This window comes from Acidovorax sp. Root217 (genome assembly GCF_001428645.1).
Lineage (GTDB): Bacteria > Pseudomonadota > Gammaproteobacteria > Burkholderiales > Burkholderiaceae_C > Acidovorax.
Genome location: NZ_LMIH01000006.1, coordinates 207,924 through 251,444 on the forward strand (window position 1 = coordinate 207,924; position 43,521 = coordinate 251,444).

Annotated in this window: 49 protein-coding genes and 1 riboswitch (1 of these 50 cut by a window edge); of the genes, 19 read left to right on the forward strand and 30 right to left on the reverse strand. The window is 69.0% G+C overall.

What is annotated here, in order from left to right:
• The 3 genes from leuA to ASE31_RS05030 all read right to left on the reverse strand — a co-directional run.
• A protein-coding gene (gene leuA, locus ASE31_RS05020; protein ID WP_057200804.1) for a 2-isopropylmalate synthase crosses the window boundary here: on the reverse strand, positions 1 to 373 show its 5' end (the start). 1,310 nt of this gene lie to the left of the window's left edge; only the first 373 of its 1,683 coding nucleotides appear in the window; its start codon is at positions 371 to 373; the stop codon falls past the left edge of the window.
• 299 nt (positions 374 to 672) lie between these two features.
• Positions 673 to 1,371 (reverse strand): MOSC domain-containing protein, encoded by a 699-nt coding sequence (locus ASE31_RS05025; protein WP_200961072.1) that lies wholly within the window; start codon positions 1,369 to 1,371, stop codon positions 673 to 675.
• On the reverse strand, positions 1,368 to 2,078 hold the full coding sequence (locus ASE31_RS05030; protein ID WP_057200437.1) for a glutamine amidotransferase: 711 nt from the start codon (positions 2,076 to 2,078) through the stop codon (positions 1,368 to 1,370). Before ASE31_RS05030 ends, ASE31_RS05025 begins: the two co-directional genes overlap by 4 nt.
• A gap of 38 nt (positions 2,079 to 2,116) precedes the next feature.
• On the opposite strand from ASE31_RS05030, the gene ASE31_RS05035 reads away from it, so the two are divergent.
• Both ASE31_RS05035 and ASE31_RS05040 read left to right on the forward strand, forming a co-directional pair.
• Positions 2,117 to 3,427, forward strand: coding sequence for an aminotransferase class I/II-fold pyridoxal phosphate-dependent enzyme (locus ASE31_RS05035; protein WP_057200438.1), 1,311 nt, complete (start codon positions 2,117 to 2,119; stop codon positions 3,425 to 3,427).
• 51 nt (positions 3,428 to 3,478) lie between these two features.
• Positions 3,479 to 3,844, forward strand: a complete 366-nt coding sequence (locus tag ASE31_RS05040) for a YciI family protein (RefSeq protein WP_057200439.1) — start codon at positions 3,479 to 3,481, stop codon at positions 3,842 to 3,844.
• Positions 3,845 to 4,010: 166 nt separating this feature from the next.
• On the opposite strand, the gene ASE31_RS05045 is transcribed toward ASE31_RS05040, so the two are convergent.
• Together ASE31_RS05045 and ASE31_RS05050 are read right to left on the reverse strand one after the other, a co-directional pair.
• Entirely contained in the window at positions 4,011 to 7,964 is a 3,954-nt protein-coding gene (locus ASE31_RS05045; protein ID WP_057200440.1) for a WG repeat-containing protein, read from the reverse strand.
• Positions 7,965 to 8,102: 138 nt separating this feature from the next.
• The gene (locus ASE31_RS05050) at positions 8,103 to 8,990 is read right to left on the reverse strand and encodes a LysR family transcriptional regulator (protein ID WP_057200441.1); all 888 of its coding nucleotides are present in this window, start codon (positions 8,988 to 8,990) and stop codon (positions 8,103 to 8,105) included.
• Positions 8,991 to 9,115: 125 nt separating this feature from the next.
• Here ASE31_RS05050 and ASE31_RS05055 point away from each other — a divergent pair, with 125 nt between their 5' ends.
• The 6 genes from ASE31_RS05055 (at position 9,116) to ASE31_RS05080 (ending at position 13,996) form a co-directional block, all read left to right on the forward strand.
• The gene (locus ASE31_RS05055) at positions 9,116 to 10,441 is read left to right on the forward strand and encodes a M20 family metallopeptidase (protein ID WP_057200442.1); all 1,326 of its coding nucleotides are present in this window, start codon (positions 9,116 to 9,118) and stop codon (positions 10,439 to 10,441) included.
• Positions 10,442 to 10,638: 197 nt separating this feature from the next.
• Positions 10,639 to 11,055, forward strand: coding sequence for a YciI family protein (locus ASE31_RS05060; protein WP_057200443.1), 417 nt, complete (start codon positions 10,639 to 10,641; stop codon positions 11,053 to 11,055).
• A 33-nt stretch (positions 11,056 to 11,088) separates the two neighbouring features.
• On the forward strand, positions 11,089 to 11,619 hold the full coding sequence (locus ASE31_RS05065; protein ID WP_057200444.1) for an SRPBCC family protein: 531 nt from the start codon (positions 11,089 to 11,091) through the stop codon (positions 11,617 to 11,619).
• Between the two features lie 77 nt (positions 11,620 to 11,696).
• A complete protein-coding gene (locus ASE31_RS05070) occupies positions 11,697 to 12,107 on the forward strand; it encodes a VOC family protein (protein ID WP_057200445.1) in 411 nt (136 codons plus the stop codon).
• Between the two features lie 2 nt (positions 12,108 to 12,109).
• On the forward strand, positions 12,110 to 13,402 hold the full coding sequence (locus ASE31_RS05075; protein ID WP_057200446.1) for an RNA polymerase sigma factor: 1,293 nt from the start codon (positions 12,110 to 12,112) through the stop codon (positions 13,400 to 13,402).
• A 63-nt stretch (positions 13,403 to 13,465) separates the two neighbouring features.
• On the forward strand, positions 13,466 to 13,996 hold the full coding sequence (locus ASE31_RS05080; RefSeq protein WP_057200806.1) for a GFA family protein: 531 nt from the start codon (positions 13,466 to 13,468) through the stop codon (positions 13,994 to 13,996).
• 13 nt (positions 13,997 to 14,009) lie between these two features.
• On the opposite strand, the gene ASE31_RS05085 is transcribed toward ASE31_RS05080, so the two are convergent.
• The 11 genes from ASE31_RS05085 to dinG form a co-directional block, all read right to left on the reverse strand.
• Positions 14,010 to 14,501 (reverse strand): ribonuclease HI family protein, encoded by a 492-nt coding sequence (locus tag ASE31_RS05085; protein ID WP_057200447.1) that lies wholly within the window; start codon positions 14,499 to 14,501, stop codon positions 14,010 to 14,012.
• 19 nt (positions 14,502 to 14,520) lie between these two features.
• Complete coding sequence (locus ASE31_RS05090) at positions 14,521 to 14,778, reverse strand: DUF3297 family protein (RefSeq protein WP_057200448.1); 258 nt, start codon at positions 14,776 to 14,778, stop codon at positions 14,521 to 14,523.
• Positions 14,779 to 14,879: 101 nt separating this feature from the next.
• Positions 14,880 to 15,509, reverse strand: coding sequence for a PolC-type DNA polymerase III (locus ASE31_RS05095; protein ID WP_057200449.1), 630 nt, complete (start codon positions 15,507 to 15,509; stop codon positions 14,880 to 14,882).
• Positions 15,510 to 15,580: 71 nt separating this feature from the next.
• The gene (locus tag ASE31_RS05100; RefSeq protein WP_057200450.1) at positions 15,581 to 16,351 is read right to left on the reverse strand and encodes a hypothetical protein; all 771 of its coding nucleotides are present in this window, start codon (positions 16,349 to 16,351) and stop codon (positions 15,581 to 15,583) included.
• Positions 16,352 to 16,447: 96 nt separating this feature from the next.
• Positions 16,448 to 17,683, reverse strand: a complete 1,236-nt coding sequence (locus ASE31_RS05105) for a PHB depolymerase family esterase (RefSeq protein WP_057200451.1) — start codon at positions 17,681 to 17,683, stop codon at positions 16,448 to 16,450.
• Between the two features lie 182 nt (positions 17,684 to 17,865).
• Positions 17,866 to 18,294, reverse strand: coding sequence for a hypothetical protein (locus ASE31_RS05110; protein WP_057200452.1), 429 nt, complete (start codon positions 18,292 to 18,294; stop codon positions 17,866 to 17,868).
• Positions 18,295 to 18,424: 130 nt separating this feature from the next.
• Positions 18,425 to 18,661: a hypothetical protein gene (locus ASE31_RS05115; protein WP_057200453.1), complete on the reverse strand. Its 237-nt coding sequence runs from the start codon at positions 18,659 to 18,661 to the stop codon at positions 18,425 to 18,427.
• A 72-nt stretch (positions 18,662 to 18,733) separates the two neighbouring features.
• Positions 18,734 to 19,237: a pyridoxamine 5'-phosphate oxidase family protein gene (locus tag ASE31_RS05120; protein ID WP_057200454.1), complete on the reverse strand. Its 504-nt coding sequence runs from the start codon at positions 19,235 to 19,237 to the stop codon at positions 18,734 to 18,736.
• A 322-nt stretch (positions 19,238 to 19,559) separates the two neighbouring features.
• Positions 19,560 to 19,859, reverse strand: a complete 300-nt coding sequence (locus ASE31_RS05125) for a nucleotidyltransferase family protein (protein WP_057200455.1) — start codon at positions 19,857 to 19,859, stop codon at positions 19,560 to 19,562.
• A gap of 36 nt (positions 19,860 to 19,895) precedes the next feature.
• Complete coding sequence (locus tag ASE31_RS05130) at positions 19,896 to 20,255, reverse strand: zinc ribbon domain-containing protein YjdM (protein WP_057200456.1); 360 nt, start codon at positions 20,253 to 20,255, stop codon at positions 19,896 to 19,898.
• Between the two features lie 64 nt (positions 20,256 to 20,319).
• Positions 20,320 to 22,482, reverse strand: a complete 2,163-nt coding sequence (dinG, locus tag ASE31_RS05135; protein WP_057200457.1) for an ATP-dependent DNA helicase DinG — start codon at positions 22,480 to 22,482, stop codon at positions 20,320 to 20,322.
• Between the two features lie 156 nt (positions 22,483 to 22,638).
• Here dinG and ASE31_RS05140 point away from each other — a divergent pair, with 156 nt between their 5' ends.
• The 5 genes from ASE31_RS05140 to ASE31_RS05165 all read left to right on the forward strand — a co-directional run bounded on the left by ASE31_RS05140 (position 22,639) and on the right by ASE31_RS05165 (position 25,749).
• Positions 22,639 to 22,911: a hypothetical protein gene (locus ASE31_RS05140; RefSeq protein WP_057200458.1), complete on the forward strand. Its 273-nt coding sequence runs from the start codon at positions 22,639 to 22,641 to the stop codon at positions 22,909 to 22,911.
• 145 nt (positions 22,912 to 23,056) lie between these two features.
• Positions 23,057 to 23,168, forward strand: a riboswitch (cyclic di-GMP riboswitch).
• Between the two features lie 195 nt (positions 23,169 to 23,363).
• Positions 23,364 to 24,311, forward strand: coding sequence for a hypothetical protein (locus ASE31_RS05150; protein WP_057200460.1), 948 nt, complete (start codon positions 23,364 to 23,366; stop codon positions 24,309 to 24,311).
• Positions 24,311 to 24,889 (forward strand): ATP/GTP-binding protein, encoded by a 579-nt coding sequence (locus tag ASE31_RS05155; protein ID WP_057200807.1) that lies wholly within the window; start codon positions 24,311 to 24,313, stop codon positions 24,887 to 24,889. Before ASE31_RS05150 ends, ASE31_RS05155 begins: the two co-directional genes overlap by 1 nt.
• A complete protein-coding gene (locus tag ASE31_RS05160; RefSeq protein ID WP_057200461.1) occupies positions 24,882 to 25,349 on the forward strand; it encodes a roadblock/LC7 domain-containing protein in 468 nt (155 codons plus the stop codon). Before ASE31_RS05155 ends, ASE31_RS05160 begins: the two co-directional genes overlap by 8 nt.
• 37 nt (positions 25,350 to 25,386) lie before the next feature.
• Positions 25,387 to 25,749: a hypothetical protein gene (locus ASE31_RS05165; RefSeq protein ID WP_057200462.1), complete on the forward strand. Its 363-nt coding sequence runs from the start codon at positions 25,387 to 25,389 to the stop codon at positions 25,747 to 25,749.
• Between the two features lie 3 nt (positions 25,750 to 25,752).
• Here the strand turns inward: ASE31_RS05165 and ASE31_RS05170 are convergent, their stop codons facing one another.
• The 5 genes from ASE31_RS05170 to ASE31_RS05190 form a co-directional block, all read right to left on the reverse strand.
• A complete protein-coding gene (locus ASE31_RS05170) occupies positions 25,753 to 26,439 on the reverse strand; it encodes an HAD family phosphatase (RefSeq protein ID WP_057200463.1) in 687 nt (228 codons plus the stop codon).
• A 5-nt stretch (positions 26,440 to 26,444) separates the two neighbouring features.
• Positions 26,445 to 28,358, reverse strand: a complete 1,914-nt coding sequence (locus ASE31_RS05175; protein ID WP_200961073.1) for a radical SAM protein — start codon at positions 28,356 to 28,358, stop codon at positions 26,445 to 26,447.
• 99 nt (positions 28,359 to 28,457) lie between these two features.
• Positions 28,458 to 29,027 carry a gamma carbonic anhydrase family protein gene (locus ASE31_RS05180; protein ID WP_057200465.1) on the reverse strand — a complete coding sequence of 190 codons (570 nt, stop codon included), beginning with the start codon at positions 29,025 to 29,027 and terminating at the stop codon, positions 28,458 to 28,460.
• A gap of 50 nt (positions 29,028 to 29,077) precedes the next feature.
• Positions 29,078 to 29,704: an alpha/beta fold hydrolase gene (locus ASE31_RS05185; RefSeq protein ID WP_057200466.1), complete on the reverse strand. Its 627-nt coding sequence runs from the start codon at positions 29,702 to 29,704 to the stop codon at positions 29,078 to 29,080.
• 25 nt (positions 29,705 to 29,729) lie between these two features.
• A complete protein-coding gene (locus tag ASE31_RS05190; RefSeq protein WP_057200467.1) occupies positions 29,730 to 30,374 on the reverse strand; it encodes a TetR/AcrR family transcriptional regulator in 645 nt (214 codons plus the stop codon).
• An 83-nt stretch (positions 30,375 to 30,457) separates the two neighbouring features.
• On the opposite strand from ASE31_RS05190, the gene ASE31_RS05195 reads away from it, so the two are divergent.
• On the forward strand, positions 30,458 to 31,543 hold the full coding sequence (locus ASE31_RS05195) for an MBL fold metallo-hydrolase (protein ID WP_157412362.1): 1,086 nt from the start codon (positions 30,458 to 30,460) through the stop codon (positions 31,541 to 31,543).
• A gap of 12 nt (positions 31,544 to 31,555) precedes the next feature.
• Here ASE31_RS05195 and ASE31_RS05200 read toward each other — a convergent pair whose 3' ends face one another.
• A complete protein-coding gene (locus ASE31_RS05200; RefSeq protein ID WP_057200468.1) occupies positions 31,556 to 33,010 on the reverse strand; it encodes a PLP-dependent aminotransferase family protein in 1,455 nt (484 codons plus the stop codon).
• A gap of 81 nt (positions 33,011 to 33,091) precedes the next feature.
• Here ASE31_RS05200 and ASE31_RS05205 point away from each other — a divergent pair, with 81 nt between their 5' ends.
• Both ASE31_RS05205 and ASE31_RS05210 read left to right on the forward strand, forming a co-directional pair.
• Positions 33,092 to 33,574 carry an OsmC family protein gene (locus tag ASE31_RS05205; RefSeq protein WP_057200469.1) on the forward strand — a complete coding sequence of 161 codons (483 nt, stop codon included), beginning with the start codon at positions 33,092 to 33,094 and terminating at the stop codon, positions 33,572 to 33,574.
• A gap of 3 nt (positions 33,575 to 33,577) precedes the next feature.
• A complete protein-coding gene (locus tag ASE31_RS05210; protein ID WP_057200470.1) occupies positions 33,578 to 34,225 on the forward strand; it encodes an FMN-binding negative transcriptional regulator in 648 nt (215 codons plus the stop codon).
• Positions 34,226 to 34,229: 4 nt separating this feature from the next.
• Here the strand turns inward: ASE31_RS05210 and ASE31_RS05215 are convergent, their stop codons facing one another.
• The 3 genes from ASE31_RS05215 to ASE31_RS05220 form a co-directional block, all read right to left on the reverse strand.
• The gene (locus tag ASE31_RS05215) at positions 34,230 to 35,624 is read right to left on the reverse strand and encodes a homoserine dehydrogenase (protein ID WP_057200471.1); all 1,395 of its coding nucleotides are present in this window, start codon (positions 35,622 to 35,624) and stop codon (positions 34,230 to 34,232) included.
• 158 nt (positions 35,625 to 35,782) lie between these two features.
• Positions 35,783 to 35,962, reverse strand: a complete 180-nt coding sequence (locus ASE31_RS31440) for a hypothetical protein (RefSeq protein ID WP_157412363.1) — start codon at positions 35,960 to 35,962, stop codon at positions 35,783 to 35,785.
• Entirely contained in the window at positions 35,946 to 36,194 is a 249-nt protein-coding gene (locus ASE31_RS05220; protein WP_057200472.1) for an ATP-binding protein, read from the reverse strand. Before ASE31_RS05220 ends, ASE31_RS31440 begins: the two co-directional genes overlap by 17 nt.
• A 57-nt stretch (positions 36,195 to 36,251) precedes the next feature.
• Here ASE31_RS05220 and ASE31_RS05225 point away from each other — a divergent pair, with 57 nt between their 5' ends.
• Positions 36,252 to 36,548, forward strand: coding sequence for an acylphosphatase (locus ASE31_RS05225; RefSeq protein ID WP_057200473.1), 297 nt, complete (start codon positions 36,252 to 36,254; stop codon positions 36,546 to 36,548).
• On the opposite strand, the gene ASE31_RS05230 is transcribed toward ASE31_RS05225, so the two are convergent.
• The 3 genes from ASE31_RS05230 to ASE31_RS05240 all read right to left on the reverse strand — a co-directional run bounded on the left by ASE31_RS05230 (position 36,545) and on the right by ASE31_RS05240 (position 39,478).
• The gene (locus ASE31_RS05230; protein WP_057200474.1) at positions 36,545 to 37,357 is read right to left on the reverse strand and encodes a DUF72 domain-containing protein; all 813 of its coding nucleotides are present in this window, start codon (positions 37,355 to 37,357) and stop codon (positions 36,545 to 36,547) included. The two genes, ASE31_RS05225 and ASE31_RS05230, sit on opposite strands and share 4 nt — an antisense overlap.
• A gap of 64 nt (positions 37,358 to 37,421) precedes the next feature.
• Entirely contained in the window at positions 37,422 to 38,726 is a 1,305-nt protein-coding gene (locus ASE31_RS05235; RefSeq protein WP_057200475.1) for an ATP-binding protein, read from the reverse strand.
• Positions 38,723 to 39,478 carry a response regulator gene (locus tag ASE31_RS05240; protein ID WP_057200476.1) on the reverse strand — a complete coding sequence of 252 codons (756 nt, stop codon included), beginning with the start codon at positions 39,476 to 39,478 and terminating at the stop codon, positions 38,723 to 38,725. Before ASE31_RS05240 ends, ASE31_RS05235 begins: the two co-directional genes overlap by 4 nt.
• A 170-nt stretch (positions 39,479 to 39,648) precedes the next feature.
• On the opposite strand from ASE31_RS05240, the gene ASE31_RS05245 reads away from it, so the two are divergent.
• Positions 39,649 to 40,140, forward strand: a complete 492-nt coding sequence (locus ASE31_RS05245) for a DUF2147 domain-containing protein (RefSeq protein WP_057200477.1) — start codon at positions 39,649 to 39,651, stop codon at positions 40,138 to 40,140.
• 80 nt (positions 40,141 to 40,220) lie between these two features.
• The gene (locus ASE31_RS05250) at positions 40,221 to 41,519 is read left to right on the forward strand and encodes a serine hydrolase (protein WP_057200478.1); all 1,299 of its coding nucleotides are present in this window, start codon (positions 40,221 to 40,223) and stop codon (positions 41,517 to 41,519) included.
• Between the two features lie 95 nt (positions 41,520 to 41,614).
• On the opposite strand, the gene ASE31_RS05255 is transcribed toward ASE31_RS05250, so the two are convergent.
• Positions 41,615 to 42,052 (reverse strand): OsmC family protein, encoded by a 438-nt coding sequence (locus ASE31_RS05255; protein WP_057200479.1) that lies wholly within the window; start codon positions 42,050 to 42,052, stop codon positions 41,615 to 41,617.
• A 171-nt stretch (positions 42,053 to 42,223) separates the two neighbouring features.
• Positions 42,224 to 43,333 carry a hypothetical protein gene (locus ASE31_RS32180; protein WP_200961074.1) on the reverse strand — a complete coding sequence of 370 codons (1,110 nt, stop codon included), beginning with the start codon at positions 43,331 to 43,333 and terminating at the stop codon, positions 42,224 to 42,226.
• Positions 43,334 to 43,521: the final 188 nt, after the last annotated feature.

Consider the following 43,521-nt stretch of genomic DNA (forward strand, 5'->3'; position numbering starts at 1 on the left):
CGATGGCGCGCGGCGCGCCGCGCACGGCCTCCACGGTGCGCTCGATCAGGTCGGCTCGCGACTGCGTCATGACCATGAGGGTCACGTCCTGGGGCACCAGGTCTTCATCGATCAGGCGGCGCACGAAGTCGAAATCGGTCTGCGAGGCGGCCGGAAAGCCCACCTCGATCTCCTTGAAGCCGATGCGCACGAGCTCCTGGAACAGGCGCATCTTGCGCTCGCCGTTCATCGGCTCGAACAAGGCCTGGTTGCCGTCGCGCAGGTCGGTGGACAACCAGATCGGCGCCTGGGTGATGGAACGTGAGGGCCAGGTGCGGTCGGTGAGCGCAACGGGGGCGATGGGCTGGTACTTGGTGGCGGGCTTGGCAATCATGAGAAGTGGCTCCACGAACGGTTGCATGCGGTGCGCCATGGTGTGGGCGCTGCCTGCATGCAGGTCAAACGAAATGAATACGGATGACGTCCCCTGCAGCCCTTTGCTGGTGTGCAAAGGCTGGTTCGCGGGCCGGGGTCAGGGGGAAATCAGGTGTTGCGCGAAGTGGCAACGGTGATGGCGAACGCAGGCAGACCCCGGCCAGGCACTAGGCCTAGAGCTAGGGTGGATAGGAGCATGCTGCGTTGCATAGGAGGCAAATGCTAACACGGGCTTTGCCGCGCTGCCAAGCCCTGCCTTCACACCCCTTGCGTGCGCCGGTTCCAGTCCTCGACCGTGCCCTGCTCCAGCCGCCGCGCGATGAGCTTCTGCCACGAGGAAGGCAGTTGCGGCAGCGCCGCCAGTTCGCGCAGCAGCTGCGCATCGAGCGTGCGGTGGTAAAGCACCTCGATCACACGCGCCAGCGGCCAGCCTGCATGCGGGCGCGCCACCAGCGTGATGGCGTCGCCCGCCTGCACGGTGCCGGGCGCGAGCACGCGGTAGTACCAGCCGGTGCGGCCCGTGCGCTGCAGGCGCAGCGCCATGTCGCGCTGGCCGAAGCGGGTGTTGAGCTTCCAGCACGGCTGGCGCGTCTGAGCGACCTCCAGCAGCACACTGCCCATGCGCACGCGGTCGCCCCAGCACAGGTCGGCCTCGGCCATGCCGGTGCTGGCGATGTTCTCGCCGAAGGCGCCCGGCTGCTCCAGCACGGGCAGATCACCGAGCTCGCTGCGCCACAGCGCGTAGTGGTCCAGCGGGTACTGGTGCACGGCCTTGTCGGGCCCGCCGTGGATGCGGGTGTCGCCCTGTTCGTCACCCTGCAGGCCGGCCGCGTCCACAGGCACCGGGCCCGCGACGGCCTGCTTGGCAATGGCGCTGCGTGTGTCCGGCCGGTCGCCGAACGGCACGGCGGCCCCACGCAGCACGGCCGCGACCTGGCCCAGCAGCACCGGGCTCATGCGTGGCCGCCCCCGATGCCGTCGAGCCAGGCGCCGAACACGGCCTCGGCCGCACGGGCCAGCGCGCTGCCATGCTCCCGGGCCCCGCTGCGCAGCGCCTGCAGGTCCACGCCAGCCGCGGCCAGCTCGCAGGCATGGCCCACCAGCCACTGCTCGATGCGCGAGAGGTCCGCCTCCAGGTGGAACTGCAAGGCGAGCGCATGCGTGCCCACGGCAAAGGCCTGGTGCGGGCACAGCGGCGTGCTGGCCAGGTTTTCGGCACCGGGTGGTATCTCGAACTGGTCGCCATGCCAGTGCAGCACCGGCGTGCCCTGGGCCAGGGGGGCCAGCACCGAGCGTTCGCCGCGTGGTGTGAGGGCCAGCGGCGCAAAGCCGATCTCCTTGCGCCGCATGGGTGCCACGCCGGCCCCCAGGGCGCGGGCCATGAGCTGAGCACCCAGGCAGATGCCCAGCACCGGCAGCCGGCGTGCCAGCCGCTCGCGCAGCAGCGCCAGCGTATCGGTGAGGAACGGGTAGGCCGTTTCGTCGAAGGCGCCGATGGGCCCGCCCAGCACCACCAGCAGGTCAGGTTCTGGGTGCAGGCTGTCCTCCAGCGGCCCCACCCCCGCATCGTGGGTGCGCACGGAATAGCCGCGCTGCTGCAGCAAGGGGGCGAGCAGTCCCAGGTCTTCGAACGGCACATGCCGCAGCGCCAACGCGGTCTTCATGGTATTTCCTTTTTGTACTAATACATTAAAATGAATGTATGAATTTATTGTACGCCCATGGCAAAACCGCCGCTGACATCGCCGACAGCCTGCTCGATGTCCTGCGCAGCGGCGCCCTGCAGCCCGGTGACGCCCTGCCCGCCGTGCGCACGCTGGCGCAGCAGCTTGCGGTGAACCCCAACACCGTGGCCGCGGCCTATGCCAGGCTGCGCGACGCAGGCCGCGTGGTGACCGACGGGCGCCGCGGCACGCGCGTGGTGGGTGCCCCGGTGCGCATGGCCCAGGCCTATGCCGTGCCCACGGGCCTGCGTGACCTGGCCAGCGGCAATGTCGACGCGTCGCTGCTTCCCCAGTTGCAGGGCGGTGCAGCGGCCTGGGCCGCGCTGGCCTCCTCCGCCAGCTACGAGGCCCCGGCCGACCTGCCCGCGCTGCAGGCCGAGGCGCGGCAATGGCTCATGGCGCAGGGCCTGCCCTGTGGCGAGATCGGGGTGTTTTCCGGCACGCTCGATGCGGTGGAGCGCGCCCTGCGCGTGCATGCCCACCCCGGTGACCGCGTGGCGGTCGAGGACCCGTGCTGGCCGCCGTTGGTGGCGCTGATGCACAGCCTGCGCCTCAAACCCGTACCGCTGCCGGTGGATGGCGAGGGCCTGTGCGTGCCCGACGCCGGTGTGCTGCAGGGCTGCGCCGCCCTGGTGCTCACGCCGCGCGCGCACAACCCCACGGGTGCCGCCATCAGCCCCGCGCGCTGGAAGGCGTTGCGCCGCCAGCTGCAGGCCCTGCCCCACCTGCTCGTGGTGCTCGACGACCACTGGGGTCCGCTCTCGGCCGCACCGCTGGCCATGGCGGCGTCGCTGCCTCCGCTGTGGCTGCACGTTGTGTCGGTCAGCAAGTTCCTCGGGCCGGATCTGCGCGTGGCGCTGGCCATTGGCACGCCGGCCCTGCTGCAGGCCCTGCGCGCCCAGCAGGCCCTGGGGCCGCGCTGGGTCAGCCGCATCCTGCAAGGCCTGGCGGCAGGCCTGTGGCGGCAGATGCGCGAGGGCAGCGCGCTGGCGCAGGCCGGCGGCTCCTACGCCGCCCGGCGCCAGGCCCTGGTGCAGGCGCTGGCCGCGCAGCAGGTCGTGCTGGCGCCCGGCGAGGGCCTGCACATGTGGCTACCCGTGGCCGACGAGGCGGCCGTGGTGCAGTCCATGGCCTCGCGCGGCTGGGCCGTGCAGGCCGGCACGCCGCTGCGCCTGGCCAGTGCCCCGGCCGTGCGCGTGAGCCTGGGCGAATGCAGGCCCACGGACATGCCGCGCCTTGCCGCCGACCTGGTGCAGGCGCTGCGCACGCCGGGCCGGGCCGTGTTCTGAAGACGCTTCTAGAATCGCGCCCATCCCCACCATTCACTGCCGGAGATCCCCATGCCCTACATGCTGCTGATCATGGAACCCCCAGGCCAGCGTGCCGAGCGCGGCCTGGCCAAAGGGCAGGAGGTCTATGCGCGCATGCAGCGCTTCGGCGCCGGCCTGCAGGCACGCGGCCTGCTCCTGGGCGGCGAATCGCTGGCCAACGACACCGAGGGCGTGCGCCTGCAGGTGCGCGAAGGCCAGCCGCGCCTGGTCGACGGCCCCTTCGCCGAGACCAAGGAAATGATCGGCGGCTTCTTCCTCGTGGACTGCGCCACGCGCGAAGAGGCCCTGGCCATCGCGCGCGAATGCCCGGCCGCCGAATGGGCGACCATCGAGGTGCGCGCCATCGCCCCCTGCTACGACGGCGCGACAGCCTAAGAAGGTGTGAACGAACCCGACATGCCCGCTCATCCCTCCAAAACACGCGCGCTCGTCGTTGCAAATGCTCGCCATAGCCCGAGCTATGTCTCCGCTTTGCGCCTAGATCGCACGCGTTTTGGCGGCCTGCTCGGACACGCCGGGTCCATTCACACCTTCTGAGCGCTCAATCCTCGCCCTTGTCCTTGGCCTGGGCCGCATAGACCAAGCCGATGCGCCGGTACATCCAGCGCCAGGCGAACACGTAGAGCATCACCACCAGGCAGGCCACGCCCAGCCCGGGCCTGAACGGCGTGGAGAACACAAAGCGCCAGGCCCAGTAGAGCTCCGAAAAGCCCATCAGCGCAAAGGTGCCCAGCCCCACCCAGGGGCCCTCGGCGCGCCAGGCGCCCACGGACACGAATGCATGGCTGACCAGCGCGGCCAGGCCCAGCACCAGGTTGGTCACCATGGCCAGGAAGGGTCGCACCTCGAACCACCCGGCTAGGCCCTTGAGCCTCGCGATGTCGTCGGACTTCGCACCCAGCATGGTCTTCAGGATAAAGGCCGTGAACATGCCCCTTTGCTGCAGCCCGCCCGATGCCGTGGCGTCCTTGGTCATCAGCGAATCCACGAGCCGGCGCGTCAGCCAGTCGCCGCTGGCAGAACCGGTCGAGCTGTCTGCGTCCTCCTCGGCGGGCAGCTGTTTCATGGCCTCCCGCACCTGGGCACGCAGTGCCTCGGGCACATACTCCATGGCACTGCTGCTGCGCCGCACCGCGTGCGCGCACACCATGACCGTGCGCAGCGCCTCGGGCAGGTATTCCAGGCGCCAGCCACCACCGCTCACGTACTCGATGCAGGCCTCCTCGCCCAGCATGGCTGGGGGTATCTGCTCGAACTGCTTGACGCCCTGGCGCAGGGCCGCGGCGTAGCGTGCCGGTGTCATGAGCCGGCGCGGCACGAAGCGCACCGTGTCCTCGTCGACCGCCATGGCCACATCCACCATGGCATGGGTGATGCGCTCGCGCGGAATGTCCGCCAGCGTGCGCGGGTGCGACTGCAGCTGGGCCAGCAGCGCACCATCGTCGGCCGTGCCGGCCTGCTCCTGCACCAGCGCCTGCAGCCAGCTGGTGTCCTCCTCGTCGTTCCACTGCGCGCTGTACGGTGACTGCAAGGACAGCACGGTCGATGCCTCCAGCGCCGCCTCGGCCTCGCGCCCGAGTTCCATGTAGGCGCTGGCCAGCACATAGTTCGCATGCTGCTCGTAGCGCATCTGCGGCAGCCCCAGCTTCGCGTCGGCGATGGCGCCCTCGTAGTCCTCGTCCCAGAGCTTGACCCACGCCCGGTAGCCGTGCCAGTGGCTGCCCTCGCGCGGCTCGCCCTCCTTGCGCGCCCCCGCCAGATCGTCCTCGATCAGCTGCGTGGTGACGGCCAGGCGCAGGGCCTCGGGCACGTGCGGGAACACGTCCGAGCGGTCCTTGAGCGCGGCCACGCACACCGCAACGCTGCGCAGCGGCTCGGGCATCTTCTCCAGCGACAGGCCATTGACGCGGGCCGACACCAGGCACAGCTCGGGGCTAACCAGTTCGGGCGGAATCTCCTCGATCAGGCAGCCATAGTCGTGCTGCACGGCCAGCGCAGCCAGCTCTGGCGTGATCTTCGCCTTGTCGATGTAGCTGATGTTGTAGATGTCGGCCTTGAGCGCCGCCTTCTCCACCGCATCGGTGCGCAGCCAGTGCGCCAGGTCGCGCAGCGGTGCCTGTGCGCGCACTGCCTTGAGTGCCAGCTCCGGCGTCAGCAGGCAGCCCCACACGTCGCCCAGGCTGTTGTGGTCCCATTCCTTGGGGATGCGGCTGTTGCGCTCGTCGCGCCAGTGCCAGTCGGACTCTTGCGCGTACAGCTGCCGGGCCAGCGCCAAGGCCTGTGCGGTCATGCATTCGGGCGGGATGCTGGCCGCCGAGTTCACGCCCTGGCGCACCAGCGCCTCCAGGCGCTCGGGCGTCTGGAAGGCCGGCGGCACAAAGGCCAGCGCCTCCACCTCGTTGGCCAGGGCGGCATCCACCATCGCGTCGTCCAGCCACTGGGCGGGCACCTGGCCAATGGCATAGCGGTCGCTGCCCACGGCCTGCAGCCATTCGGCGCGCGTCTGGGGCTTGGGGCGCTCGCCGGATGCGCTATCGACCCCCCCCTCATCCCCCCCTTCATCGCCCGCTTCATCGCCCGCTTCATCATCGCCGCCATCGCCGTCCTCAGCGCCCTGCGACACCAGGCCGCTGCGTGCACGCCGTGCCGTCTCCAGGGCGTCCAGGCTCGGGGCCACCATCAGCCACAGCTCCCACCAGGCATCGCCATCGCCAGAGTCGGAGCTCTTGTACAGCGTGACCCATTGCTCGCGCGACTCGTGCAGCACACTGGTATCGCCCGGCAGGGCCTGGGCCATCGGCACCGCCCAGGCCTGGGTACGTTCAGCGCCGTGCCAGGGTGCGGCGTGTTCGGGGTCCGGGTCGGCTGGGCCGTAGCGGGCCTCCAGCGCCTGCAGCATCGCCTCGCGGGCCTGGTTCACCGCGTCGCTCAACTCAGAGCACAGGAACTCGTAGGGGCCGTTGTGCTCCTCGCTGATGTAGGTGCGCATCACCCGCCGCAGCACCACCGCGCGATTCGCCTGCACGGTGTCCTCATCGTCGTCCCCGTCCTCATCATCGTCGTCGTCGCCATCTGGCGAGGGCTCGCGCTCCAGCGTCTGGCCCGCAGCCAGGCGGTGCAGCCGGGCCTCGGCTTCGGCCAGCAAGGTCTCGGCCAGGGGAACGATGCCGTCCAGCGTGTCGATGCCCTCCAGGTGGTCGGTGATGGGTGGCAGGAAGAAGGGGTGGGGCGCCCGGCAGTCGCCCTCTTGCGCGTCGCTGCGCCACAGCGCCTGGCCCTGCGCATCGAGCAGCGTGGCGTGCTGTCCGTCGTACTGCGCGCGCCAGACCACGGCGCCATCGCGGTCGAGGTACGCCACCTGCCCATCGCGCGTGAGAAACGGCACCAGCGGCGTGTCGTTCATCTCCTCCACCAGCCATCCATCGCCGTTCGTCAGGGGCTCCAGCAGGGGCTCTGCCAGGCTTGCCACGCGGCCATCGGGGTGCAGCAGGGCCCAGGCGGCGGGCCGGCCTGCGTGGCCCTTGTGCGCTGCCGATGCGGCGGTGCGCACCACCGCAAAGCCGCCTTCCGAGCGGAAGTGGCTGCCGTAGACCAGCGACGGCGTGTCCAGCGCCTTGCCATCCGCGCGCAGATAGCCGGCGCCGTTGTAGTCGCTGCACACCATGCCGTGCACCATGTGTCTGGACAGGTGCCGCTCGCCCTTGATCACCACGCGCCCCTTGGCGTCCAGGTAGCCGTGGCCGTTGTCCCACGAGTCGGGTTCGTCGAAGTAGGCCAGCCCCTGCTTGTTGAAGGCCCGGATGTCCGGGTAGCGGGGCTCCAGCACCCACTGCCCGCGTGCATCGATCAGGCCATACGTCTCCCCATCCAGCGATGCGGCGGTGGCGGGCTGCTCGCCGAACGGCAACGCGCGCTGAAAGCGCGGCTCGATCACCCAGCGGCCCTGGCCGTCGACATAGCCATAGGCGAGCTGGTTCGTGCCCTTGGCTTTGCTCACTGCGCGCGCCAGTGCGCCCGCGCCGAAGGTGCTCAGTTCGCGAAAGCTCTCCTCGCAGGTGAACTTCCCTTCGCGGTCGATGATGCGCCAGGCGTTCTTGCCCACCATCACCGCACACAGCCCGCCGCGAAACGGCCGCGTGTCCTCAAAGGCCGGTGCGATCACCACCTCGCCCGCCAGGTTCACGAAGCCCCAGCGCCCGCCCTGGCAAAAGCGTGCCAGGCCGTCTTCGGAATAGTCGCGCGCGTTCTCCAGCGTTGGGGGCACGCGCCAATGGCCTTCGGCGTCGATGTAGCCCCAGCAGCCGTCCCCCGCCATGGCCGCGGCGACAAAGCCACCCTCGCCATCGGCGTTGAAACGCATGACGGCGCGCAGGCCCTCGGGTGGAGCAATGGCCCGGCCCGGGTGCACGATGAGCAGCGCGAATGCCGCGCCATCGGCCGACAGGGGAATGCTGGCGATCCAGGGTGCTGCGATGGGAGGGGTGTGCTTGTTCATGCGGTGGTGGGTCCTTCGTATGATCGTAAGGGCCGCCTGCGCCGTGGCCGGGCTCGCGGCGGTCCTGGCGGGCACAAAGACCGCAATGTGGGCAATTTTTCACGGTCGCCCCATTCGGCGCTGCCCTGCATGGCCAGGCTATGGGGTTGCGATGCCCCGGGCTGCCGTGCGCACCGCTTCGAGAAACTTCTGTGCCGCCGGCGTCGGGATGTGGCCGCGCCGCGTGATCGCGCTGATGGTCAGCTCCGGCAGGCGGGTCTGCACGGGAATAGCGCGGATGCCGTGGCGCGCCAGCTCCCGGTCGAGCGCCGGGCGCGCGAACACGCTGATCAGATCGCCCCGGCCCACCAGCGCGCGCGTGATCTCCATCGAGCGGCTGACCACGATGCGCTCGGGCGCGGGCACGCCGCTGCCGGCGAACAGGTCTTCAACCATGGCGCGGTCCCAGCCCACCCACTCCTCGTGCTGCAGTGCCGCCAGGCTGCGGGCCCGCGCACGCGGATGGCCCACCCGCGCGCAGATAGCCAGCGGCGTGGTCAGCAGCTCCTCACAATCCACGTCCGGGCCCACGCGCTCCAGGCGGTGCTGCACCAGGGCCAGGTCCAGCAGGCCCTCGCGCAAGGCGGGCAGCACCAGGGGCGCCAGGCCCTCGCTGAACTCCAGCGCGGTGGCTGGCAGCTCGGCGCGGAACAGTGCCAGCGCCTGCGGCAGCAGTGCCATGGCCGGCACCGAGGACACCGCCACGCGCACGCAGCCGAGCTGGCCGTCGCGCATCTGGCGCAGCTCGTCGCGCGCCCTCTCGGCCTCCTGCTCCAGCAGGCGCGCGCGGCGCTCGAAGGCCAGGCCGTACTCGGTGGGCGTGACGCCGTGCGCGCTGCGCACGAACAGCGGCACCGCCAGGTGCTCCTCCAGCTCGCGGATCGCGCGCGAGATGGCGGGCTGGGTGATGTGCAGCGCGTTCGCCGCCTGGCGGATGCTGCGCAGCTCCACCACGGCGAGAAAGGCCTTGAGCTGGTGCGGTTTCATCGAAGTCTCCGGTGCACAGGGTGATGCATTCTGGTTGTCACTAGAACGAAATTGTGACTGTTCGCGGCATGGGCTTGGCGATAGAGTGGCTGCCGTCCCTGTCCATTCTTACGAAGGCTTCTTCCATGAAACACCGGCTCCTGCCGTTGGCCGCACTGCTCGCCGGCCTGGCGATGTCCGCCTCTGCCCAGACCACCTCGCCCCTGGCCCAGCGCGTGCTGGCCCTGTCCGATGCGGCCGAACCCCAGGTGATCGCCTGGCGCCGCCACATCCACCAGCACCCCGAGCTGTCCTACGAAGAGGTGCAGACCGCTGCCTATGTGGCAGCGGCATTGGCCAGGATGCCCGGCATCGAGGTGCAGACCGGCATCGCCAAGACCGGCATCAAGGCCGTGCTGCGCGGCGGCAAGCCGGGCCCCGTGGTGGCCCTGCGCGCCGACATGGACGCCCTGCCCGTGCAGGAGCGCAACGACCTGCCCTTCAAGTCCACGGCGCGTGCGCAGTGGCGCGGCAACGAGACGCCGGTGTCGCACGCCTGCGGGCACGACACGCACGTGGCCATGCTGCTGGGCGCGGCGCAGGCGCTGTCCAGCGTGCGCAGCGAACTGGCGGGCACGGTGGTCTTTTTGTTCCAGCCGGCCGAGGAACTGGGCCCGGGCCCCGTGCCCAGCGGTGCCAAGGCCATGATGGAGGCCAAGGTGCTCGACAACCCCAAGGTCGACGTCGTGATGGGCCAGCACATCAGCGCCCGCGCACCGGGCAACACCCTGGCCTACCGCGCCGGCAGCTTCATGGCCAGCGGCGATGTGTTCAACATCAAGCTCCAGGGCAAGGGCGGCCACGGCTCCTCGCCCTGGACCGCCAAGGACCCGACGCTGGCGGCCGCCGAGATCGTGCTCGCCCTGCAGGGCATCATCAGCCAGCAGATCGACCCGCTCGACGGCCCCACCGTGGTCACCGTGGGCCTGCTGCAAAGCGGCAACCGCGTGAACATCCTGCCCGACACGGCCGAGATTGGCGGCACTGTGCGGTCGCTCTCGGCGCGCAACCAGAAGGTCGCGCACGACAGCATCCGCCTGAAGGCCCAGAAGATCGCCGAGAGTGCCGGCCTCACGGCCGAGGTCACCATCGACACTGGCTACGAGGTGGTGGTGAGCGATCCGAAGATCACGGCTGCCCTGGCCCCGGCCTTCGCGGTCGCCGCCGGTGGCGCCGACAAGGCGAAGGAAGTGCTGCCTTCCATGGGCTCGGAGGACTTCGGCTCCTTCGGCGGCAGCGGCGTGCCCGTGGTGTTCTGGAACCTGTATGCCTCGCCGTTCGGCGACAAGTCCGGTGCGCCCAACCATTCGTCGGAGTTCGTGATCGACGAGAAGGCGCTGCGCATCGGCGTGCGCGCCCTCACCAGCGCCACCCTCGCCTACATGGCGCAGAACCCCGCGGCCAAGCGCTGACCGCTGCGCCTTCCTTTGCAAACAGCCCATGCCGTGCCCGGCATGGGCTGTTCTCATTGGGGGATCGAAATTTTCTAGGTACAAACCCTGATTTTTCGGAATCCGTGTCGATTCCGGGGGCGCCTGTCCGTCGTGGAGGATAAGCGCAGGGAATTTCCATCCCCTGCACAGCGACTTCCACACACAGGAGATGTGCCATGCGATTCATGATTCTGGTCAAGGCCAGCCCGGAGAGCGAAGCCGGCGTGCTGCCCGGCGAGGACATGCTGGCCGTGATGGGCGCCTACCACGAGGAGCTGTCGCGCGCCGGCGTGCTGCTCGATGGCATGGGCCTCAAGGCCAGCGCCCAGGGCTGGCGTGTGTACTATGGCAGCGGTGGCCAGCGCACGGTGGTCGATGGGCCCTTCACCGAGACCAAGGAACTGATCGCCGGCTACACGCTGATCCAGGTGCGCTCGCGCGACGAGGCCATGGAGTGGGCGCGCCGCTTTCCCAACCCGCGCGGCGAGGGGCTCCCGGCCGAGATCGAGGTGCGCCCGGTCTTCGAGCTCGACGACTTTGCACCGGGCGAAGGCGTGCAGCGCTTTCGCGACATTGAGGCCGCACGCGGCTGACCCCGATTTCCCACGACCACCCCAGGATTCACCATGATCAAGACCATTGCTTTCGTCGTGCTGGCCGCCCTGGCCCTGCTGCTGGCCTATGCGGCCACCCGCCCTGATACCTTCCGTGTGGAGCGCAGCCGCGTGATCGAGGCCCCGCCCGAGCGCGTGTTCGGCCTGGTCCAGGACCTGCGCCGCTTCAACACCTGGAACCCCTACGAGCGCAAGGACCCCGGTGCCAAGGGCGAGTACAGCACCGCCACCTCCGGCCCCGGCGCCCGCTACGCCTGGCAGGGCGACAAGGTGGGCACGGGCAGCATGGAGATCACCGAGGCCACCGTGCCCTCCCATGTGGGCATGAAGCTCGACTTCGTCGCACCGTTCGAGGCCCACAACCGCGTGGACTTCACGCTGGCGCCCGATGGTGGCGGCAAGGCCACCCGCGTCACCTGGGCCATGCACGGCCCCGTGCCCTACCTGGCCAAGCTCATGCACCTGTTCTTCAACATGGACCACATGGTCGGCAAGGACTTCGAGGACGGCCTGGGCTTCCTCGCGGCCGAGGCTGCCAAGTGATCCTGTCCGGCTTTCGCATCACCCCCTGTTTTCCCCGTCCGTTATCCCTTATCGTTTCATCCACTCAGGAGACCGCCATGCAACACCAGATGATCTTCGTCAACCTGCCCATCAAGGACATGGGCCGCTCGCAAGCCTTCTTCCGCGCGCTGGGCTATGACTTCAACCCGCAGTTCACCAACGAGCAGGGTGCCTGCCTGGTGCTCGGCGAGAACCTCTTCGTGATGCTGCTCGTCGAGGAGTTCTACAAGACCTTCACCGACAAGGCGGTGGCCGATGCGCGCAAGACCTCCGAGGTGCTGGTCTGCCTGTCGGCCCAGAGCCGCGAGGAGATCGACACCCTGGTGGCCAAGGCCGTGGCCGCCGGCGCCACGTCACCGCGCGCACCGCAGGACCATGGCTTCATGTACGCCCATGGCTTCGACGACCTCGATGGCCACACCTGGGAGTTCGCCTACATGGTCGACGCCAGCAAGGCACTCGGCTGACCATGGCTGCGCCCAGCCCCGATGCCCTGCACCGCACCATCGAATCGGTATGGCGCATCGAGGCGGCCCGCATCATTGCCCGCGTGGCGCGCATGACGCGCGACGTGGGCCGGGCCGAAGAGCTGGCGCAGGATGCGCTGGTGGCTGCCCTGGAGCACTGGCCCTCCAGCGGCCTGCCTGACAACCCCGCCGCCTGGCTCATGACCACCGCCCGCAACCGTGCCCTGGACCACCTGCGCCAGCAGGCCATGCAGGCGCGCGAGCACGAGGCCCTGGGCCATGACATGGAAGCACTCGAAGCCCAGTACACGCCGGACTTCGTCGATGCGCTCGATGCCGCACGCCAGGACGACATCGGCGACGACCTGCTGCGCCTGATCTTCACCGCCTGCCACCCCGTGCTGTCGACCGAGGCGCGCGTGGCCCTCACGCTGCGGCTGCTGGGCGGCCTGTCCACCGTGGAGATCGCGCGCGCCTTCCTGGTGCCCGAGGCCACCGTGGCCCAGCGCATCGTGCGCGCCAAGCGCAGTCTCACGGCCGCGCATGTGCCCTTCGAGGTGCCCGGCGCGGCCGAGCGTGCGCCGCGCCTGGCCTCGGTGCTCGAAGTGATCTATTTGGTCTTCAACGAAGGTTATGCCGCCACGGCGGGCGACGACTGGATGCGCCCGGCCCTGTGCGATGAGGCATTGCGCCTGGTGCGCGTGCTGGCCGGCCTCACGCCCGACGAACCCGAGGTGCAGGGTCTGGTGGCGCTGCTGGAGATACAGGCCTCGCGCCTGCCCGCACGCACCGATGCCGAGGGTCGCCCCGTGCTGCTCATGGACCAGGACCGCGCACGCTGGGACCACCTGCTGGTGCGCCGCGGCCTGGCCGCGCTCGACCGGGCCGAGCAACTGGCCCGCGCCGGCCACCCCTGGGGGCCCTACGCGCTGCAGGGCGCCATCGCGGCCTGCCATGCGCGCGCACGCCGTGCTGCGGACACCGACTGGAACCACATCGTGGCACTGTACGACGCGCTGCTGCAGGTTGCGCCCTCACCCGTCGTGGCGCTCAACCGCGCCGTGGCCGTGGGCATGGCCGACGGGCCCGCCGCCGCACTGGTGCTGGTCGATGCACTGGGCGCCGACCCCGCCCTGCGCGACTACCACTGGCTGCCCAGCGTGCGTGGCGACCTGCTGGCCAAGCTGGACCGCAGTGCAGAAGCGCGTGCCCAGTTCGAACTGGCCGCCACGCTTACGCACAATGCGCAGGAACAGTCCCTGCTGCGGGCCCGCGCGGCAGACTGCGGCGCGTGACAGGACGGGAGTGACAGGGTGTGGCTTTTGCCGTAACGTGCGGCACTCCACGGAGTGATCGCCATGCAGTTCCCGTCCACGCCCCCATTCCCGCTCGAAGGCGGTTGCGACTGCCACCACGTGCGCTACCGCATGGAAACGGCACCCCTGTTCGTGCACTGCTGCCACTGCCGCTGGTGCCAGCGCGAGAGCGGGGCTTCCTTCGCGCTGAACGCCATGATCGAGGCCGACCGCATCCGCCTGCTGGGCGGCCCGCCTGTGCTGGTCGACACCCCTTCGGAAAGCGGCCTGGGCCAGAAGATCGCGCGCTGCCCGCACTGCCATGTGGCCGTGTGGAGCCACTATGCGGGCGCGGGCCCGCTGGTGTCCTTCGTGCGCGTGGGCACGCTCGATGCGCCCGACCACCTGCCGCCGGACATCCACATCTTCACCCTCGCCAAGCAGCCCTGGGTGGTGCTGCCGCAAGGCGCGGCTGTGGTTACTGAATACTATGAACGCGAAGCGCATTGGCCGCCCGAGAGCCTGGCGCGCCGCCAGGTGCTGTTGCCCAAGATCGCGGCCTACCGGGCCGCGATGGGCTTCGAGCCGTCGTGAACGCCGGCCGGGGTCAGCCCGGCAGCGGCGGCGGGCTCCTGCGCTTCTTGCGCGGCAGGCCCCGTAGGGAGGGGTGCACGGAAGGTTTGGGCGGCGCACCCAGTGCCGCGCGCGCCAGGGCATCGGCCTCGCCATTGCGGTGGCGGGGAATCCACTGCAGCTGTACTTCGCCGAAGCTTTCGAGCAGGACGCGTGCAGCGGCGTACAGCGACTCCAGCCGTTCAACGCATGGCTTGGCAAGCCCGCCTAGCTGCTCCACCAGGATGCTGCTGTCGCTGTAGACCTGCAATGTGGTGGCGCCGCGGGCCCGGGCTTCGTTCAAGGCCATCACCAGCGCACCCAGTTCGGCCTCGTTGTTGCAGCCGGTGGTGTGCGTGGCCTGCGACAGGGCGTGGCGCGTGCCGTCGGGCGCGACCAGCACGGCGCCCAGGCCCATGCGGCCGGGGTTGGGTATGGCGCTGCCATCGCATTGGATAACCCAGGCCGCCGGGGCCAACCCGTCCATGGAATCGGCGGAAAAGGGCTTATTCAGGCTGGCGGTAGAAGGCTTCCACCGTGCCCTTGAGCTTGATCATCAGCGGCTGGCCCTTGCGGTCCAGCGTCTTGCCGGCGGGCACCTTCACCCAGCCTTCGCTGACGCAGTATTCCTGCACGTCAGAGCGGTCCTTGCCGTTGAAGCGGATGCCGATGTCGTGCTCGAACACGGCCGCGACATGGTGCGGGCTGCGCGGGTCGACGGACAGGTGGTCGGGCAGCGGTGGGGCTTGGGTGGTATCGGTCATGGAAAAAATGGTGTGAATCGGTTCAAGAAGGCAACCGCGCATTTTCGGCGATTCGCCGCATGCCCGCGCCAGCAAACAAGGGTTGCGGGCAGGGAGATCGGTCAGCAGGTCACCGGGATCACAGGCTTGCCATGCTGTGCGAGCAGCTTGCCGATACCGGGCTTGGCACAGCGCTGAAGCGCCATCAGCAGCGCATGGCCGGGCTCGGCTACGCCCCAGCGCTGGCGCAGGTCGTGCTGCATGCGCGCCAGCAACTCGGCGGCCATCTCGGCATCGGCCAGGGCCCGGTGGGCCTGGCCCGTGCGCGGCAGGCCGTGGTAGTCCACCAGCGTACCCAGTTTGTGGCTCGGCGCATCGGGGTACAGCCTGCGCGAGAGCAGCACCGTGCAGGCGAACGCGTGCGGCGCGGCCACGCCCGCCAGCGCCAGCTCGGCCTGCCAGAACTTGCTGTCGAACGCGGCGTTGTGCGCCACCATGGGCGCATTGCCCACGAAGCGGGCGGCGTCCTGCATCACGCCGGCGGCCTCGGGCGCGGCGTTCACCATGGCATTGGTGATGCCTGTGAGCTGGGTGATGAAGGCAGGGATCCAGGCGCCGGTCTTCATCAGGCTCTGGAACCGGTCGACCACGCGGCCGTTTTCCAGCAGCACGATGGCCACCTCGGTCGCGCGGGCGCCCTGACCGGGCGAAATGCCGGTGGTTTCAAAGTCGATGACGGCGATACGGGACATGGGGCCTGGAGGATAAACCGAAGCCCTTGCCCCGGCCCCGGCCCAGGGTTTGCGGCCCTGCCAGGCGGGCTTCACGCCGGCGTATAGGTGTAGTCCACCGGCACGACGCGCTCGTAGACCGTCTGGCTGGCGGCGTTCTTCATCAGCAGCCGGACGCTGGTGAGCTTGCCGGGGTCGATGACGGTGAAGTGCTTGGATACGACGCCCGTGCCCACCTGCCTGCCCGTGGTGCCTTCATAGGTCATGTTGGTCTGTGTTTCGGGAAGGGCCCAGATGTCCAGGCCTTCCTCGGTGTTGATCGCATAGGCGATGTCCACGCCGATGCGGGTGCCGGCCTTCACCACGGCCGGCGAGGGGATGGCCAGGGTGATGCCAGTGATCTCCGACCCTTTGCCGTCGTTCATCCACTCTTCGCCGACCTCGGCCTGCTCGTAGCTGAAGTCCACGACCAGCGCTTGGTTGAACACCTCCACGAAGTCCTGGTTCTTGGCCACGATGAACAGCTCGCGCACCGTGCCGGCCTGCGTCAGGTGCACCGAACGGCGGATCCGGCCCGTGCCGGGCGCCATGCGGTCGTGCGAACCCTCGTAGACTGAGTCGTAGGTGGTGTCGAGGATCTTCACCCAGACATACAGCGGCTCGCGGGGCGCCGAGTAGCGGTAGTCCAGCGTCACGGTGATGGGGGTGTTGGCCTGCAGCACACTGCCCGAGGGCGGGTCGATGCGCACGCCGGTGATCTTCAGGTCGGCGCGGGTGTTGTCCTGGCGCCTGGCGCGCCGCACAAAGTAGACGACCAGCCCGATGGCCACCAGTCCCGCGATGGTGATGTAGACGTTTTCCACGGTGAATTTCCCCCGAGGTACCGCACCTTGCTGTTGGTATGGATAGGGCGGTGCGTGGTGCCCCGGGGGCAAATTATGGTGGCGGGCGGCCAGGGGTCAACAGCGGGGGTGTGCGAGGAAGAAGCGCAGCATCTCCTCGGTGGCCGATACGCCCCGGGGATCGGTATGGCTGCCGCGCGCATCGCCGCCGGCCCAGGCGTGGCCGCCACCGTGCAGCACCCAGTGCTCTGCCAGCGTGGCGCCACCGCTTTGGTACAGGGTGCGCGTATAGCCCTGGCCGTGGGCCGACCGGCCTGTGGTCACGGCAGGGAGTACCTCGCTCTCGGCGGCGTCCAGCGCCGCCTCCACCAGTTGCTCGCCATTGCGCGCATGCACGGTGGCATCGGCGTCGCCGTGGAAGACGATCAGGGGCAGCGCCGTGCCCAGCTGGATGACGGGGGGCGTGGTCGTCGCGAACGGGCTGGTGCTGGCGGCCTTGGCGCCGGTCTTCATCGCCGACAGCGCAGCCATCACGTTCTGCGCCGCGCCGGCCGACAGGCCCGAATGCACGCCCACGGCGGCAAACAGCTCGGGGTACTCGCGCGCCAGCAGGGCCGCCATGGCACCACCGGCCGAGAGGCCCGCCACATAGACGCGGTTGTCGTCCACCGGGTAGCGCGCCATCACCTCGCGCACCATGGCCACCAGCGTGGCCGGCTCGCCGCCGCCGCGCCGCTGGTCCTGCGGCCGGAACCAGTTCCAGCAGGCCTTGGGGTTGGCGCTGCCGGACTGGGCGGGATAGAGCACCAGGGCATGGGCCCCTGCCGCCGCGCCGTTCATGCCCGTTCCGGTGGCGAAGTCCTCGGGGTCCTGGGTGCAGCCATGCAGCATGAGCACCAGGGGCATGGGGGCACCGCTGTCGGCCCCGGGCGGCACATACAGGTAGTAATGGTCCTGCGGGGCGCCGGCCAGTGCGAAGGCCACCCTTGTAAAGCTGTCGGGCGCCTGCGTGGCAGGGTGCCGGGCGCTCGCAGGGCCCGTGGCCGGGGAAGGCTGGGCGCGGGCGGGCGTGTCCTCATCCAGGTCGATCACCACGGCGTCTTCGACATCGGCCTGCGCAAAGCCATTGCGCCAGCCTGTGCCGGATGGCGTGGACGCGGGCATGCCTCCCCGGCCTTCGCGCAAGGTGCCGGTGGCACCGGCATGGGGCGCTGTGGCGCCTGCCGCGCCCGCGGTGGCGGGTATTCCGCCCAGGGCCTGCTGGATGGCGCGGGTGGCGTCGGCCAACTGGCCTTTGCGCACCAGGTCGGTGGCGTTGCCGAGGAGTTGCTTGAGATTGTGGTTCCAGTCCATGGGAAGGTCCTTGGGGTGAGCTGGTAGGGCGTGCGCCGTTCATGGCACGGCCGCCCCTGGGCGGCTGGTGCCGTCGGTTTTTGTCTCGGAATGCCGCCGCTCGAAAGGGCCGGTCTGGAATGGAAAAGGAAAGAAATCGCCGTTGTGGTGCGCTGGGCACCCCGCCACGGTAGGCGCTTGTCTCAGCCGATGCGGCCCGCCAGTGCCGCCTTCACCGCCGGGCTGGCGTGGAAAGCCCCCAGCACTGTGACCGAGGCGATCGTCGCCTGCGCCAGCGCCGGCGGCACGTCGTCCTCGATGCTGGCCAGGCCCAGCACCCGGATCTCCAGCGTCTGGCCTGCGGCCTGCACGGCCTCCAGGTCGGTGCGGCCAAAACGCTGCAGTCCCAGTACGAGCATCTTGCGTGCCACCACCTGGCGCACCTCCTCGTTCTGGGTGCTCAGCTGGTTGCGGATGGCGGTGCGGATGAAATCCGTGCGGTTGGCGTAGAAGCCCTCCGATACGAGCAGATCGATGTGCCCCAGGTCCACATAGCCGAGGTTGATGGTGATCTTTTCCGAATCGGGGACCTTGCTGCGCAAGGCCAGGGAGGTGGTGGAAGTGGGGGTCATGGTGCCTTTTGGCCGTCTTGTGCCATCCATATGGATGGTAAATGGATGGTGTATCGGCGTTTTCAAGGGCCGGCCATCAAAAAGAAAGAGCCCAAGGGCCCTTTCTGGTGCGTGGCGGCCGTGCGCGGCGTCAGCCCGCGCCGCGGCTCCCACCACCGCTGCTGCTGCCGGCCCCGCCCTGGCGCGATTGCCCCTGGTTGCCGCTGCCCAGGTGGGTATCGCGGTCGCCACGGCTCTCTGGCGTGCGGCGGCCCTGGTTGATCTGCGTGGTCTTGTCGCCTGCGCTGTTATGGGCGTTGGCTACCTTGCCGCTGCCGTCGCTGGCGGCACTCAGGTCGTCGTCGGTCTGGTTTTCCTTGCTGCTCATGGCAATCTCCTGTGGTGCGGAAGTGAACGGTGCGCCCCAAGGCGGGCGCACCAGCGGTATGCGCGGCGCTGCCTAGGACAGCGTCAATTCCTTGTGCTCGCCCAGGTCACGTGGCTGCTCGCCGGTGATAGCGGCCTTGGCCATCTTGTAAAGCTGCACCATCTTGCTTTCCTTGACGTCCCAGTACTCGGCATGGCCGACGCGCACGGCCAGCAACGCCAGGTTGGGGTCGGTGTGGCCCGCAGGAAACCAGGCCTTGGCCATGGGTGACCATAGGGCTTCCTTCTGTGCCAGGTCTTCGACGAAGCTGGCCTGGCCCGACAGGGACACATAGCTGTCATCGCCGGGGTCGGCATACGACACGTTCACCTGGCCGTCGGTCAGCAGGCGGCCATAGAGCTCGCCATTGCGGGGAATGAAGAAGTACAGCAGCGACTGCTCGTCGATGCTGCGGTTCTGCGTGGTCAGCGGGTGTGCGTGCAGCATGCCATTGGCATGGCGGTGGGTGAGCATGCCGAATTTGATGTCCTTGATCAGCTTCCACAGCGTCTCGCGGGCAGGGGTGTCGTGTTGCATGGGGTGCCTCCGGCAGATGGTGAATGGGTAAAAATTCACTGTAGGCCGCTCCCCTTCCCCGTCGTGTCGGCTCAGCGCGCGGTCGGGCGTGCGCGTTTGTCCCACAAGTCTGCGCTCACAGGCCCTTCATGTCCTGCAACACCCCTTGCAACGAGGCCTCCAGCGCAGGAAGATCGTCCGTGATGGTCTTGAACAGGATTCATGAGCCACCTGCTCGGAGCCATGGGCAAGGATGTTGCGCAGTCCGACTGCCCTGCCAGGGACCGCATTTCCTGCACGAACTGCAGCATGTCGGCCAGGTGGGCGGGCGTGCGATCAATCGTCACTGGAACAGGGGGCGCAACTGGGGCTCTATGCTGTGGCGGCGAAATGGGTTGTTCATCACCGATGGAAAAGCCAGATCGATCTTGCGGCCGGCAAACGCTTCAGACAGTTCGTCCTGCATGTCCACGAGCGCAAAACCGCTGGGGGCCTCGCCAGGAATGAATTCCACCAGCAGGTCGATGTCGCTGTCGGGGCCCTCCTGGTCCACGGCTGCCGAGCCGAACATCTGCAGGCGGCGCACATGGTAGCGCCGGCAGATGTCTGCTATGTGGGACTGTTGAGCAGGGCCGATGTGCATGCCGCAATTATGCGGGAGTGGCCCTGGCGTGCGCATTCACGCTTTCTTCAGAAACTCCGACTTCAGCAACATGCTCCCCAGGTCCGTCTTGCAGTCCACGTTGTGGCCATCGGCACCGTCGACCAGGCGGATGCCCTTGATCTTGGTGCCCTTCTTGAGGGTGGATGACGAGCCCTTGACCTTGAGGTCCTTTACCAGGATGACCGCGTCGCCCTCGGCCAGCGGGTTGCCATGGGCATCGCGCACGGTGCCGTCGCTCCCGGCCTCGTCGGCCTCTGCCGCCTCGGCCACCATGGGCCATTCGAAGCTGCAGTCCGGGCAGACATAGCTGCCGCTGCCGTCGGGGTAGGTGTTCTCCAGGCCACATTGGGGGCAGGCGGGGATGGCGCGGGTCATGGAAGGCTTTCTTTCTTTTCTGGAGAGAGGGTCGGTGCCGCATGGCGGCAAAGGGGGGCGCTGCTCAGCGTGGCCTGCGCTGCTCCAGCGCAAACGGCGGCAGGCCCTTGAGCAGGCGCTGCCCGTACGAGGTGTTCATGAGCCGCTTGTCGTAGCAGTACACGTGGGCCTGGTCCTCTTCGGTGCGGATGGCGCGGCCCACCCACTGGGCCAGGCGGATCGCGGTGGCGGGCACCACCAGCTCGCTGAAGGGGTCGCGCCCCACGGCGCGCAGCCATTCAGCGCGGGCCTCGCCCACGGGATCGTCGGGCGGGGCGAAGGGCAGCTTGGTGATGAACACCGACTCGCACAGCCGGCCCGGCAGGTCCAGCCCCTCGCCAAAGGACTGCATGCCGAAGATGACCGAGGGTTGCCCATCGGCCACGCGCTCGCGGTGGCGCTTGAGCAGTAGCGTGCGCGGCAGCGCGTTCTGCACCAGCACCACGCTGCGCATGGCGGTGGGCAGGGCCTCCACGGCCTGGCGCATCTGCTCGCGCGAGGTGAACAGCACCAGCGCGCCGTACTCGACTTTGGCGATGTCGTAGAGCAGCGCGTCCACCATCTCCGCCGTGAAGGCGGCGGCGTTCTTGGGGTCGGCGTGCGTTTCGGCCGCTATCAGCGTGCCCTGTGCGGCGTAGTTGAAGGGGCTCGGCACCTCCAGCGTGGTGGCGGCCGCATCGCCGTGCAGGCCCGACTCGCGCATGAAGAACTCGAAGTGCCCGCAGCTGGTGAGCGTGGCCGAGGTCAGTACCGCGCCGCGCACTGCGCTCCACAGGTGGTTGCGCAGCGTGGTGCCGGGCAATATGGGGCTGGCATACGCCTTCACCACGATGAAGTCGCCCTCCACCTCCAGCGTGAACCACTTGGCCGCCGGCACCGCGCCCTCGGGTGCGTCCTGCAGCAGCAACTGGGCGGTGGCGTGCAGCTCTTCCAGGCGCGGCGCCAGCATGCCGATCTGCGCGTACAGGGTGGACAGGCGCCGCGCCTCGTCGGGCTTGTCGCGCATCTCGGCACGCAATGATTTGGAGATGGCGCGCAAGGCCTCCAGAAAACCGTCGGCGCTGGCAGCCAGCAGGCCCAGCGGGGCGATCAACTGCTCGGGCAGCACACCGCGCGGCACGCGCACGCGGGCCGGGCCCCAGGCGTCCTTCTGGCTCTTGAGGGCCGGGCCGTAAACGTCCATCACGATGCGCGCCAGGTCCTGCAGCGTCTGGCGCAACTGGCCCGAGTGCTTGGGGATGTCGGCGATTTCTTCCACCTCCAGCAACGCGCCGATGCGCAGGCCCCGGCTTGCCAGGCGCTCTATCCAGGTCACGCGGCTCAGGTCCATGCTGCAGGCGAACTGGTCGAGGGCCGTTGCGGGCAGGTGGTGGGCCTCGTCCAGCACCAGCAGGCAGTTGTCCAGCTCGGGCAGCACGCGCGCGCCCAGCGAGGACAGCAGCAGGTCATGGTTGGCCACGATCACCTGGGCGCCGATCAGCTCCTTGCGTTTGTCATAGTAGGTGCACTGGCTGAACGCCGGGCAGTGCTTGCCGGTGCACGAGGCCCCCTCGGCCGCCACGGCGCTCCACACCTCGGGCTCGGGTGGCGTGTCCAGGCTGTCACGGTCGCCATCCCACCCGCCCTTGCCCAGGGTCTGCGACATGGCCGAGTAGAACTGGATGCGTGCCTCGGTCTCCTGGCGCGGGCGCTTGGCCCGGGCCGCAGCCTCTTCCTCGGCAAACAGGTCGTCGTCCATCACCTCCTCGGCCTCGCCGGTGCCGGCCAGGCGGTCGAGCTTGAGCTTGCACACATAGCGGCCGCGCCCCTTGGCCAGCGCAAATTTGAAGGGCTGCGGCAACAGCAGTGCCAGGGCGGGCAGGTCCTTGTTGACCAATTGCTCCTGCAGCGCCACCGTGGCGGTGGATATCAGCACCCGGGTGCCCCGCGACAGCGCCATGGCAATGGCCGGCGCGCAGTAGGCCAGCGACTTGCCCACGCCCGTGCCGGCCTGGATCACGGCGATGGAACGGGTGGGCGCAGCATCACCCGCTTCCTCGTCCACCTTGCCCAGCGTGGCTTGGCTGAAGGTCTGTGCCACCTGCTCGGCCATGCGCCGCTGGCCACCCCGGCTGCGGAACCCCGGGGTGGCCTGCACCACCGCATCGAACGACTGCAGGGCCGCCTGGGCCCACTCTGTTGAAGACATAAGGACGAGAGTGTGGCATATGGTTGGGCATACAGTGTTTTGTGGGTGGTGCGCCCTGTCGCGCGCATGGGGTATGGGCCTACACCGCACGCTGCGGGGCATGCCTACGATGGAGGACGAAACCCATTGCGCCCCCGTGGCGCCCAGGAGAACCCCATGCCCACCACCGCCGACCGCCAGAAGAACGAACCCTCGGTGGACACCACCAAACGCCAGACGGCCAGTACCCCGACCAGCGGCGATGCCGATGCGCAGAACGTCCCCCAGGAAGAAAGCCCCAAGCTGCCCCATGAGCGCGACCAGTCGGTGGACATGACCCACGGCAAGCCCGACGCACAAGTGCAGCAGGCCTACCGCGATGTGCAGCGCGGCCTGCAGGACACGGACCGCGGCCCCCCGGCCGACAAGGCCTACCAAAAGCAGAAGTAGCGCAGAAGTAACCGGGGCGCCCACCACGCAGCGCCATGCCGGTGGTGTGTGCGCCAGAACAACACCCGAAAACGCCTGCCGTGAGCGGGAGCCTGGGCGCGCCAATCAAGGGTTGCCAGCGCAACCCATTCCCCTATACTGAAAAGCACTGAAACGGCACCCCCGTGCGAAAGCCAGGTCCGCAAAGTCACCGGCCTACCGGCCCTGGGAACCAGTTCTTCGCTTGTTCCCGGGCCCACGGCAGCGGGACTGCCACGTTTGATCAGGGTTGCTCAGGGGAGTTGCCGTCTCAGTGGTCGTCGTATCCACCACCGAGAGGCCGCCCCAGCGATGCAACACCGCCCAGGTCCCGCGCTCGCCGTTTCTGCTCCTGATCTCCCTGCTTCGAGCGCGGGCCGGGCCATCCATGGCCGCCTTCACGGGCGCCATCCTGCACATGGGGCTTGATTGATATGGGCGACGGTCTTGTCATCGGTACCCAGGACATTGCGCAGAAGGACCAACTGGTGTTGCGCGCCCTGGTTCGGCTGCTCGAAGGCGGGGTGAACATCCGGGCGCGGTTCAGCGAGCAACTGGCCGAGTGCAACGTGGTCTTCGTTCCCGGCCACTGGCCCTACCGCTTCCATGCCCCGTGTATCACCGTGCGCGTGATGGACCCCGAGGACGTGGGGGCGGCGCTGGAAGCCACGGCCGATCTCACGGTGGCCACTCCCTTGCGCATGACCAATGTCATCGCCGTCCTGCAGTCGGCCACCCAGCGCGTGCACGGTGTGTCGCAGTTCGACCCGGTCAAGGGCCAGCGCGCCCTGTTTGAGCTGCTGGGCGAGCGCACCCGCACCGCCGAGCGCCGCCGCGCCGTGGTGCCCATGAGCGCCGGCCAGCAGATCGTGTTCGACTTCGTGCAGCAACTGGTGCACACCTCCATGCCCATGGAGGTGCTGCTCTCGGGCGCCTACACCCTGGGCGAGCCGCACCGCGTGAGCCCGGTGGAGGAAGAGCTCATCCGTTCCGTGCCCGCCCACAGCCTGCGCAACCTGCTGTGGAGCCTGGCCATGCGGCTGGCACAGTCGGGTGCCAACGCCCCGGTGCGCACCGGCCACTACCGGCTTTTGCGCTGGCCCGATGCGATCGGCCTCACCGCCGCAGGCCATCCCCGCCTGGCGGCGCTGTTGACCAGCCGGGCATTGAGCTACGAACAGGTCTGCACGAGCAGTGGCGTGCCCGAGGCCACCGTGCGCTGGTTCCTCGAAGCCTGCCTGGCGCTGGGCTTGGCGGTGGACGAAGGCAGTGCCGCCCCTGCCGCACCGGCCATATCTGTGAAAAAGCCCTCCGACCCACCGGCCGCAGCCACCCCGCCGGGCTGGCTCGGCAACCTGCGTGAACGGCTCAAGCTATGGTGATGCCCTCCCCTGCACCCGCCGTGTCCACTGGCACCTCGCGCGATCTCAAGATCGTCTTCACGGGGCCCATGGGCGCCGGCAAGACCACCGCGATCCGCGCCATCAGCGATGGCGAGGTTCTCTCCACCGACGTACCCATCACCGGCGGCGCCGAGCTGTCCATGCCCGGCAAGACCATGACCACCGTGGGGCTCGACTACGGCGAATGCCGCCTGGGCGACCAGTGGGTGCTCAAGCTCTTCGGCACGCCCGGGCAGGAGCGCTTTCGCTTCATGTGGGACATCCTGGGCGCGGGCGCCTTCGGCCTGATCGTGCTGGCCGACAACTCGCAACCCGACCCGGTGGGCGAGGTGGCGCGCTACCTCAAGGCCTTTGCGCCCCACGTGCCGGCGCGGCGCACCGTGGTCGGCGTGGGCCGGCTCGACACGCACCCCTCGCCCAGCGTCGCCGACTACTGCGAGCAGCTGGGCGCACTTGGATACAACCCCCCGGTGCTGGAGGTGGACGTGCGGCGCGATGCCGACGTGCGCCTCTTGCTGTCGGTCCTGGTGAGCATGGCGGAGATCGAACATGAGTAGCAGCATTGGCAGCACCCCGGGCTTTTCGTCTGCCGGCACGGCGCTGCGCCTGGTCACCATCGCCCAGCTGGCCGAACTGTTGGGCGAACTGCAGCGCGGCACGCCCGGCATCCTGAGCGCCACCCTGGCCAGTGCCGACGGCTTCACGGTGGCCTCCACCCTCTCTGACAGCCAGGACGCCGACCGGCTCTCGGCCATGTCCGGCTCGCTCAGTGCGCTGGCCGGCGCCATGACGCGCGAGGCCGGGCACAGCGCGCCCGAGCGGCTGATCCTCGAATCGGGCAGCGGCCACATCGTCTCGATGAACGTCCCCGTGCCCTCGGGCGACCTGGTGCTCACCGTGGTCACCAACGAATCGTCGCTGCTGGGCAAGCTGCTCTGGAGCTGTCGCAACACCGCCGACCAGGTGGTTGCTGCCTGCGCTGCCACGCCGCCACCGGGCAGCGCCCCGTCTTTGTAGTTCCGTTCCCTGTTCCACTACCACCGGAGACCACGCCATGGCATTCACCCCCAAAGAACTCCTGAACCAGCTCATGCAGACCGAGGGCGCCATGTGCGCCGCGCTGGTGGACTACAACAGCGGCATGCTGCTCGAATCCGTGGGCACCGGCCTGGACCTGGAGCTGGCTGCCGCCGGCAACACCGAGGTCGTGCGCGCCAAGATGAAGACCATGAAGTCCCTGGGTCTGGCGGGCAGCATCGAGGACATCCTGATCACGCTGACCCAGCAGTACCACATCATCCGCCCGGTGGAAAAGCACGACGGCCTGTTCATCTACTACGTGCTCGACCGCAGCCGCGCCAACCTGGCCATGGCCCGCCGCAAGGTGCTCGAAGCCGAGGCGCAGACCAACATCTGACGGTCAGCTGCTGGCGCCAGGCGCGAACCAGCGCGGCAACAGCGGCAGGGCTTCTTCCAGCGAACCCAGCACGGCCACGCAGGCCTGCGCCACCTCGGGCGCTGGCTGCAGCAGGTCCGGCACCACCACCAGCCCCATGCCGGCGGCCAGGGCGGCACAGCCACCGTTGTGGCTGTCCTCGAAGGCCAGGCACTGCGCCGGCTCCACGCCCAGGCGCGCGGCAGCCAGTGCATACAGGGCCGGGTCGGGCTTGCCGCGCAGCACCTCATTGCCACCGGCTACGGCTGCGAAGTGCTGCAGCACGCCCACGCGCGCGAGGCGGTGCGCGATTTCGTCGGTGCGCGACGACGAGGCCACCGCGCACGGTATGCCCGCAGCCTGCAAGTGCGCGAGCAGCGCTGCCGCACCGGGCTTGAGCGGGAACAGCAGCTCCTTGCCCTCCCCTTCCTCCAGCGCGGCCCGCACCGCCACCATGGCCTGCTCGAACGGCGCCACCCCGCCCAGGTGTGCCTGCAGGATGGCGTGCGAGTCCTGCGCGGCCTTGCCCACCACCTGCAGGTAGTCGCTCTCGCGCAGCACCACGCCCAGCGCCAGGGCCGCCTCGGTCCAGGCGCGCAGGGTCGCGCGCTCGGAATCGACGAGCAGGCCGTCCATGTCGAAGATGGCGGCGGTGAAGGGCGGGCGGGGCATGCCGGTCAGCCCCGCTGCTGCAAGGCCCGCTCGATGCGGTTGCGCTGAACCGTGGTCTTGGGCACCTTGAAGGGGAACCAGCTGCGCACGTCCTCTTCGAGGCCGATGCCGTGCATGTAGTTGTAGATCGCCTTCTTGAGCGCACCGCCCAGGGCATCGTGGTCCACGCCCGTGGGGTCGTGAAAGCCGATGTCGTTCTTGGCAAAGCTCACCGGCGGCAGGGGCTCCAGCGTCACGCCGTACTCCTCGGGCGCCTTGCCCACGGGCGAGTGCACGGTGCAGGCAAAGCGGTGGAAGAAGCCGCTCTGGATGCAGCCGTTGGCGAACAGCTGGCGCACGTATTCGAGCGCGTCCACCGTGTCCTGCACCGTCTGCGTCGGAAAGCCGTACATCAGGTAGGCGTGCACGAGGATGCCCGCGTCGGTGAAGGCCCGCGTCACGCGCGCCACCTGGTCCACCGAGACACCCTTCTTCATCAGGTCCAGCAGCCGGTCCGACGCCACTTCGAGCCCGCCCGAGACGGCGATGCAGCCGCTGTCGGCCAGCAGCTCTGCCAGTTCGGGCGTGAAGGTTTTCTCGAAGCGGATGTTGCCCCACCACGAGATGCCCGCGTTGCGCTCGATCAGCTCGGTGGCCAGGGTCTTGAGCGCCTTGGGCGGCGCGGCCTCGTCCACGAAGTGAAAGCCCGTCTGCCCCGTCTCGCGCACGATGGCCTCGATGCGATCGGCCAGCACGCTGGCCGAGGCGCCCTCGTAGCGGCTGATGTAATCGAGGCTCACGTCGCAGAAGCTGCACTTCTTCCAGTAGCAGCCGTGCGCCACGGTGAGCTTGTTCCAGCGCCCGTCGCTCCACAGCCGGTGCATGGGGTTGAGCATGTCCAAGAGCGACAAATACTTGTCCAGCGGCAGCCCGTCCCAGGTGGGCGTACCCACCTCGGCAAAGGCGATGTCCGCCTCCTGCATGTTGATGTAGCGCACCGCGCCGCTCTCGGCATCGCGCACGAAAGTGCGAACCAGGCGCTGGCGCCCGCGCTGGCCCTGTATGTGCTCCAGCAGCGCCAGCAGCGGGCGCTCGCCCGCGTCCAGCGACACGTAGTCGAAATAATCGAACACGCGCGGCTCGGTCAGGTCGCGCAGCTCGGTGTTCACGAAGCCGCCGCCCAGCACGGTGACGATGTGCGGGTGCGCCGCCTTGATCGCCTGCGCGATGCGAAACGCCGCGTACACGGCCCCCGGGAAGGGCACCGACAGCAGCACCACCGTGGGCGCATGGCGCTCCACGGCGGCCAGGGCCAGCGTGCGCAGGGTCTCGTCCACCAGGTTCAGCGGCCCGGCCAGGGCGGCCGCCAGCGGCTCGAAGGTGGGCTGGCTGCCCGCCAGCGACTCGGCATAGCGCACGAACTCGAAGCGCGGATCCACCGCATCGCGCAGCACGTCGGCCAGGTCGTTCAAATACAGGGTGGCCAGGTGCTTGGCGCGGTCATGCAGGCCCAGGGCGCCGAAGGCCCAGCCCAGCGGGTCGCCACCCTCGTCGTCCACGTACACGTCGAGCGTGGCGAAGCGCGGCCCCTCGGGCAGGAAGTTGCGCCCCACGATGCGGTGCGCCAACGTGGTGTCGCGCCCCTGCAAAAAGGCGATGGTCGGCGCAATGGTCGCCAGGTAGCGGTCGCGCTGCGCCGCAAAGGCCTGCACGGCAGGGCTGTGCTTTTTCGCGGGCAGCGCATCCACCTTGGCCGCCACGGCGCGCAGGCCGTCGGGCGACAGCAGCTGCAGCACCAGCGCCAGCGCCAGGTCCTCCTGCACCGCCGTGATCTCGCGCGAGCGCAGGAACCCGGTGAGGTAGGCCGTCGATGGGTAGGGCGTGTTCAGCTGCGTCATCGGCGGGATGACGGACAGGACGCGGAGCGGTGGGGCGGACATGGTGGGGGCGGCCAGGGCGATGCAGTGCCGCCGAGTGGGGAATCGTGGAAGAAGTACCCGATTATCCCGCCAGGCCCTTACCCAGCGGGTGCGTGCGACTTACAGGGGCTGGGGCGGCGGTTCCACCGCCGCATCCGGCGTGCCCGCCAGGTAGTTGTTCTTCACGCGCACATAGTGCTCGGCCGAATAACGCAGGTAGGCGATCTCCTGGTCCGTCAGCGCACGCTGGCGCACGGCGGGCCGGCCGATATACAGGTAGCCGCTCTCCAGCACCTTGCCGGGCGACACCAGGCTGCCCGCGCCGAGCATCACGCGATCGCCGATCACGGCATCGTCCATGACGATCGAGCCCATGCCGATCAAACACTCGTCGCCGATGCGGCAGCCGTGCAGGATCACCGCATGGCCGATGGTGACATGGCTGCCGATGATGAGCGGCGAGCCCTCGGGCTTGGCGGCATTGCGGTGTGAGACATGGCCCATGGTCAGGTCCTGCACGTTCGTGGCCTCGCCCACCACGATGCGGTTCACGTCGCCGCGCAGCACGGCGTTGCACCACACGGACGCGTCTTTGCCAAGGGTGACGTCGCCGATCACCTGGGCCGAGTCGTGGAGGAAGACGCCGGTGCCGAGCACGGGCGCGGTATCGAGGTAGGGAGCAATGGGCATGTTGTTTGTTGGTGCGACGCTGAAAGCAATGCTCCGAGCGTAGTGCAAAGTCAGTGACCGCCGCGCAGATGCACTGCGATCAGGGGCGCCACCTGCGCCGCATGCCGGTTCGCCAGGTCGTGTGCGCCACCGGGCACCACCTGCAGCCAGCTGTGCGGCAGCAGCGCCTGCAGGCGCCGGCCCACGCCCACGGGGCTGATGGCGTCGGCATCGCCCCACAGCAGCAGCGTGGGCGCCGCCACATCGGCCATGGCGCCGGTCAGGTCCTCGCGGTAGTCGGCAAACCAGCGCGGCACGGTGGGGTGGGCCTGGGTGAAGGCCGGCCGCCAGTCCTGCGCGCCATGGGCGGACATGTCGACGCCGCCCGAGGTGGCCGCCAGCACCAGGTGCGTGACCTGGTCAGGACGTTGGAGGGCCGCCTGGATGGCCACGATGCCGCCCATGGACTGCGCGACCAGCGCCGTGGGCCGGTCGATGGCATCCACCACCCGCGCCACCAGGTCTTCCATCCCGCGCACACGGGGGTCGGCCGGCACCGGGCCGAAGCCCGGCCAGCCCATCAGCCGGCGGGTGGCCGGGTGGTCCAGCAAGCTGGACACAGGTTGCCAGAACTGTGGGTCGCCACCGACGCCCGGGAGGAAGAGGATCTGGGAGGGTTGTTGTTGCTGCAGTGCCATGGGCCGGCAGCATACGCCGTGGGCGTCAGCCCGGCGCGGCCACGGCGTAGAAGCCCAGGAACATGTCCACCGCATCTGCCAGCACCTGCTGCTGCACGGCGGGTGCCAGCGGCGGCTGGCCCATGGCCAGCTGGGGCCAGAAGGCGAAGGACTTGACCATGCCATGCAGCTGGTGGGCCGCGTAGTGGGCGTCGACCCCGGTGCGCAGGCGGCCGTCCTGCTGGGCGGCGCGCATCCACTGCGGCAGGCCTTCCTCCTTTTCGGACAGGCGTTCCACCAGGGCGCGGGCGCGCTCGGGCGTGTGCATCAGCTCGGCCATGGCCACGCGCGAGAGGTCGATGAAGCTTGCGTCATTGAGCAACTGCATCTTTTGCTCCAGCAGCGCCAGCAACTGCGCGCGCAGGGGCTGCGCGGTGTCGTAGCGGATCTCGGGCAGCGCATGGCCGCGCTCCCACAGCTGGCCCAGGATGGCCTCGAACAGCTCGTCCTTGCTCGGAAAGTGGTTGTACACCGTGCGCTTGGAGACATCGGCCGCCGCAGCCACCCGGTCCATGCTGGTGCCGGCAAAGCCATGCTCGCGGAACTCCGCAATGGCAGCCTGCACGATGGCCTCGCGCTTGCGGTCGGTCAGTCGGGTGGCAGGAGTCGTGGGCGGGGCTATGGGGCTCATAGCCGAAATTTTACACCGGGGAGTTTACTTTTTCCGAAACAACACTACACTGTGCAGTGCACTTTTCAGAAAAGGCAGCCCCCATGTTCCGCCGCGTGCCCCGCATCCTCCTCATCCTCACCGCAATCACCGCCATGGCCTACAGCATCCTCTCCTGTGCCAACCTGCCCTCTGCCTCGTACGAGCAGTCGCCCCAGTACGTGGACGGCAAGTTCCGCAACGTTGCGCCGCGCCAGGCGCCCGGCTTCTTCAAGACGGTGGCCATCTTCTGGCGCTTTGCCACCGACAAGCCGGCCAACACCGTGCCCGCCAAGCCCATCGAGGTCAAGCCGCTCACCCAGGCCGACGTGCTGGCAGCGCCCGACCAGAGCCTGTGGCGCCTGGGCCATTCGACCATGCTGCTCAAGCTCGATGGCAAGTTCTGGCTCACCGACCCGGTGTTCTCCGAGCGCGCCTCGCCCTTCCAGTTCCTGGGGCCCAAGCGCTTTCACGCGCCGCCGCTCACCATCGACGAGCTGCCGCCCATCACCGGCGTGGTGCTCTCGCATGACCACTACGACCACCTCGATTTCGACGCCATCCAGAAGCTGGCGCCCAAGGTCGAGCATTTCCTCACCCCGCTGGGCGTGGGCGACCGCCTCATCACCTGGGGCGTGCCCGCCGCCAAGGTGCAGCAGTTCGACTGGTGGCAGGGCACCAGCGTGGGCGGCGTGAAGTTCGTCGCCACCCCGGCCCAGCACTTCTCGGGCCGCACCCTGTCGGACGGCAACCGCACGCTGTGGGCCTCCTGGGTCATCATGGCCGGCGACACGCGCATCTTCTTCAGCGGCGACACCGGCTACTTCGACGGCTTCAAGGCCATCGGCGAGCGCTATGGCCCCTTCGACCTGACCATGGTCGAAACCGGTGCCTACGACGCCCAGTGGCCCGACGTGCACATGCAGCCCGAAGAAAGCCTGCAGGCCCACCGCGACGTGAAGGGCCGCCACATGATGCCCATCCACAACGGCACTTTCGACCTGGCCCTGCACCCCTGGCACGAGCCCTTCGATCGCATCACCCAGCTGGCCGCGGCCGGCAATGTGCCCCTGGTGGCGCCGGTGATGGGCGAGCGCCTCGACATCCGCAACCCCGCGCTGTCGCAAAGCTGGTGGAAAAGCGCGGAGTGAGCAACTTGGTGATCAGGCGCGCGGCAGCCGCCGGGCCAGCCGGCCCACGGTGCGCGCTGCGGCCGTGATCTCGGCCACGCCGAAGCCCGCGTAGCCGAACAGCCAGCCGCGCCGCTCGGACTCCATCGCATAGCGCGACAGCGGCGCCAACATCACCCCCGCCGCCTGGGCCTGGCGGCACAGGGCCTCGTCGTCGCTGCCCGGCGCACGCTCGCACAGCAGGTGCATGCCCCGGTCGCTGGCGGCCAGCTGCAACGCGCCGTCGCTGGCATCGGCCAGTGCATCGCGCAGCGCCTGCTGGCGCGCCTGGTACAGGTCGCGCATCTGGCGCAGGTGGCGCAGCAGGTGCCCCTCGGCAATGAACTGCGCGAGCACCGCCTGCGCATCGCCGGGCGCATGCCGGTCGGTGATGGCACGCGCCATGGCAAACGGCTGCACCAGCGCCGGCGGCGCCACGATGAAGCCCAGGCGCAGGCCTGGGTGCAATGTCTTGGAGAAGGTGCCCACGTACAGCACCCGCTCCGACCCCGGCAGGCTGCACAGCGCCGGTACCCGCTGCGCGCCGTACTGGAACTCGCCGTCGTAGTCGTCTTCCACCACCCAGGCATCGTGCGTGCGCGCCCACTGCAGCAGTGCCTGGCGCCGCGCCAGGCCCATGCGCCCGCCCGTGGGGTACTGGTGCGTGGGCGTCACCACCGCCATGTGCGCGCTGGGCCAGCGCTGCGTGGCCTCGGCAATGCAGGCGCCCTCGCCGTCCATGGCCATGGGCCGGGCCCGCACGCCGTGGCCCAGCAGCGCGGCGCGTATGCCGGGGTAGCCGGGGTCTTCCACCAGCACCTCGTCGCCCACGTCCAGCAGCAGCCGCGCGATCAGGTCGATGGCCTGTTGCGAGCCCGAGCACACCACCACCTGGCCGGCATCGCAGCGGATGCCGCGCGAGGCCCACAGCCACTGCGCCACCGCCTCGCGCAGCTGCGGGTCGCCGGCCGGGTCCAGGTACTGCGCGCGCGCCGCGCGCTGGCCGGGGCCGGCCTGGCGTGCCAGGCGGTCCCACACGGCGTAGGGAAAGGTGTCCACCTCGGGCGCCCCCATGCGAAAGGCCCGCGCCACTGCCACCGGCGGGTTCCAGCGCGCCGCTGTGTCGGCAATCAGTTGGCCCCGGCGCGACAGGCCCCTGGGCGGCGCCACCAACTGCTGCTGGGTGCGGGTGGTGGCGCCCCCGGCCGCCTGCGAGACATAGGTGCCATCGCCCACACGCGCCTCCACATAGCCCTCGGCCTGCAGGCGCTGCACGGCCCACAGCACCGTGTTGCGCGACACGCCCAGCGCCGCAGCATGCTCGCGCGAAGGCGGCAGCCGCGTGCCCGCGCGCAGGCTGCCCTGCTCGATGGCGCCGCGCAGGCGCTCGTAGACCTGCTGGCGCAGCGTGGCGGTGGCCACGGTGGGATTGGCTCTGGCGGTTGGCACGAATTGGCCCCTTCAATGGCTCTCTATCGCCATAAACTAAAGAACCATTGTAGGCACCACCCCCACGAAAGCATCCCCACCATGGCAGAGCACTTCGCCACCATCACCTGGCAACGCGGCAGCGACGATTTCCTCGACAAGCGCTACCACCGCGCCCACACCTGGCAGTTCGACGGCGGCGCCACCGTGGCCGCATCGTCATCGCCCCACGTCGTGCCCCTGCCCTACGCCGATGCGGCCGCGGTCGACCCCGAGGAGGCCTACGTCGCCTCGCTGTCGAGCTGCCACATGCTGTGGTTCATGGACTTCGCCAGCCGCGCGGGCTACCGGCTGGACAGCTACAGCGATGCGGCCGTGGGCACCATGGCCAAGAACGATGCCGGCCAGCTCGTCGTCACCCACGTGCAGCTCAAGCCGGTCACCCGCTTCGATGCGGCCCACGCACCCAGCGCCGAGCAACTCGACGACCTGCACCACAAGGCCCACACCTCGTGCTTCCTGGCCAACTCGGTCAAGACGCAGATCGACTGCGCGCCCGTGCTGCAACTGAGCGAAGGGGGCTGAACCATGGCCAATGCCAACCGCCAGTTCCGCGTGGCCGACGCCGCCGTGCTGCAGTCCCTGGTGCGCGCCCAGCCGCTGGCCACGCTGGTCATCACGCGCGAAGGCGCGCTGCACGCCAACCATGTGCCGCTGTACCTCGATCCCACGCGCGGCGAGCACGGCACGCTGGTCGGTCACGTGGCGCGCGCCAACAGCGTATGGCCGCTGCTGCCGCAGACCGCCGTGGCCATCTTCCACGGGCCGCAGGCCTACATCTCGCCCACCTGGTACCCTTCCAAGGCCATCGACGGCAAGCAGGTACCTACCTGGAACTACGCCACGGTGCACGCCCACGGCCAGCTCACCGCCCTGAAGGACGACCCGGCCACGCTGCGCGCCATATTGCACACCCTGAGCGAGGCGCACGAAGCGCACCGCCCCGAGCCCTGGCGCCTGGACGACGCACCGCCCACCTACATCGAGCAGATGATGCGCGCCATCGTCGGCATCGAGCTCGCGGTGGAGCGCTGGGAGGGCGTGTGGAAGGTCAGCCAGAACCGCACCGACACCGACCGCGCCGGCGTGGTGGCCGGCCTCACGGCCGAAGGCACGCCCGCCGCGCTGGAGATGGCGGCGCTGGTGCAGCAGGGCGCGCCGGGCGCCAGCGCCTGAACCCTCAGGCGTCCAGCGTCTCCACCCGCAGCGTGGTCACTGCGCCCGCCACCGCCGGGTGCGCTGCCAGCGCATGCACGGCCAGGTCCACCGTGGCCTGGGCCACCGCATCGGTCAGCACCAGCACCTGGGCGCCGCTGCCGGGGGGCAGCGATTTCTCGGTCGCCAGCGCCACCTGCACCACCGGCACATGCTGCGCCGCCAGCCAGGCGCCCACGGCCTCGATGTCCTGCGCCAGGTGCACGGGCACGCGCAGGTAGTGGCGCGTGTGCACAGCGGCGCGCGGCAGCACGGCCAGGTGTTCGTCCACCGCGTGGGCGTGAAAGCCCAGGTGCGGCACGCGCTGCGCGGCGTGGGTGCCGTCGAGCCGCGCCACGTCCACCAGGTCGGCGATCACGGCCGATGCCGTCTGCTCCGAGCCCGCGCCCGCGCCGTAGTACATGGTCACCCCGGCCGCATCGCCCTTGACCAGTATGCCGTTCATCGAGCCGTTGACATGCGCCAGCAGGTGCGTGGCCGGCACCAGCGCGGGCTGCACGCGCAGTTCCACGCCATCCGACCGTTTTCGCGCCACGCCGAGCAGCTTGATGCGGTAGCCCAACTGCTCGGCACACGCCACGTCCAGCCCCTGCAGCGCGGTGATGCCCTCCACCTGCGCATCGGCAAAGCGCACCGGCATGCCGAAGGCGTTGGCCGCCAGCAGCGTGATCTTGTGCGCTGCGTCCACGCCCTCGATGTCGAAGGCCGGGTCCGCCTCCGCATAGCCCAGGGCCTGCGCCTGCTCAAGCGCCTCTGCAAACCCCAGGTCCTCGTCGCGCATCTTGCTCAGGATGAAGTTGGTGGTGCCGTTGATGATGCCCGCCACCCACTCGATGCGGTTGGCCGTGAGGCCCTCGCGCAGCGCCTTGATGATGGGGATGCTCACGGCCACCGCCCCCTCATAGGCCAGCGCCACGCCGTGCTGGCGCGCGGCGGCGAAGAGCTCGTTGCCATGCACCGCCAGCAGCGCCTTGTTGGCCGTCACCACATGCTTGCCCGCCGCCATGGCCGCAAGCAGCCACTCGCGCGCCGGGCCGGTGCCGCCCGCGGCCTCCACCACCACATCCACGTCGGGGTGGGTGGCCACCTGCATCGGGTCATTGGTCAGCGCCACGCCGGTGCCCACCACGCCGGCGGCGCGCGCCAGGTTGCGCGCTGCGACCACCACCACCTCGATGCCGCGCCCCGCGCGCCCGGCAATGGTGGCCTGGTTGCGCGCCAGCACGCGGAAGGTGCCCGCGCCCACGGTACCGATGCCGATCATGCCCACGCGCAGGGGGCGGGTGGCAGCAGGCATGGCCATGGTCGTGGCAATGCTGTGCTGCTCAGGCTGAAGGGATTGGACGGGATCGCGGTACATAAAGAGCTTCCTTCTCCGGGTTGCTGGCTGCCAGGCAGCCAAAAAACAAACGAACAAAACAAAAAACCCAGCTGCCAGAGCTGGGTTTCATTCGTTCATTCCGGGGAGGAGAGGAGAGCGATCACCAGGTGGCTGCCGAAACGGCCACCTGCGCGTGCTCAGGTGGCCGCGGGGGTAATGGTGGTAATCATTCGTGCACCCATCGCCCGCGTGAACGCAGGCAGCATCATGGCCATGCCCATGGGGGCAGCGGCAGCAAATGCGGTGTGGATGGAGGTGTACGACATGGCTGCCAGTGTAGCGGATTCGGCCTGGGGGGCGTCAAGCGGTCGTTGCATGGCCCGTGGTTCGCACCATGCGTATCGCATCGAACGGGCAACGCACCGCACACAGCGCGCACCCCGTGCAGCCCGGCTCGTCGTGCAGCATGGATCGCTTGGGCCCCCAGCTGTGCGGCCCCTGCACCTGCAGCGACAGCACGTGCGGCGGGCACACGCCGATGCACCAGCCGCAGCCGGTGCAGCGGTCGGTGTCGATGGCGGGCAGGGCATTGCGCGCGGTGGGGCTCATGCAGGCAGTGTGCCCCCGGCGTGCCTGCCCTGCAAGGCTCGCGGTACAGTGCCGGCCATGGACTCCGACAACCTCATCACCCGCCACCTCCTCATCACCGGCCATGTGCAGGGGGTCGGCTACCGCTGGTCCATGACCCAGGCAGCCAAGCGCCTGGGCGTGCAGGGCTGGGTGCGCAACCGCAGCGATGGCCGGGTGGAGGCCTGCGCCTGGGGCACTCCACAGGCCATACAGGCGCTCGTCGACTGGGCGCACCAGGGGCCCGCGCAGGCGCAGGTGGAGCGCGTGGTGGTGGGCAATGTGCCCGATGGCGGTGAGCCACCGCAGGGCTTCACGCAGCGCGAAACGGTCTAGAACAACGCTTGTGTGGTGCGCTGCTCTGACTTTGGCAGCGCGATCCCCAGCTGCTTGATCAGCTCCATGGCCCCCGCCGGCGCACGTTCCTTCGCGCCGTTGATGAAGTACACGAACACATCGCGGGGCCGCTCGCCGCCGGTCCAGGCGCGCACGCCCTGCGCCCACTGCGCAATCACCTCGGGCGTGTAGCCGGTGGGCACGTCGGCCTGGCTGCGCATCAGCCGCAGGTAGGCAAAATCGGCCGCCCCATCGGCGATGGCCGGGAATTTTTCGGAATCGGTGTGCACCGGCACGCACCCATACCGGCGCGCCAGTTCGATGAAGGCCGGTGTGGCAAAGCTCTCGTGCCGCACGTCCAGCACATGGCGCAGCGTGCGCCCGTCCACCGCCTGGGGCAGCAGGGCCAGAAAGGCCTCGAAATCCCCTGGCTCGAACTGCTTGGTGGGCATGAACTGCCAGACGATGGGGCCGAGCTTGTCCTTGAGCTCGGAGATACCGCTGTCGACAAAGCGGCTGATCGAATCGCCCGCCTCGGCCAGCACGCGCCGGTGGGTCGCAAAGCGGTTGGCCTTGAGCGAGAACAAGAAGCCATCGGGCGTCTCGCCGTGCCACTTGGCAAAGGTGGGCGGCTTGAAGGTGCTGTAGTAGGTGCCGTTGACCTCGATGGCCGTGAGCTGGCGGCTGGCGTAGTGCAGCTCCTTGGCGTGCGACAGGCCTGCCGGGTAGAAGTTGTCGCGCCAGGGCTCGAAGGTCCAGCCGCCGATGCCAATGCGGATGTGGCTGTTGCTGCTGCTGCTGTCTGTCATGGCGTTCCCTGTCACGAGTCAATCCACGGAAAGGGCACTGTACCAGCGCGGCCCGGCGGCAGCGCTATGACGGCAACTCGACCCGTGCCTCCAGTCCCTCGCCGCCGTCCTCGCGTGGCGCCAGCACCAGGCGCCCGCCCAGCGCCTGGGCCAGTTCGTTCGCAATGGCCAGGCCCAGGCCCGTGCCGCCCGTGCCGCGGTTGCGCGAATCCTCCAGCCGCACATAGGGCTGCAGCACGGTGGCCAGGTCCGCCTGGGGTATGCCCGAGCCGCGGTCCAGCACGCGCACGCACCAGGGGCACTGTGTTCCGGCTTCCACCGCCAGCTCGGCACTTCCCGCAAACTTGAGCGCGTTGTCCACCAGGTTGCACAGCAGCCGGCGCAGCGCCTGCGGGCGCGTTTCGCAGATGCCCTCTGCCGCCTGCAGCACGCGCACCGGCATGCCCGCGTCGGCATAGTCCATGGCCAGGCTTTCCACCAGCGCGCGCATGTCCACGCGCTGCAGCGGCTCGCGCACGGCCTGGGGCGAGCGCGCGTAGGCAATGCCCTCCTCCACCAGCGACTGCATCTCGGCCAGGTCGGCATGCAGCTTGTCGCGCAGGGTCGCGTCGTCCAGCAGGTCGGCGCGCAGCCGCAGGCGCGTGATGGGCGTCTGCAGGTCGTGCGACACCGCCGCCAGGATCTGCATGCGCTCCTGCAGGTACGCCTGTATGCGCTGCTGCATGCGGTTGAAGGCGGCGGCGGCGCGCACCACCTCGCGCGGACCGTCCTCGGCCAGGGGCACCGCCGCCTGCGCGGCGCCCAGGGCATCGGCCGCTTCGGCCAGCGCGTTCAAGGGGCGGGTGGCCGCGCGCACGGCCCAGGCGCACAGGCCCACCAGCACCGCCAGCTGCAGCGCCAGGGCCGCCAGCACCCAGCGCGACACCTGCAGCCGGGGCTCGTCCATGTCCACCGCCAGCGGCGTGCCGTCGGCCAGGCGCAGCTGCAGCCGCAGCTCGGTGCCGGGCACGCCGGGGTCCACCACCTGCACCGTGCGCCCCGGCGGCAGCGCGGCGGCCACGGCGCCCGCCACCATCACGGCCAGGGTCGACTGGCTGGCAGGCACCGGCAGCGGCTCGGCCAGCACGAATCGGTAGTTGCGCCGCGCCAGGCGCGTGAGCCACTGGCTGCGCTCCTCGGCGGGCAGGCGCTCCAGCACTGCCGCCGAGCTGGCCACGTCGCTCGCCAGGTAGCCCACCATGGCGTTGCGCATGCTCATGCTGCGCTCGGTCACTGCCAGCATGAAGGTCAGCGCATGCGCCAGCGCCAGGCCCAGGGCCAGCACCAGCAGGATGCGCCCGAACAGCGAGTCCGGCCACCAGCGCGTCATGCCGTTCCCGATCCTGCCTGCGCGGCTTGCACCGCGGCGCAGAACACATAGCCCTCGTTGCGCACCGTCTTGATGTAGCGCGAGCCGCGCACGCCGTCGCCCAGGCGCTGGCGCACCCGGCTCACCAGCAGGTCGATGGAGCGGTCGAACACCTCGGCATCGCGCCCCTGCGTCAGCTGCAGCAACTGGTCGCGCGTCAGCACGCTCTGCGGGTGGTCCAGCAGCACGCGCAGCAGCCGGTACTCCGCACCCGACAGGGCCACCACCGCGCCGCTGGCGTCCAGCAGGTGGCGCGCCGTGGTGTCCAGCCGCCAGTCGCCAAAGGCCAGCTCGCGCGCCGGCTCGGTGACTGCCAGGTTCGGCGGCAGCATGCGCGTGCGCCGCAGCACCGCGTGGATGCGCGCCAGTAGCTCGCGCGCTGCAAAGGGCTTGGTCACGTAGTCGTCGGCCCCCAGCTCCAGGCCCAGGATGCGGTCGGCCTCGTCGCTGCGCGCGGTGAGCATGATGATGGGCAGCGCCGGTGCGCCCGGGCTGCGCAGCTCGCGGCACAGCGCAATGCCGTCGGTGCCGGGCAGCATCAGGTCCAGCACCAGCAGGTCGATGCGCGTGCCCGCCAGCACCGCGCGCATCTGCCGCCCATCGGCCGCCACGCTCACCTGCAGGCCCTGCTTGCGCAGGTACTGGGCCGCCAGCTCGCGGATGCCGGCGTCGTCGTCGACGATCAGTACATGGTCTTCAGGCTGCTGCTGCATGGGCTCGATTCTCCAGGCAATGCGGGCGCGCCCGCAGCGGGTTTGTATCCCAACTTGTCCGCACCCGGCAGCGACACCTGCGCACACCAAAAGCCCCCGCCAGGACAAACGCCCGATACCTGGGCTGGCTTCAATGCAGTCTTCCTGAACTTCACCACGAGGGCTCCTCCATGACACCGCAGTCTGCCACCGCCTTCCACCTGCTGGCCGCGCTCACCCTGTACGCCGCACTGCCACCCGCCGGTGCCCAGCAGGCCGGCGCCGAACCCCGGGCCCCGCTGGGCCGCTGGGTCACCGAAAGCGGCAACCTCGAAGTCGAGGTCGCGCCCTGCAGCAGCGGCAGCGCCACCCTGTGCGGCAAGGTCGTCAAGGTCATGGCCAACCGCTCCATGGCCGGCCCCGGCCAGGCGGGTGAGTTTGCCGACAAGCGCCCGGCCCTGGGCATGACCCTTCTCTCGGGCTTCAAGGCAAGCGGCGCCAACGAACACACAGGCGAAATCTACAACCGCGAGAACGCCAAGACCTACAGCGCCACCCTCACCCCCGCCGGCACCGACCAGCTGCGCGTGCACGCCTACGTGGGCATCGCGCTGTTCGGCAAGACGCAGGTCTGGCGCCGGCCTGCGCCAGCACCCACCGCAGGCGCTGGGGCCCTGCCATGACCGTGCCCTGGCCCACCTGAGCTGCGCCCCTCTTTCCCCACCCCCTGCCAACCCCTAATTTTCCCCAGGAGATATCCACCATGCACCCGCCCCGCCGCGCCCTGTCGCTTGCCGTCGCCACGGCCTTTCTCGCCCTGGCCCAGGCCAGCCACGCGCAACCTGCGTTGCCACCACCCGACGCTACCGACCCCATCGCGCTCAAGCTCATGCAGGGCTTTCCGCCCCCGCCCGACAAGCAGGTGCGGCTGGCCAACATCCTCAAGTACCCCAATGCCCGCTGGGCCCTGCACCACCTGCGCGAGCTGGGGCCCACCGCCAACATTGCGCGCGGCCCAGGCCCCGGGAGCGAACTGCAGGCTGCGCCGCGCGAGCTCGACGGCCTGCCCTTCCTCGACGACAAGGGCGCCAAGACCACGCTGGCCAACTGGCAAAAGGCCACCTATACCGACGGCCTGCTGGTCATCCACCAGGGCCGCGTGGTGTACGAGCGCCACTACGTCGGCAACCAGCCGCACGTGCCCCATGTGCTGTGGTCCATGAGCAAGTCGCTCACCGGCCTGCTGGCCACCGAGCTGATCCAGCAGGGGCTGATCGACCCCGCCGCCCCCGTCACCCGCTACCTGCCCGAGCTGGCCGGCAGCGCCTGGGCCGATGCCACCGTGCAGCAGACTCTGGACATGACCACCGGCGTACAGTACGCCGAAGACTTTGCCAACCCCGCCTCGGGCATCTTCCAGTACCTCATCGCCGCCGGCCTGGTGCCCGCGCCACCCAACTATCCGGGTGCCAAGGCACTGTTCGACTACCTGCCCACCGTGCAGAAAGAGGGCGAGCACGGCAAGGGCTTCAACTACAAGACGGTGGACACCGAGGTCATCGGCTGGATCCTGCAACGCGTGACCGGCAAGAGCTTTGCCACCCTGATGTCCGAGCGCATCTGGGCCCCCATCGGCGCCGAGCAAGACGCCTATGTCTTCACCGACCCCAACGGCACCCAGTCCACCAGCGTGGGCGTCAACGCCACGCTGCGCGACCTGGGCCGCCTGGGCGAAATGTTGCGCCGCAACGGCCACTTCAACGGCAAGCAGGTCATCTCCGCCGCCACCGTGGCCGAGCTGCGCAAGGGCGCCGACCCCGAGACGTTCAAGGCCGCCGGCCAGACCATGCGCGCAGGCTACTCGTACCACAACCACTGGTGGCTGCCCCACGATGCCGATGGCACTTTCGAGGCCAAGGGCCTCATGGGCCAGCACATCCACATCAACCCGGCCGCGCAGCTGGTGGTGGTCAAGCTCTCGTCGCACCCCGTGCCCAACACCGCCTTCACGCACAACTATGACCGCCTGGCTTTCGCCGCATTGGCCGGCGCGCTGCGCTAAAGACTGGGCAGCAGCCAAAAGAAAGGGCTGGGCGCGTGAAGCGGCCCAGCCCTACTCACCGGGCCGTTGCAGGCCTGGTGATGCACTCGCGAAGTTCAGTTGACCAGCGTCGCCGTCAGCGTGATCTCCGGCACCGCGGCCAGCGCCTTCGACAGCGGGCAGTTCGCCTTGGCCTCGGCCGCCAGCTTCTGGAAGGCCGCCTCGTCCATGCCCGGCACCTTGGCCTTGAGCGTGAGCGCAATGCGGTCGATGACAAAGCCATCGCCCTCCTTGGTCAGCCGCACCGCAGCCGTGGTGTCGATCACCTCGGTGGCAATGCCCGCCTTTTCGGCCGCAAAGGCAAACGCCATGGTGAAGCACGAGGCATGCGCCGCACCCACGATCTCCTCGGGGTTGGTGCCCTTGCGGTCATCGCCAAAGCGGCTGCCAAAGCCATAGGGGTGCTTGTCGAGCGCGCCGGTCTCGGTGCTCACCTGGCCCTGGCCGGTCTTGCCCGCACCTTCCCAATGAACGCTGGCTTTCTTTTCAGACATGGTTGGCTCCTGTAAATGCAAAGGGACTATCGGACCACGCGAGCGCCCCCGCGGGGGTCGGATGCCACGGGCAATGCGGGTGCGCATCGTCCTACAGGCGCGCCCAGCGCGCAATGAAAAAAGGGCCCTTGTGGGCCCTTCGATGGATGGATGGTGGACTGCCCTGGTCTATCAGGGCGCGCTCAGCACCTGCTGGCGCTTGGTCTCGTACTCACCCGAGGTGATCAGGTTGGCATCGCGCATCTGCTTGAGCCACTGCAGGCGCGACTCTTTCTTGCTGGCGGGCATGGGCGCTGCTGCGGCGGCGGTCGGTGCGGGTGCAGGCTGGGCTGGGCTCACCACGGCCACGGTGGCGGAGGCAGGTACGCTTTGCGCTGCGGGGGCTGCTGCTGGTGGCGGGGCGGCACGGCCCATTGGCTTGGAGTCGGGCACGAACGGCATCGACACGGTGGCGCCTGCCGGGGCCGCGGGCGCCGCTGGGCTGGCCGTCACGGGAGCCGGGGCTGCCGCAGCAGGCGCTGCCACGGCAACAGGCGCCGGTACGGGTGCTGGCGCTGCGGCAGGGACCGCAGACAGGGTTGTCGACGTGGTTTGTGCCGCGGGGGATACGGGCGTTGCGACAGCGGGCGCCATGGCGTGCGCTGGTATGGCGGCCCCGGGGAACATCTGCGTTGCGAGCATCTGCACGCATTCCTGCGCGATCAGTTCAAGCTCCCTTTTCGCGACCGCTGCCTGGTCAGCCCAGAGCTCGTCATAAGTGGGCGCCTTGCTGTTGGCCTCAGGCGTGCGACGGCAAAACCCTTGCGCGACGACGGCTTGGGTGTCTACATTGATCAATCGTGCTATCCCCCAATAGTTGACCCGGTAACGGCCCCAAACCGTCGGAAAGTAGGAGGCACTCCAATTGGTTGTTTTGACATCGAGTACGAACTTGGCCTTGCCTTTTCCAGCGGCTGCGATTTGCGGGGCCTCGACGACGTCCGTTGCTATTGCGGGAGCTACAAGGCGCGTGCCTTGGTGGTTCTCCAGCACCCTCGCCAGACCAAGGGAGATGGGTACGGCCGGATCTTGCAGGTTGTGATCTGCAACAAGCTTGTTGCCCGCACTGAGCGTAATTAGCCCACCGATCAGTCCGCCCACCATGGCCGAGCCCGGCGTAAGCATGCCAAAGTCAGATTTCTCCCGGGCGGTCGAGGCCAGGGTTTGGTTTTTCAGACTCTCCAGTTGCTTGCCGTCAAGGGCTTGCGGGGTGATGGTGCCGCAACCCACCAGGGCCAGCACGGTGGTGCCCAGGGCGAGGGCACTCAAGAATCTTGTCAAACGCATGGGTATTGATCTCAGTATCGGGGTTGCTGAAGTTCCGCGCGCAGGCAGCCGAACCTCTGGGGGCCATCCTGCCCGGCGGAAACACTGGCTTGAAAGATCGGTTGATCGGTAGAGCGATCAGGGCGCGCTCAGCACCTGCTGGC

What these genes read in the sequence shown, in the direction of transcription:
- ASE31_RS05025 (WP_200961072.1), bottom strand. Translation starts at nt 1,371, where the DNA reads ATGAGCCCGGTGCTGCTGGGCCAGGTCGCGGCCGTGCTGCGTGGGGCC.
- ASE31_RS05030 (WP_057200437.1), bottom strand. Translation starts at nt 2,078, where the DNA reads ATGAAGACCGCGTTGGCGCTGCGGCATGTGCCGTTCGAAGACCTGGGA.
- ASE31_RS05035 (WP_057200438.1), top strand. Translation starts at nt 2,117, where the DNA reads ATGAATTTATTGTACGCCCATGGCAAAACCGCCGCTGACATCGCCGAC.
- ASE31_RS05040 (WP_057200439.1), top strand. Translation starts at nt 3,479, where the DNA reads ATGCCCTACATGCTGCTGATCATGGAACCCCCAGGCCAGCGTGCCGAG.
- ASE31_RS05045 (WP_057200440.1), bottom strand. Translation starts at nt 7,964, where the DNA reads ATGAACAAGCACACCCCTCCCATCGCAGCACCCTGGATCGCCAGCATT.
- ASE31_RS05050 (WP_057200441.1), bottom strand. Translation starts at nt 8,990, where the DNA reads ATGAAACCGCACCAGCTCAAGGCCTTTCTCGCCGTGGTGGAGCTGCGC.
- ASE31_RS05055 (WP_057200442.1), top strand. Translation starts at nt 9,116, where the DNA reads ATGAAACACCGGCTCCTGCCGTTGGCCGCACTGCTCGCCGGCCTGGCG.
- ASE31_RS05060 (WP_057200443.1), top strand. Translation starts at nt 10,639, where the DNA reads ATGCGATTCATGATTCTGGTCAAGGCCAGCCCGGAGAGCGAAGCCGGC.
- ASE31_RS05065 (WP_057200444.1), top strand. Translation starts at nt 11,089, where the DNA reads ATGATCAAGACCATTGCTTTCGTCGTGCTGGCCGCCCTGGCCCTGCTG.
- ASE31_RS05070 (WP_057200445.1), top strand. Translation starts at nt 11,697, where the DNA reads ATGCAACACCAGATGATCTTCGTCAACCTGCCCATCAAGGACATGGGC.
- ASE31_RS05075 (WP_057200446.1), top strand. Translation starts at nt 12,110, where the DNA reads ATGGCTGCGCCCAGCCCCGATGCCCTGCACCGCACCATCGAATCGGTA.
- ASE31_RS05080 (WP_057200806.1), top strand. Translation starts at nt 13,466, where the DNA reads ATGCAGTTCCCGTCCACGCCCCCATTCCCGCTCGAAGGCGGTTGCGAC.
- ASE31_RS05085 (WP_057200447.1), bottom strand. Translation starts at nt 14,501, where the DNA reads ATGGACGGGTTGGCCCCGGCGGCCTGGGTTATCCAATGCGATGGCAGC.
- ASE31_RS05090 (WP_057200448.1), bottom strand. Translation starts at nt 14,778, where the DNA reads ATGACCGATACCACCCAAGCCCCACCGCTGCCCGACCACCTGTCCGTC.
- ASE31_RS05095 (WP_057200449.1), bottom strand. Translation starts at nt 15,509, where the DNA reads ATGTCCCGTATCGCCGTCATCGACTTTGAAACCACCGGCATTTCGCCC.
- ASE31_RS05105 (WP_057200451.1), bottom strand. Translation starts at nt 17,683, where the DNA reads ATGGACTGGAACCACAATCTCAAGCAACTCCTCGGCAACGCCACCGAC.
- ASE31_RS05110 (WP_057200452.1), bottom strand. Translation starts at nt 18,294, where the DNA reads ATGACCCCCACTTCCACCACCTCCCTGGCCTTGCGCAGCAAGGTCCCC.
- ASE31_RS05115 (WP_057200453.1), bottom strand. Translation starts at nt 18,661, where the DNA reads ATGAGCAGCAAGGAAAACCAGACCGACGACGACCTGAGTGCCGCCAGC.
- ASE31_RS05120 (WP_057200454.1), bottom strand. Translation starts at nt 19,237, where the DNA reads ATGCAACACGACACCCCTGCCCGCGAGACGCTGTGGAAGCTGATCAAG.
- ASE31_RS05125 (WP_057200455.1), bottom strand. Translation starts at nt 19,859, where the DNA reads ATGCACATCGGCCCTGCTCAACAGTCCCACATAGCAGACATCTGCCGG.
- ASE31_RS05130 (WP_057200456.1), bottom strand. Translation starts at nt 20,255, where the DNA reads ATGACCCGCGCCATCCCCGCCTGCCCCCAATGTGGCCTGGAGAACACC.
- dinG (WP_057200457.1), bottom strand. Translation starts at nt 22,482, where the DNA reads ATGTCTTCAACAGAGTGGGCCCAGGCGGCCCTGCAGTCGTTCGATGCG.
- ASE31_RS05140 (WP_057200458.1), top strand. Translation starts at nt 22,639, where the DNA reads ATGCCCACCACCGCCGACCGCCAGAAGAACGAACCCTCGGTGGACACC.
- ASE31_RS05150 (WP_057200460.1), top strand. Translation starts at nt 23,364, where the DNA reads ATGGGCGACGGTCTTGTCATCGGTACCCAGGACATTGCGCAGAAGGAC.
- ASE31_RS05155 (WP_057200807.1), top strand. Translation starts at nt 24,311, where the DNA reads ATGCCCTCCCCTGCACCCGCCGTGTCCACTGGCACCTCGCGCGATCTC.
- ASE31_RS05160 (WP_057200461.1), top strand. Translation starts at nt 24,882, where the DNA reads ATGAGTAGCAGCATTGGCAGCACCCCGGGCTTTTCGTCTGCCGGCACG.
- ASE31_RS05165 (WP_057200462.1), top strand. Translation starts at nt 25,387, where the DNA reads ATGGCATTCACCCCCAAAGAACTCCTGAACCAGCTCATGCAGACCGAG.
- ASE31_RS05170 (WP_057200463.1), bottom strand. Translation starts at nt 26,439, where the DNA reads ATGCCCCGCCCGCCCTTCACCGCCGCCATCTTCGACATGGACGGCCTG.
- ASE31_RS05175 (WP_200961073.1), bottom strand. Translation starts at nt 28,358, where the DNA reads ATGTCCGCCCCACCGCTCCGCGTCCTGTCCGTCATCCCGCCGATGACG.
- ASE31_RS05180 (WP_057200465.1), bottom strand. Translation starts at nt 29,027, where the DNA reads ATGCCCATTGCTCCCTACCTCGATACCGCGCCCGTGCTCGGCACCGGC.
- ASE31_RS05185 (WP_057200466.1), bottom strand. Translation starts at nt 29,704, where the DNA reads ATGGCACTGCAGCAACAACAACCCTCCCAGATCCTCTTCCTCCCGGGC.
- ASE31_RS05190 (WP_057200467.1), bottom strand. Translation starts at nt 30,374, where the DNA reads ATGAGCCCCATAGCCCCGCCCACGACTCCTGCCACCCGACTGACCGAC.
- ASE31_RS05195 (WP_157412362.1), top strand. Translation starts at nt 30,458, where the DNA reads ATGTTCCGCCGCGTGCCCCGCATCCTCCTCATCCTCACCGCAATCACC.
- ASE31_RS05205 (WP_057200469.1), top strand. Translation starts at nt 33,092, where the DNA reads ATGGCAGAGCACTTCGCCACCATCACCTGGCAACGCGGCAGCGACGAT.
- ASE31_RS05210 (WP_057200470.1), top strand. Translation starts at nt 33,578, where the DNA reads ATGGCCAATGCCAACCGCCAGTTCCGCGTGGCCGACGCCGCCGTGCTG.
- ASE31_RS05215 (WP_057200471.1), bottom strand. Translation starts at nt 35,624, where the DNA reads ATGTACCGCGATCCCGTCCAATCCCTTCAGCCTGAGCAGCACAGCATT.
- ASE31_RS31440 (WP_157412363.1), bottom strand. Translation starts at nt 35,962, where the DNA reads ATGCAACGACCGCTTGACGCCCCCCAGGCCGAATCCGCTACACTGGCA.
- ASE31_RS05220 (WP_057200472.1), bottom strand. Translation starts at nt 36,194, where the DNA reads ATGAGCCCCACCGCGCGCAATGCCCTGCCCGCCATCGACACCGACCGC.
- ASE31_RS05225 (WP_057200473.1), top strand. Translation starts at nt 36,252, where the DNA reads ATGGACTCCGACAACCTCATCACCCGCCACCTCCTCATCACCGGCCAT.
- ASE31_RS05230 (WP_057200474.1), bottom strand. Translation starts at nt 37,357, where the DNA reads ATGACAGACAGCAGCAGCAGCAACAGCCACATCCGCATTGGCATCGGC.
- ASE31_RS05235 (WP_057200475.1), bottom strand. Translation starts at nt 38,726, where the DNA reads ATGACGCGCTGGTGGCCGGACTCGCTGTTCGGGCGCATCCTGCTGGTG.
- ASE31_RS05240 (WP_057200476.1), bottom strand. Translation starts at nt 39,478, where the DNA reads ATGCAGCAGCAGCCTGAAGACCATGTACTGATCGTCGACGACGACGCC.
- ASE31_RS05245 (WP_057200477.1), top strand. Translation starts at nt 39,649, where the DNA reads ATGACACCGCAGTCTGCCACCGCCTTCCACCTGCTGGCCGCGCTCACC.
- ASE31_RS05250 (WP_057200478.1), top strand. Translation starts at nt 40,221, where the DNA reads ATGCACCCGCCCCGCCGCGCCCTGTCGCTTGCCGTCGCCACGGCCTTT.
- ASE31_RS05255 (WP_057200479.1), bottom strand. Translation starts at nt 42,052, where the DNA reads ATGTCTGAAAAGAAAGCCAGCGTTCATTGGGAAGGTGCGGGCAAGACC.